The sequence below is a fragment of the Dactylosporangium sp. NPDC051485 genome (genome assembly GCF_040682015.1).
Lineage (GTDB): Bacteria > Actinomycetota > Actinomycetes > Mycobacteriales > Micromonosporaceae > Dactylosporangium.
The window spans coordinates 45,951-101,731 of the sequence record NZ_JBFAZW010000004.1; the positions used below are offsets into that span (position 1 = coordinate 45,951).

Genomic DNA, 55,781 nt, shown 5'->3' on the forward strand with positions numbered 1-55,781 from the left:
GCGGACCCGTGACAACGGGTCCGCGGCCGGCCGGTCTTTCGGTTAGCGCAGGGTCGTGTAGATGGTCTTGGTCAGGGTGCCGTTGGCGTCGTCACCGTCGAGCGACCAGATCATCGCGCCGCCGTAGCCGGACAGGCGCACGAACAGACCCTTCTGGGCCACGGCGACCGGGTCGTCGAAGGTCCAGAACGTGGTGCCGTTGAACAGCCACGCGTGACCGGAGAGCACGTCGTGGTAGACCTTGTAGCCCTGCTGCGGCAGCGTCGCGAGGGTCTTGTAGTCCTCGTTGCCGGCCGCCCAGGTGCCCTGTGCCGGGCCGGTGGCCGGCTGGAACAGGCCGTGGTTGGCGTTGGTGACGCCGGTCCAGCCCTGGCCGTAGTACGGCACGCCCAGCAGGAGCTGCTTCTTCGGCGCGCCGCGGTCGGTCCAGGCCTTGAGCGAGCTGGCCCCGCTGAAGTCCGGCGTGGTCGGGGCGCCCCGCGGCACGAACAGCGCGGACTGCTGGTTGGTGGTCGGCTCCCACGTGCCGTGGAAGTCGTAGCCCTGGACGGAGCCGAAGTCGAGGTACTTGAAGATCTTGTTGGCCTCGAAGCCGGCGTCGATCTTGGCCGGGGCGGCCGGCAGGAACGCGGTCAGCGTCGCCGACTTGCCCAGCTGCTTGCGGAACTCCGCGACGAGCAGGGTGAAGTTCTGCTTGTCCTCGGGGCGGATCACGTTGCCGGGGTTGGCCTCGGAGCCGGGCCACTCCCAGTCGAAGTCGAAGCCGTCGAAGACGCCGGTCGACGTGAACGTGTCGATGCAGGATTTGACCAGCGCCTTGCGCGACTCGTCGGTCCGCGCGGCGTCGGAGAAGTTGGCCGAGAAGGTCCAGCCACCCAGCGACAGGAGGACCTTGAGGCCGGGGTGCTTCTGCTTGAGCTTGCGCAGCTGGTTGAAGTTGCCGTTGAGGGCCTGGCCCGGCGCGTCGGCGACGCCGTCCACGCTCTCCTCGGCGGAGACCGGCCGCTGGTAGTCGGCCCACGGGTCGGCGGAGGCGCACTTGCCGGTCGCGTCGACGTTGCCGAAGGCGTAGTTGATGTGGGTCAGCCGGGCGGCCTGCCCGCTCGTCTCGAGGTTCTTGACGTAGTACTGCCGGCCGTAGATGCCCCACTGGATGAAGTACCCGACCCGATTGAACTGGTCCTGGTGCGTGGCGCCGTGGGCGCCCGCCGCCGTCCCGGGCACGAGCGCCAGCGACGTGGCCGCCAGCGCGGCCGCAAACCCGGCCAGGACACTGCGTTTGCCCATACAACCCTCCATCTGTAAGGAAAGTTTGCTGTTCTCTCAGGCAAAGTAAGTGTGCTGTTCAGCCTCGTCAAGACCCTGGTATCCGCTCGATATAGGGCGGCCACGACAATCCGGTCGTGGATTTGAAGCTCTTCGGCGAAGTATTTGTGACGCTCCTCGTCATCCTGGACCCACCGGGCGCGGTGCCGATCTTCCTCGCGCTCACCGGCCAGATGGAGCGGCGCAGCCGGCACCGGGCCGCATTGCAGGCGGTGGCGCTGGCCTGCGGCGTGGTGGTGGCGTTCGCCGTGCTGGGCCGGCAGATCCTCGGCTACCTGCACATCGAGCTGCCGGCCCTGCAGGGTGCGGGCGGCCTGCTGCTGCTCCTCGTCGCCCTCGAGCTGCTGACCGGCAAGACCGACGACCCCCGCGAGCAGGCCACGACCAACGTAGCGCTCGTGCCGCTGGGCACGCCGCTGCTGGCCGGGCCGGGCGCGATCGTGGCCACGATGCTGTTCGTGCGCCGGGCCGACCACTTCTCGGGGTACCTCGCCATCGCGGTCGGCATCGTCGCCGTGATGATCGTGGTGTACCTCGTGCTGCGCTTCTCCGGCGTGCTGGTGCGCATTTTGCGACCGAGCGGCATCGAGGTGGTGACCCGGATCGCCGGCCTGCTGGTGGCGGCGATCGCGGTGCAGCTGCTGGCCGACGCGGTCGGGGCGTTCGTGACGACGTACCTGCACTCGCCACACTGAGGATCGACGTTTCTGGTTTTGTCGTACCCGGGTGGCAGGATGCATTCCGTGGAGCAATTGGGTCTGTTCGCAGCGCCGCGGCGGCTGTTCACCTGCACCCCCAGCAAGCTGGGCAGCTACGAGGACTGCCCGCGCCTCTATCGCTACTCCTACATCGACCGGCCGGCCCCGCCGAAGGGGCCGCCATGGGCGCACAACTCGCTCGGCGCCTCGGTGCACAACGCCCTGAAGAACTGGTATGCGCTCGACCCCGAGCGGCGCACGCCCGGCGCGCTGCCGACCCTGCTCAAGGCCACGTGGGTGCGCGAGGGCTACCGGGACGAGGAGCAGGAGCGGCAGGCGTACCGCCGGGCGCTGGACTGGCTGGAGGCGTATGTAACCGGCCTCGACCCCGCGGACGACCCGGTCGGCGTGGAGCGCACGGTGGCAACCCGGACCGAGACCCTGGCCCTGTCCGGGCGGGTGGACCGCATCGACCAGCGTGGCGGCGAGCTGGTCATCGTCGACTACAAGACCGGGCGTTCGGAGTTGTCGGAGGACGACGCCCGGGGCTCGCGGGCGTTGGCGCTCTACGCGATCGCGGCCTCGCGGGTGTTCCGCAAGGAGTGCCGGCGGGTCGAGCTGCACCACCTGCCGACCGGGCGCGTGGCGGCCCACGAGCACACGGAGGAGTCGCTGGGGCGGCACCTGCGCCGGGCCGAGCAGACGGCGGCGGACATCGTGGCGGCCGAGGCGGTGATCGCGGCGGGCGGCCCGGCGGACGAGGCGTTCCCGGCTGTCGCGTCCGGGCGGTGCCGGTGGTGCGACTATCGGAGTGTCTGCCCCGTCGGCAAGTCGACGGACCCGGCCGAGCCCTGGGCCGCGGTGGATTAATTCACAGAGCACTGCGCGGCGATCACATTGGCCCGGGGTGCGAAAGCTCAGATACTTCGAGGATACCCGCCGGTAACTTCTGGAGGTCTTCCGTCATGGCTCGTCTCGCCCAGACACCCGGGCTCACCGACGTACAGCAGGCGATGCTCGAGACCGTGCGGGCGTTCGTCGACAAGGAGATCATTCCGCACGCCCAGCAGCTCGAGCACGACGACATGTACCCCACCGACATCGTGGCCGGGATGCGGGAGATGGGGCTGTTCGGGCTCACCATCGCCGAGGAGTTCGGCGGGCTCGGCGAGTCGCTGCTGACCTACGCGCTCGTGGTCGAGGAGCTCTCCCGCGGCTGGATGTCGATCTCCGGCATCGTCAACACGCACTTCATCGTGGCCTACCTGGTGTCGCAGCACGGGTCGGAGGAGCAGCAGCGGCGGCTGCTGCCGAAGATGGCCACCGGGGAGGTGCGCGGCGCGTTCTCCATGTCCGAGCCCGGCACCGGGTCCGACGTGGCGGCGATCCGGACCAAGGCGGTCGCCGACGGGGACTCCTGGGTGCTCGACGGGCAGAAGATGTGGCTGACCAACGGCGCCCAGTCCTCCGTCGTGGCCACGCTGGTGAAGACCGATCTCGGGGCCGAGTCGGTGTACGGCAACATGACGACCTTCCTGCTGGAGAAGGAGCCCGGCTTCGGGCTCAACGAGCAGCTGCCGGGGCTCAACATCCCCGGGAAGATCGAGAAGATGGGGTACAAGGGCGTCGAGACGACCGAGATGGTGCTCGACGGCGTCCGGGTGCCCGCCGGCGCGATCCTCGGCGGCGCGCAGCAGGCCGGGCGCGGCTTCTACCAGATGATGGACGGGATCGAGGTCGGGCGGGTCAACGTGGCCGCTCGGGCCTGCGGGATCTCGATCCGGGCGTTCGAGCTGGCCATCGCCTACGCGCAGCAGCGCCACACGTTCGGGCAGCCGCTGGTCAAGCACCAGGCGATCGCGTTCAAGCTGGCCGAGATGGCGACCAAGATCGAGGCGGCGCACGGGCTGATGGTCAACGCGGCCCGGCTCAAGGACGCCGGCCAGCGCAACGACGTCGAGGCCGGCATGGCGAAGCTGCTGGCCAGCGAGTACTGCGCCGAGGTGGTGCAGGAGGCGTTCCGCATCCACGGTGGGTACGGGTACTCGAAGGAGTACGAGATCGAGCGGCTGATGCGCGAGGCGCCGTTCCTGCTGATCGGCGAGGGCACCTCCGAGATTCAGAAGACCATCATCAGCCGGGGGCTGCTCAGGGAGTACGGGGTCCGCTGATCGCGTGCACCGCCCGGATCACCGCGATGCAGGCGTCCTCGACGTAGTCGACGCCGGCCGCCTCGGCCAGGGCGCGGCCCTCCGGGGAAACGATGTCCTGCTGCAGCCAGATCGCGGGCGCGCCGATGGCCAGGGCCTCCTTGACCACGCCGGTGGCGTCGGCGGACGGGCGGAAGACGTTGACCAGGTCGACCGGGAACGGGATGTCGGCGAGCGTGCGGTAGGCGCGCTCGCCGAAGATCTCGTCGGCGTAGGGATTGACCGGCACGATGCGCCAGCCGTGGCGCTGGATCTGCTGCGGTACCGCATGGGCGGTCTTGGTGCGGTCCCGCGAGGCGCCCACGACCGCGATGGTCCGGGCCTCGCGCAGGATCTGCTCGGCGCTGCGCATGCCATCGACGGTAGCTCGGAGCCTTTCAGCCCGCTGTGGGGTCGCTCACGATGGGGCGCGGGCCGCCCCTGCGGCGCTCACGATGCCTGGGGCGCTCACGATGGGGCGCCGGCCGCCCCTAGAGCGGTCACGATGGGGCGCGGGCCGCCCCTCAGGCCGGCCGCCAGCCTGGCCCGCAGCAGCAGCGCGTGGGTCCGCTCGGCCTCCGAGGGGTCGCCGATCAGCGGGCGGGCGGCCGGGTTCGCGTGGTAGTACCCCAGCAGGTCGAGCAGGAAGAGCAGGTTCGCGTCGACGCCCAAGGGGCGCAGGGCGACCGGCTGGCGGCGGCCGATCAGCAGCACGTCCAGGCGCGGGTTGGCCGGGTCGCCGTTGAGTTCGACGGCGGCGATGCGCTCCCAGGGGTACGGGGTGCCGCGCACCTCGATCCCGGCGGGGTTCAGGCGCAGCGCGGGCGTGCCCCGGACCAGCCGGGCGAGCAGCTGCACGCCGACGGCGAGCGGGAGCGCTGCCACGACGACGGCGATGCCGATCGAGAGAGGGTCGGTGGTGAGCAGCGTTATATCGATGACGACGATCGCGGCGGCGGCGAAGGCGTAGCCGATCCGGGCCGAGGCCGGGCGGGCCGGCGGCGGGAAGCTCCAGCCGGGACGGGCCGGCGGGTCGGCGCGGCGGCGCGGGTCGGTCAGCAGGTGGCCGACGCCGAGGCCGGCGAGGACCAGCACGCCGAACACGAAGAAGCGACCGAGCGGGAGGGCGTGCGCCAGCGCACCGGCGGCGAGGACGTACAGCGGCGGGACGACGACCCAGGGCCAGCGCATGCCTCGATGGTAGGAACGAGACGGAGCGGGCCGCGTCGGACGATCGGGGCGATCACGTGACCTGGCGGGCGAGGGTGCCGCGCAGGCGCTCGAGCTCCTCCGGCGTGCCGATGGCGGCGCGGCGCTCGGGGTGATCCAGGTAGGAATGGATGGAGCGGAACAGAAACCACAGCGAGACGTCCAGCGACACCACCTGGCCGGGCTGAAAACGCTTGATCGGACGGCCCCGCACCAGCTCCGGGTGGGCCAGCGTCCACTGGGGACTGTCGGAGCCGGGCTCCAGCGCGGCCCACGGCACGAAGGTGCGGCCGCCGTCGATCGCGACGCCGTCGACGGTGATGAGCAGCGGGCCGCTGCGGATCATCCGGAAGAGCAGCAGCGCCATGGCGAAGGCGTTCATGGCCAGGATCACCCAGGCCAGCCCCGGCACCACCCGGCCCGGGACGCGCAGGCCGTTGAGGGCCATGAGCAGCAGCGCGGCGCTGAGCAGGCCGTTGAAGAGGCACTGGCGGCGGAAGGTGGGCGGGGCACCGAAGGCCGCCCTTCCCTCGTACACCACCAGCCGGAACGTCGACGGGCCCCGCGTGGTGCGGGTGAGCTGGACCAGCCCGACGACGATGCCCAGCGTGGTCAGCGGCTGCAGGACCACCACGAGGGGCAGGAATGCCTCGGGCTCGCCGGCGAGCAGCACGACGCCGACGGCCGACCCGACGGCGACCGGCGGGCCGAGCAGCACCGCGTAGTCGCCGGCCCGAGCCTTCATGTCGCCGAGCGTAGCCAGCCAACCTGATGATTCGCTGACCGCAGGCTTGTGAGCAACACACCGCGATCTCAGCGGTACTGCGCCTCCCGGACGCTGTTGCCGCCGTCCACCACGAGCATCTGACCCGTGATGTAGGAGGCGCCGGGCGAGCACAGGAAGGCGATGGTCGCGGCGACCTCCTCCGGCGTGCCGGGGCGCCCCATCGGCGTGCCGAAGCCCTGCTTGAGCTCCACGAGCGTGGACGCCCCGGTGTGGATGATCCCGGGGGCGACCGCGTTGACCGTGATGCCGTCGGCGACGAGCTCCATGGCCAGGGCCCGGGTGAGCCCGACCACGCCGGCCTTGGCGGCCGCGTAGCCGGCCTCGGCGGGCAGCGCGTTGACCGGGCCGGCGGTGGCGGCGAGGTTGACGATGCGGCCCCAGCCGTGCTCGGCCATGCCGCCCACGAAGGCCCGGCTGACCAGGAACGCCGTGGTCAGGTTGCGGTCGATCTCGGCCCGCCACTCCTCGTAGGTGAGCTGCGCGACCGGGCGCAGCACCTCGGGGCTGGCCTTGCTGGCCAGGCCGGCGTTGTTGACCAGGATGTCCACCGCGCCGAGCTGGTCGACGATGGCGTCGGCCAGGGCGCCGACCTCGGCCTCGACGGTGAGGTCGGCGACGAAGCCGATGACGCCGAGCTCGCTGGCCCGGTCGTGGATGCGCCGGGTGGTGGAGACGATCGCGACCGCGGCACCCATCTGCTTGAGCCGGCGGGCGGTGGCGTAGCCGATGCCGTCGGGGCTGCCCGCGCCGGTGACCAGGGCAATGCGGCCGTCGAGCCGATCGACGACGGTCGGGGACTCCTCGTCGACGGGGAGTCCGTCGACGTCGGGACCGCTGGACGGTACGGCTCGCAGGGTGCGCCGCGCGGAGGACGGACGGCTCGCGTCGCGCCGGCCGCTCTTACCGGCGGGGCCGCTGGAACGTAGGTCGGGTGCCATAGGGCAAATCCTGCCTTCCGGACCGCACGGCGGGCAATGCGACGCGCGTTTTCTCAGTTCGGCGGGGTGAATGCGGTCGTGCGATTCATCCCGGCGGCCCGGCCCTTGGCCGAGACGACCAGGGCCATCTTCCGGGAGGCCTCGTCGATCATCTCGTCGCCCAGCATGACGGCGCCGAGGCGGCCGCCCTGCTCGGAGGTGGAGTAGTCGTACGCGTCGAGGATGAGTTCGGCGTGGTCGTAGTCCTCCTGGGCGGGCGAGTAGACCTCGTTGGCCGCGTCGATCTGGCCCGGGTGCAGCACCCACTTGCCGTCGAAGCCCAGCGCGGCGCTGCGCTTGGCCACCTCCCGGAACGCGTCGACGTCGCGGATCTGCAGGAAGGGGCCGTCGATGGCCTGCAGGTCGTGCATGCGGGCGGCCATGAGGATGCGCATGAGGATGTAGTGATACGGGTCGCCCGGGTAGTCGGGGATCAGCGCGCCGACGACCAGCGACTTCATGTTGATCGAGGCCATGAAGTCGGCCGGGCCGAAGATGATGGTCTCGATGCGGGGGCTGGCGGCGGCGATGGCGTCGACGTTGACCAGGCCGGCCGCGTTCTCGATCTGGGCCTCGATCCCGATGCCGCCGACCGGCAGGCCGAGGGTCTTCTCGATCTGGGTCAGGGTCAGGTCGAGCCACTGCACCTGGGCGGCGTTCTGCACCTTGGGCAGCATGATGCAGTCGAGGTTCGCGCCGGCGCCCTCGACGACCTCGATGACGTCGCGGTACGTCCACGGCGTGGTCAGGTCGTTGACCCGCACGACCCGGGTCTTGCCGGCCCAGTCCCCGTCGTTGAGGGCGGCCACGATGTTCTTGCGCGCCTCGGGCTTGGCCAGCGGCGCGACGGCGTCCTCCAGGTCGAGGAAGACCTGGTCGGCCGGGAGCCCCTGAGCCTTGCCGAGCATCTTGACGCTCGATCCGGGCACGGCGAGGCACGAGCGGCGCGGGCGACCGAGTGCGGCCATGGCGGGACTCCTTAGCGAAGGTTCAGGACGGCTACCAAACGGTAACCGCGACGCGTGAGTGCGCAGAATGCCCCTGTGGGAGATTTCACCGGGTGTGCGCTGGTCATCACCGGCGCCTCATCCCGCCTGGGTGGCCGCCGCGACCGCTGTGCCGAGAGCCTCAGCGCCGTGGGTCTCGCGTTGCCCCGCGGACCTTGTGCAAACGGAACGGGCGGCGCGGGATGCGCGTCGCCGGGGTCGGGCGGGGCGGGGCGACCTGGCTGTCATCGGGCATCGCGGCCGAGGCGCCCACCGGGGTGAGCCGGCTGACGACGCAACGCTCGGCCCAGGCGGCGGCCAGGTCCCCGGCGCCGCCGGCCCCGTTGAGCCGCTTGCCGGCCAGCTGGGGCACGAGCTCGGCCCAGGCCTCGTCGCCGGGAGCGATCCGGGTCACCTCGGCCGGGAACGTCACGATCCGCCCCCCGTGGTCGCCGCGCAGGCTCACGTCGGCCGCGGCGGCCTCGGCCAGGCCGGGCGCGGCCTGCTCGCCCTCGCCGCTCACGACCAGCAGCGCGCCGCCGAGCCAGGCGCACCAGACCAGCGTCGCCGGGCGGCCACCGACGGCGACCCAGGCCACGGCGGCCTTCTTCGCCGCCTCTTCGACCAGCGCTTCCATGGGACTCATCCAATCACGGGGCGCGGGCCGTGGTCGTGGTACTCCGTGGAGCCGTACCGCAGCGCGGTCAGCCCGGCCGGCCACTCCCCCACCGGCCACCCGCCCTTGCGCAGCAGCGCGGCCAGGAACCGCTCGGGCTCGGGCAGCTTGGCCCAGACCGAGGGCAGGAACGTGGCCCGCCGCCCGTCCGCGACGATGATCAGCCCGTCGACGCCGGGTCGCAGCGCGGCCAGCAGCGCCTCGCGGCCGTCCGCCGCCACCGGCTCCGGCCGGTCCAGCACCGAGACCTTGACCTCCAGGCCGGGCCAGTCGGCCGCGGTGACCGGCGGCAGCCGCGGGTCGCGCATCGCCCGCATCGCGTTGCGGACCACGTCGCGGTGCAGCGGCTGGACCGGCTCCAGGCTGCCGACGCAGCCGCGCAGGGCGCCGGCCCGCTCGAGCGTCACGAAGCAGGCGCCGTCGTCCTGCAGCGGGCCGTCGGACGGGATGCGCGCGGTGAGGCGGACGCCGGTGAGCCGCGCGTGGACCGCGTCCGCCGCCAGGCGGGCGAGGAAGCGTCCCTCCGTTGGCAACAGCGTCGCCGTCACGGTCACCCCACCAGCATAGGCGCCCCGACCAGGGTCAGGACCTCCTCGAGCGACTCGATCGACGGCCCTCGCCAGTCGGGCTCGGCGTGGAAGGTGAGGTGGCTGCCGAGGTCGGGGGCGCGCAGCTGGACGGCGGCCATGCCGAACCGGGTGGCCCCCGACAGCTCGCGGCCACCGCCGTCGCCGACGTAGAGGCATCGGGCCGGGTCGACGTCGAGCAGGGCGCAGGCGGTGGCGTACATCGCCGGGTGCGGCTTGGCGTGGCCGACCTGCACGGAGTAGACGGCCCCGTCGAACAGCCCGGCCACCGGCGAGCGGGGCAGCACCGCGGGGAGCTCCCACCAGCAGTCGCTGACGATCGCGACGCGCAGCCCGGCCTCCCGCAGGGAGCGCAGCACGGGAATGGTCTGCGGACGTAGCGGGGCGTCGTCCATCAGGGTGGCCAGGCGCAGCTCGGCCGCGACCCGCAGCTGCGCGATGCTCGGCTCGACCCCGAGCTCGCCGCAGAGCCGGCGCAGGCCGGCGAATTGGCTGCCGTACGCGCCGCGGACGCGTTCGTCGTACGTCCGGTCCAGCAGCGCGACCCAGGCGGACGAGTCGACGCCGAGCACCTCAGCGGTCCAGCGGTGGCCGCTGCCGCGGCGAACAGCGCTGGTACACGTGTTGAAGTAGTCAAAACAGACGGCTTCGATCACCGTTCGCCCCCCCTCACATCCTCCGGACGGTCTACACGCCCACAGGGACGGCTTGTGTCGGATCAACGACAATTCGCACCATGCGCCAGGTCGGCCTTTCCACGCTTGCGGCACTCGCGATCGCGATCATCGCCGTCTCTTCGTCGGCGCCGCTCATCGCGTTCGCCGCCGCGCCGGCCCTCGCCATCGCCTTCTGGCGCAACGCGGCGGGAGCGGCCGCGCTGGCCGCGCCGGCCCTGGCCCGCCGCCGCGGGCAGCTGCGCGACCTGCTGCGCCCGGGCGCCGGGCGGCGCACCCTGGCCGTCACCGCGCTGTCCGGGGCGTGCCTGGCCGTGCACTTCGGCGCCTGGGTGCCCAGCACCAAGCTGACCAGCGTGGCGATGTCCGTGGCGCTGGTCAGCACCACGCCGGTCTGGACCGCGCTGATCGCGGCGGCCCGCGGGGTGCGGTCGCCGGCCAGCACGTGGGCCGGCATCGCGGTCGCGGTCGCCGGGGTGGCGCTGGCCACCGGGGCGGACCCGCAGCTGTCCGGGCGGGCGCTGCTCGGCGACGCGCTGGCGCTGACCGGCGGGATCGCCGCCGCCGGTTACACGCTGCTCGGCGCGCGGGCGCGGGCCAGCCTGGCCACGACGGCGTACGCCACGGTCTGCTACTCGGTCTGCGCCGCGCTGCTGCTGATCGCCGGGCTGGCGGCGGGGGTGCGGCTGTGGGGGTACGACCGCGGAACCATCCTGGCCATCGCGGCCATGGTGGCCGGACCCCAGCTGCTCGGCCACACGCTGGTCAACTACGCCCTGCGCCGGGTGAGCGCCACGACGGTCGCCGTTCTGCTCCTGCTGGAGGTGCCGGGCGCCCTGGCCATCGCCTGGCTGCTGCTGGGCCAGCTGCCCGCGGCGCGCACGCTGCCGGGCATCGCGGTGCTGCTGGCCGGCGTGGCGGCCGTACTGCTGGGCGGCCGCCGCCGTCGAGACGGTCCCGATCAGCCGATGAAGGGCGGGACGATCATCTCGCCCGAGGCGATCGGCACCACGTGACCGGAGACGGTGGCCGACACCGCCTCGCCTCCGCTTGCCGTCACCGTGCAGTGCAGCGCCGAGGGGCGGTGCATCTCCAAACCCTGGCCGATTTCGTACCGCGTGAGCCCATCCCCCGGCACCAGCCCGCTGCCGACCAGCCACACGCCGAGCCCGAGCGCGGCGGAGCCGGTCGCCGGGTCCTCGGCCACGCCGGCGTCCGGCACGAGCACCCGCACGTGCGCGACGCGCTGCTCGGCGTCCCAGTGGAACACGCTGATGTTGTCCACCGGCCGCAGCAGGCGCAGCTTGCCCACGGCCTCGTCGGTCACCGACAGGAACGTGAACTCCAGCCCGCACCCGGCCTTGCGCGGCGCCGGGCCGACGTAGTCCGCCTCGGTGAGCCCGATCGACTCCAGCAGCGGCAGGGGGTCGAGCGCGGGGCCGATCGTCGGGTCGGCGCCGGTCACCGTGGCCGCGCCGTGCACCTCGTCCACGTGCACCGGCAGGAGCCCCGCGCCGCACTCCTGCACCACGTCGGGCCCCTTGATCACGCCGTTGCGGACCAGGGTCACCGCGCAGCCGATCGTCGGATGGCCGGCGAAGGGCAGCTCGGTGCCCGGAGTGAAGATCCGGACGCGGTACGTCGCCCGCTCGGTCGACGGTGGCAGCACGAAGATCGTCTCGCTGAGATTGAACTCGCGAGCGATCGCCTGCATCTGCTCGCCGGCCAGCTCCTGCGCGTCGTGGACGATCGCCAGGGGGTTGCCGGTGAAGGGGCGGTCCGTGAAGACGTCGACGACGGAGTACCGCAGCATGCTCATATCCGCAAAGCCTAGGCGGCGCGGGCCCGCCGGGTTCGGTCCAACCGCAACGCGGTGGATTCCTTAAGTAGGCTTGAGCCTCGTGAGCACTGCGCCGAGGGTCTACATCGCCCGCCTGGCGACCCTGAGCGTGTTCGATCCGAACGGCGACCAGGTCGGCCGGGTCCGCGACGCCGTCGTGCGGCCCCGGACCGGCAACCTGCCGCCCCGCGTGGTCGGACTCGTCGCCGAAATGCCGATGCGCCGGCGCATCTTCCTGCCGATCGGGCGGATCACCGCCATCGAGCCCGACGCCGTGGTGCTCAACACCGGCACGCTCAACCTGCGCCGCTTCGAGCGCCGTGCGGGCGAGCTGCTGGTGCTGGAGGACTTCGTGGACCGGCACGTCACCGTGGCCGCCACCGGGCGCACCGGCGCCGTGGTGGACGTGGCCATGGACGCCGACCGGACCGGGGAGTGGTCGCTGTCGCGGGTCGCGGTCCGGGAGTTCACCGGCCGCCTGACCCGCCGCGGCCACCTCAACCAGCTCGAGTGGGGCGAGGTGACCGGGCTGGCCGGCGAGCCGCAGACCCAGGGCACCGCCGGGCTGCTCGCCGTGCTGGACAACATGCGCCCCGCCGACCTGGCCAACGTGCTGCAGGACCTGTCGGAGAGCCGGCGGGTCGAGGTGGCCGCCGCACTGGACGACGAGCGCCTCGCCGACGTGCTCGAGGAGCTGCCCGAGCACGACCAGCTGGAGATCATCACCGCGCTGGAGCCGCAGCGGGCCGCCGACGTGCTCGAAGAAATGGACCCGGACGACGCCGCCGACCTGCTCGCCGAGATGCCCAAGCCGGAGCAGGAGGTGCTGCTCGACCTGATGGAGCCGGACGAGGCCTCGCCGGTGCGGGCCCTGCTGGAGTACGCCCCGGGCACCGCCGGCGCCGTCATGACCTCCGAGCCGATCGTCATGCCCCCCGACGCCACGGTGGCCGAGGCCCTCGCCCGGATCCGGGAGCCGCAGCTGGCCCCGGCCGTGGCCGCGGGCGTCTTCGTCACACGGGCGCCGATGGCCACGCCGACCGGGCGGTACCTCGGGGTCGTGCACTTCCAGCGGCTGCTGCGGGAGCCGCCTTCGGCGCTGCTGGGCGGGGTGGTGGACAACGACATCGATCCGCTCGGGCCGGCCACGCCGCTCGCCGAGATCACCCGTCGCATGGCGACCTACAACCTGGTGGTGATGCCCGTGGTCGACGACAACGACAAGCTGGTCGGCGCGGTCACCGTGGATGACGTGCTCGACCACCTGCTGCCGGAGGACTGGCGCGATCGCGACCATGCCGAGACCCTGAACGTCGGCCTGCCCGCCAGCGGCGGATCCCGTGGCTGAGCGCCGGCGGCTGGACCAGCCGCGGGATGTGCGCATCACGCTGCCCCGCTTCGACCCCGAGGCCTTCGGGCAGTGGTCGGAGGGCATCGCGCGGTTCATGGGGACGGCGAAGTTCCTCGTCTACATGACGATCGTGATCCTGGCCTGGATCGCCTGGAACACGCTGACCCCGCGCAGCTGGCAGTTCGACCCGTACACGTTCACGTTCCTCACCCTGATCCTGTCGCTGCAGGCGTCGTACGCCGCGCCGCTCATCCTGCTCGCGCAGAACCGGCAGGCCGATCGGGACCGGCTGGCGTCCGAGGAGGACCGGCGGCGGGCGGCGGCGCAGAAGGCGGACACGGAGTACCTGGCCCGGGAGATCGCGGCGCTGCGCATCGCCCTCGGCGAGGTGGCGACCCGCGACTTCCTGCGCTCGGAGCTGGCCCGGGTGGCCGAGGAGCTCGACGAGGCGGCCGATCGGCGGGCCAAGGCGGAGCGCAAGAAGGTCCGCAAGGCGCTTGGCTCGCTGAGCGACCCCCTCGCCCCGGACTCCCTTGACGAACCGGACGATTCGCTCGATTCCGACGAAACGCCCCGCCGGCGGCGCTGAGCGGGCATGCATAACGCCGCGTGCCTCAAGGGGCGAGGCGCGCGGCGTGTAAACGATGTTCGCACCGGCTTGGGCACGGGGACAACCCCCTTCCGCGTGGCGCGTGTGATGCGTTCCTCGCGTCGCGCTTCTCGTCGGGGTGCCGGCCGGGTCCGACGTACCATGGCACCCATGTCAGCCCCGGCCACCACCGTCAACGACGCGATCACCGCCGCGCTCGCGACCGTCGACGACCCCGAGATCCGCCGGCCCATCACCGAGCTGGGCATGGTCCGCGACGTCACGCTGCGCGAGGACGGCGTCGCCGCGATCGGCATCCTGCTCACGGTGGCCGGCTGCCCCCTCAAGGACAAGTTGCGCACGGACATCACCCGCGCGGTCGGCGCCGTCGAGGGCGTCACCGCCGTCGAGATCGACTTCGGCGTGATGACCCCGGAGCAGCGCAAGGCCCTGCAGACCAGCCTCCGCGGCGACGTCCAAGAGCCGATCATCCCGTTCTCCCAGCCCGGCTCGCGCACCCGCGTCTACGCCGTGGCCAGCGGAAAGGGCGGCGTCGGCAAGTCCAGCGTCACGGTCAACCTGGCCGCCGCCCTGGCCGCCCGCGGCCTCGCGGTGGGCGTGGTCGACGCCGACATCTACGGCCACTCGGTCCCCCGCATGCTCGGCGCCGACGGCCGCCCCACCCAGGTCGAGAACATGATCATGCCGCCCTCCGCCCACGGCGTGAAGGTCATCTCCATCGGCATGTTCACCCCGGGCAACGCCGCCGTCGTCTGGCGCGGCCCGATGCTGCACCGCGCCCTGCAGCAGTTCCTCGCCGACGTGTACTGGGGCGACCTCGACGTCCTGCTGCTCGACCTCCCGCCGGGCACCGGCGACGTGGCCATCTCGCTGGCCCAGCTCCTCCCGTCGGCCGAGATCCTGGTGGTGACCACCCCGCAGGCCGCCGCCGCGGAGGTGGCGGAGCGGGCCGGCTCGATCGCCCTGCAGACCCACCAGCGCATCGTGGGGGTCGTGGAGAACATGTCCTGGCTGGAGCTCCCGGACGGCACGCACATGGAGGTCTTCGGCGCGGGTGGCGGCCAGACGGTGGCGGACTCGCTGAGCCGCGCGGTCGGCGCGAAGGTGCCGCTGCTCGGCCAGATTCCGCTCGACACCCGGCTGCGGGAGGCCGGCGACACGGGGCTGCCCCTCGTGCTGGCCACCCCGGACGCGCCGGCCGCGGCCGCCCTCTCCGCCGTGGCCGACAAGCTGGCGATGCGCCGCGAGAGCCTGGTCGGCAAGCCCCTGGGCCTGAAGCCCGCCGGCCGCTGACGTCCCGGCCGGCCGCCGCTTCGTCGACGGCCGGCTCCGCGGCCTGTCGAGCTTGAGCATCTGGCCGACCTCGCGGGCTGGGCCGCGTTTGGGTAATTTCCGACATGTCGGGCACTCCGTGCCGCGACATGTCGGATTTATACCCCGGCCGGGTAAAAGTCGGTCAGGGCCTCTATGTCACCGAATGTCGGATTTCGAGTTGCTTATCTAGGATGATCTTGGCATCGGGGCGTGTTCCCAGGCGCGCGGAGATTCGCTCTTAGCTGACCGCTGCGCCCAGTCTGGCTCTCCGATCGCCCCAGACCAGGCGCCGCCGGCGCCCCATCAGGTGACGTCGTCCCAGGATGCCTTGATCGCGGGCTGCTGCGGGGCCGGGGTTGAGGCTGGGGCCGGCGCCGGCGCGGTGACCGACTTCGCGGCCGACGCGGCCGACTCGGCGTCGCGCTTCACCTGGTCGGCGACACCGCGCACGTCGTCGTAGAGGCCCTGCAGCGGCTTGCGCAGCGCGGCCTCGTCCTCCTCGCTCAGCAGGTGCTTGCGCAGGAAGGTCTTGGGGTGGAGGTCCTCCAGCTGGATGTCGGTGCCCAGCTCCTTGCTCAGGTCACCCGTCGCGTTGCGCGCCATCTGGCGAACCTGGCGCAGCATCTTCACGCCGTCGCTGATCGCCTTCGGCAAGCGGTCGGGGCCGAAGATGAACAGCCCGACCAGGATGATCACGATGAACTCCCAGCCGCCGATGTTCTCCAAGCCCATGTACCGGCCCTCCCTGCTCTCTCGGGCTAGCGTACGCACTCCCCGGGGGTTCGGGGAGGGCCGGTCAGGTCACTTCGCGTCGGCGACCAGGGTCACGGAAGCCTTGGCCCTCGACGTGCCCCGCAGATACTGGATTTCCACAGTGTCCCCGGGCGCGTACTTGCGCACCAGGGCGGTGAGGTCCCACACCTCCTCGATCGGCTTGCCATTGACCGCCAGCACCACGTCGCCGGCCTTGAGGCCGCCCGCCTCGGCCGGGCCGCCGGCCTCGACCTGGGTGAGCCGGGCGCCGCCGAGCGGGTTCTGGTAGGACGCGTCGACCTGCACGCCCATCACCGTGCGCCGGGCCTTGCCGGTGTTGATGATGTCGGACGCGATGCGCCGGGCGTGGTTGATCGGGATGGCGAAGGCGAGGCCGACGTTGCCGGCGCTGGACTGGTCCTCGGACAGGGTGCCGATCACGGAGTTGATGCCGACCACGCGGCCGGCGGCGTCGAAGAGCGGGCCACCGGAGTTGCCCTGGTTGACCGCCGCGTCGGTCTGGATGGCCGCGTAGTAGCGCGAGGTGCCGCCCTCGCTGGTGCGGATGGGGCGGTCGAGGTAGCTGACCACGCCGTAGGTCACCGTGCTGGTCAGCCCGAGCGGCGCGCCGACGGCGACCACCGGGTCGCCAACCTGGACCTGGTCGGAGTTGCCGAACTCGACGGGCGCCAGCTCGCTGTCGGGCAGGCCGTTGGTGTCGATCTTCAGGACCGCGATGTCGGACTCCGGGTCGCTGCCGACCACCTTCGCCGTGGCCACCGTAGCGTCGCTGAAGCGGATCATGGCGGTGTCGTTGCCGCCCGCCACCACGTGGTTGTTGGTGATGACGTGGCCGTCGGAGGAGACCACGAAGCCGGAGCCGAGCGACGTGCCGTTGCCGACCCGCACGCTGATCGTGACCACGCTCGGGAGCACCTTCTTGGCCAGCGCCGCGATGGACTCGGGCGCCCGGTTGTTCATCGGCGCGTTCCCGCCGATCTGGCCGCCGAGCCTGCCGCCCCCGCCGACCGCGAAGACGTACCCGAGCGTGCCGCCGAGGGCCCCGGCGAGCAGTGCCGTGACGATCGACACGACCAGCACGAGCCCGATGCCCACCCGCGGGCCGCTGGAAGGCGGAGGCGGCTTCTCCAGCTCCGGAGCCTCGTCCGGCGGGGTCTTGACCACCACGACCGGGGCGTCCGGATCGCGCCACGGGTCTGCCAGCGCGTCGGACCACCAGCTGTTGGGCGCCGGTTGCGGCCCCGCCGGGGGTGCGCCGGGTGCGGCCCATGTGGGGCGCGCCCCCCAGCCGCTACTGCTGGTCGGCGCGCCGGGGCCCGGCTGCCGCCAGGCCGAACCGTCTGTCACGATCGGCTCCTCCGTCCGTTTCGCATCCAGCATTGCACGACCCGGCATCAAGCATGTGCGGGCGAGGTCTCCTAGGCTTGCGGTCGATTGATTTCCTCCGGACCACGCTTCAAATCCTCATAAAGGGGTGTCCCATTACCGCTTCCGCCCGGACTGCTGACTTCATCGACGGGTACGTAGCCGAGGACCCGGTGCTGACGGCCGCCCGCGAGGGGGCCTACGAACTGGGCATCAGCGCGGTGAGCCGGGGCTGCGGGGCGGCGCTGCGGGTGATCGCGGCGGTGAGCAACGCCAAGGCCGTGGTCGAGGTCGGCACCGGCACCGGGGTGAGCGGTGGCTGGCTGCTGCGCGGGATGCGCCGAGACGGGGTGCTCACCACGATCGACTTCGAGGCGGAGCACCAGCGGATCGCGCGCCGCGTGTTCTCGGCCGCCGGCAACCCGCCCTCGCGCACCCGGATCATCACCGGGCGCGCCCTCGACGTGCTGCCGCGCCTGGCCGACCGGGCCTACGACCTGGTCTTCGTCGACCACGACCCCGGCGAGTACGCGGCGGTGGTGGTCGCCGCGGAGCGCCTGCTGCGCCCCGGCGGGACGCTCGTGCTGGCCAGCGCCCTGGCCGGCGACCGGGTCTCGGATCCCACGATGAGAGACGCGGAGACGGTACTGCTGCGTGAAGCCGTCAAGACCCTGCGCGACAGCGACGCCTGGGTCCCGGCACTGCTCCCACTCGATGACGGACTGCTGATCGCCGCTCGCGCACAGTAACCACTCCCCCGCCCTCCCCGAAAACTGTCGTACCCGCACCCGACGATGCCCCCATGACCGAACTCGGCATCACCACCCAGACCTTCCTGTCCGCCACGACCCCCTTCGACCTGCGGTGCACACTGCGCGCGATCGCCGGCTTCCAGCCCGGCCTGCGCGACGTGCGGCTCGACGAGCACGGCGTCCGGCGCGCCTTCACCCACCCGTCCGACCCGTCGTCCGCGGTCGTCGCCGGGGTCACCGCGCGCGACGACGGCGCCCCGGGCGTGGCCCTGACCGTGCACAGCGCCGCCCCTCTGACCCCGCCCGAGCTCGACGACGTCGGCGCGCGGGTCTCCGCCTGGCTGGGCCTCACCGACGACCGCGCCGAGTTCCTGCGGGTCGCCGAGGCCGACGAGCCGGTCCGCCCGCTGCTGGCGGTGGCGGCCGGCCTGCACCAGGTGCGGTTCTCGAGCCTGGCCGAGGGGGTGGCGTATTTCGCCCTCGTCCAGAACTCCGCCCAGTGGTATGCGTCGCTGCACAAGCGCCGGCTGACCATCCACCTGGGCCCGATGGCCCAGGCGGGCGGCGAGGACTTCGTCGCCTTCCCCGACCTGTCCACGCTGACCGGGCTGACCCCGGAGCAGTTCCTGCCGTATGTCGGCGGGACGGCACGGGCGACCCGCCTGGCCGAGCTGATCGGCGGCGTCGCGGCACTCGACGAGGGGCTGCTGCGGCACGGGCCGTACGAGGAGGCGAGGGCCGCGCTGCTGGCCGTGCGCGGGGTGGGGGCCTACACCGCCCACTCGCTGCTGCTGCGGGTCCTCGGCCGGCCCGACGCCGTGCCGCTGGAGATGGAGCAGTTCGTCCGGACCGCCAAGGGGGTATACGGTGACCCGCCGCCCGCCCCGGACGAGCTCCGGGAGCGCTACGGGCGGTGGGTGGGCTGGTGGGCGTACACCTGCCGGACTGCCCTGGGCTGGCTGGACCAGGAGAAGAAGGCGCGGGAACGGGTCGAGCGGGCGGGCCGGCTGCGGCAGCGGCCCCCGGCGTCGCGCCGTCCCCGCCCGTCCCGCGGCCGCGCCCGGCTCGGCGGCGCCGCACTGGCCGAGTCGAGCCAGGCATCCGGTTTGCCCCTGGCCCTGACGCTGCCGTCGCGCACGGGGGCTCCGGCCACGAGCGGCGCGGAGGCCGGGCGCCGGACGCTGGCCCTGGTCGGCGCCGACGGGGCCGCCGGCCACGAGCTGGCCCCCGCGGAGGGTGACGCCGGGCCCGACGCAATCGCCCGCGGCTGAGTTCCGGGCCGTTCGCGGGATCCCATCCGCCGCCGCGTATGGCCGCGGCGGCGGGTGCGGGCCTACAGGATGCCCTCGAGCGGGGTCTTGTAGCCCAGGATCTGCTCGGGATCGGCGTCGAGCACGTCGCGGAGCAGGGTGGCGTAGACGGAGCGGAAGTCGGTGGTGAACTTCAGGTCGCCGTTGTCCAGGTCGGCGAGGCTGGGCTGCTCGCCGTAGAGGCCGCCGCGGACCGGGCTACCGAGGATGAACATGTTGGACGCCGTGCCGTGGTCGGTGCCGTCGGAGCCGTTGGCGGCGACGCGGCGGCCGAACTCGGAGTACACGGCGACGACGACCTTGCGGCCGGCCTCGGTCTTCGCCATGCGCTCGGCGAAGGCGGTGAGCGCACCGTCGAGGAGCTTGAGCAGGATCTCCTGCGAGTTGCGCTCCTCGGCGTGCAGGTCGAAGCCGCCGAGCGAGACGGAGAAGACGCGGGTGGCCACGCCAGCCTCGACACAGCGGGCGACGAGGGCGAGCTGGGTCTGCAGATCGGAGCGGCCGCCGGTCGCGGTGCCCGACGAGGACGGAGCGTCCTCGGCGGCGGACTCGTCGACGCTGTGGATGAGGGCGTCGACCTCGACGAGGTCGGCGAAGGCGCGGGCGGCCCGGGCCTGCAGCGGGGACTCGCCGTCGGAGGGCTTACCGAGGGCGGTGAGCATCTCAGGCTTCACCCCGCTGGGGAGTGCCAGTCCGCTGACGGGCACCGCGGCGCCGGCCGTGGTGGTGCCGGCGAGCAACGGAGGGAGGACGGGTTCGAAGGAGACGGCGTGGCGCGGGTCGCCGCCAAAGGTGTCCAGCCACCGGCCGAGCCAGCCGGTGTTGCCGGGCCGATCGGGCTGCGCGGTCTGCCAGATGTCCATCGAACGGAAGTGACTGTGGTCGGGCTTCGGGTAGCCGACGCCGCGGACGATGGCCAGCTTCTTGGCGTCGTACAAGCGCTTGAGCCCGGCCAGCCCAGGATTGAGCCCGAGGGTGTCGTCGAGCTTGAGGACCTCCTCGGGCTTGTACGCCAGCTCGTGGCGGGCCGGGGCGTAGGCCTTGTCGGCGTACGGGATGACGTTGGCCAGCCCGTCGTTGCCCCCGTACAGGGTGACGAGCACGAGCGTCTTGGCGTCCCCGGGCCGGTCGTCCCAGGCGGCGGAGTCGAAGACGTCGCGCAGCGTCCAGGCGCTGCCCGCGGCGAGGGTCGCTGCCCCGACCACGCCGCTGGCGATCAGGAACTTCCTACGGGTGAGGGCGTCCATGCCGCCTCCTTCAACGGTGCGAACGATTGCTGCTGAACACGACAGAGCTGAACACGACAGAACTGCATGGCGAGGACCAGTGCTCGCCGCGGACCGCGCCCGGTCCCGCATCCCGGCGCCCGTCGCCGGCACCCGGCGCCTCGGCCGCAAGCCCGGGGGCCTCGGCCTCGGCTGCGGCGGCTTGACCGGCCGGCATCCGGATCCCGGTCCGTGGGCCGGCCGCGCGCCGCCGCGACCCGTCGGCGTCGGCCGCGCCCACCGCGCCTGCGGTCACAGTCGGCCGGGTCGCTGTGGACCGGGCCGGATTCGGCCGGGCCGCTGCTGTGAGCCGGGCCGGAGTCGGCTGGCCCGCCGCGGACCAGGCCGCTGTGAACCGGGCCGGAGTCGGCAGAGTCGGAGTCGGCCGGAGCGGAAGGGACCGGGCCGACGTCGGCCGGGCCGCAGTGGGTCAGGCCGGGATTGGCCGGGCCGGAATTCACCGGGGTGCGGTGGGGCGGGTTGGGATCGGTCGGGCCGGGGTGGTGGGACATTTCAGCTGACCGCGTACTCGGGGCTGGCCAGGCCCACGGTGAGCAGGCGGCGGGGGTCGCCCGCGGCCGGGGTCAGGGCGGCCAGCGTGCGGTCCGTGAACTTGTCGATCACCAGTAGGCGGGCCAGGGCGGCCGGGCGTTGGGTGGGTGGGACGGCGGTCAGGCGGGCCAGGGCCGGCTGCGGGGCCCGGGCGGCCAGGGTCTGGGCGAGCTTGATGCGGGCCTGGGTGGCCGAGGTGGTCAGCCAGGCCGCGCCGGCGGGCCAGCCGCCCACGCTCGGCGGGCGCAGCGGGACCTGGCCGAGCTGGGTCAGGCCCGACTGGAGCTGCTTGCGCTGGTTTTCGTTGAGCTCGCCGGGGCGGATGCCGAGCTGGCGGAGGGCGCCTACCAGCCACTCGACGGGCTGCTTGACCAGTTCGGCGTGGCCGTCGGCGGAGAGCAGCTCGCGCAGCATGGCGGCCGTGGTGGTCTGGGTCTTGGCCCGGTCGAGGGCGGCCTGCGGGATCGGGGCGTCGCTGCAGTACCGCAGCCAGAGCCTCCGGGCGACGAACTCTGGGCTCGCCGGCTGGGCCAGCAGGATGTCGGCGAAGCCGTCGGCGTCGTAGTTGCCGGTCTTGCCCAGGATGCTCTTCGGGCGGGCGTCGTGGCGCTTGGCGTTGTACGAGGCCGTGCCGGACTTGTTGTCGACGACCCAACCGGTCAGGGCCCGGGCGCCCTCCCGGACGTCCTGCTCCGTGTAGTGGCCCACGCCCAGGGTGAACAGCTCCATGAGCTCCCGGGCGAGGTTCTCGTTCGGGGCCTTGTCGGTGTTTTTTTGCGCCAGACGATGAGCGCCGGGTCGCGCAGCATCGTGTGGACCTGGGTGGCGAAGGGGCCCAGGGCGGTGCGGAAGAGGGTCTGTTGCTGGTTCAGCATGAGCGGGCCGGACTTGACCTTGTCGGCGGAGGTGGCCCAGTGGCCGTGCCAGAAGAAGGTCAGCTTCTCGTGCACCTGGTGCTCGGCCTGCGCCATGCGGTCGAGCCACCAGGCGCCGACCTGGCGGATCTGCTCGGCGCGGTCGGACTTCTCGTTGACGACCGGGCCGAGCTTGGGCGGCGGGGTGCGGTCGGCGCCGGCGTCGGGGGCGGGCGGGTTGAAGAGGGCGTCGAGGGTCGCGGCCGGGCCCTTGGACTCGGCCGCGTCGACCTCCTCCGCCGTGGGCCCGAACGTCGCCCTGCGCAACAGATGCGCAACCTTCTCACGATCGGCCATGGACCCCAGGCTATGCCCGGTTTGTACGAGCCTCGTCAGGAAGGGATCAGACTCCCTTGAAGACCGGCTTCTGCTTCTGCACGAAGGCCGCGGTGGCGTGCTGGTGATCGGTGGTGTGCCCGCAGGTGGACTGGGCCTCGGCCTCCACCGCCAGCGCGTCGGCCAGCGACCCGGAGCCGCCGGCGGCCAGCTCGCGCTTGATCTGCCCGTAGGCGACGGTCGGGCCGGCGGCGAGGCGGTCGGCGAGTTCGAGGGCGGTCGGCAGCACGTCGTCGTCGGTCTCGGTGAGGCGGGTGAGCATGCCCAGGCCTACGGCGGTCTGGGCGTCCACCGGCTCGGCGAGCAGCAGCAGCTCGACGGCCTTGGCGTGCCCGACGATGCGCGGGAGGGTCCAGGAGATCCCCGTGTCGCCGGCCAGGCCGACGTTGGCGAAGGCCATGAGGAACGCCGTCTTGGGGCCGCCGACCCGGAAGTCGGCGAGCAGCGCGAGGGAGGCGCCGGCGCCGGCCGCCATGCCGCGCACCGCCGCCACGACCGGCTTCGGCATGCCGCCGAGCAGCGTGGCGATCGGGTTGTAGTGCTCGGCGACGGTCGACAGCGACGCGCCCGTGCCCGCCTCCAGGGACTCGACGTGCTCGCGCAGGTCCTGGCCCCCGCAGAACGCCCGGCCGGCGGCGGCGAGGACGATCGCCCGTACCGTTGCGTCGTCTCGAAGCTCTTGCAACGTGTCGCGCAGGGCCACCTTGAGCGCGGTGTTGAGCGAGTTGAGGGCTTCGGGCCGGTTGAGGGTGAGGATCGCGACGCCGTTCTCGGTGCGCTCGACGAGTAGCTCCATCGGTACTCCAAACATTTAAAGGGTCAGGCAGGCATCCACGAACCGGTCCGCGGCGGGGCGCAGCCGGAGGGCGTGGCGGTCGAAGAACGCGGCGGCCGCGGTGCCGGCCCAGCGCTTGGGCAGCAGCTCCGGCGGCAGCTGCGGGTCGCGGAAGAGGAACGCGCGCCAGGCGTGCACGAGCGAGAACCGCACCGCGTAGGCGCGCTCGTCGGGCGTTCCCGGGCCGACGCCGGCGACGAGCGGGGTGAGGCGCTCGACGAACTCGTCGTAGGCCGCGGCGATCCCGTCGAGATCCCAGGCCCTTGCCACGAGTTTGATCGCCCCATCGGTACCGCCCGAATGCTCCGCCTCGAATCGGTCGTAGCGCACACCGGCCTCCGTCAGCAGGGCGTCGACGCCCTCCCCCGGGCGCGGGGCGATCCACGTCGAGACGTCGATCGAGCCGTACCCGAGGAATCCCAGGTTCGCTACCAGTCTCGCCCGCGCGCCGCGGTGCGCGGGCGGTTCGAGCGTGATGAGATCGAAGCGGCCGGTCCAGGCTGTCGCGGGACCACCACCCGGCCGCTGGGTCCGGTAGATCCGGGCCCCGGCGGCGTCCAGGCGGCGTGCCGCCTTCGGGGTGATGCCGTAGCCCGGGCCGGTCGGCAACCGTAGAGGTTGGAGCCAACCCTGCCGGACCATCCGGGAGACGGCGGTGCGGACGGCGGGAGCGGCGATGCCGAGGGGGGCGAGCAGGCGCACGAGAGCCGCGACCGCGGCGCGCCCGCCGCGTGGGCGGAGATGGTCGCCGTACAGATCAAAGAGGGCCGACCGGGCCTGCATGGCCGCTTATTGTGACAGTTGACCGGCACATTCCGCCAGAAGATGTCACACGGATCGCAGCCCGGTTTGGGTCTTGGGGCCATCATCAGGGAAAATCAACGGTTGGCGCGTACATCACGGAGTCGACGGGTCCGGCCGCGGCCCCGTGAGCAGGCGCGCCGGGCATGCGGGGACGGCTGTGCAACCTGATGTCCAGGACATCAGGAAGCGAAGGGAGACAACATGGCGGCCATGAAGCCGCGGACAGGCGACGGTCCGCTGGAGGTCACCAAGGAGGGCCGCGGCATCGTCATGCGCGTCCCGCTCGAGGGTGGTGGGCGGCTTGTCGTCGAGATGACCAAGGACGAGGCCAACGAGCTCAGCGAGGCGTTGAAGACGGCCACTGGCTGAGTCTTCCTGCAATCGGCTCTGCTTTCAAAACTGGGGTGGCCCTGGGTGGTCGCTCCCATCGGTGTGCGCAGAAATTGGAGGGTCCCCTTGCTGGACATCAGGTTCGCCACAGCCCGCAGTGCCTCCGGCGCGGTCGCTGTCGTCGTCCCGTCCGGCTCCCCCTCTGCCGCTCTGGACCTGCTCAAGCTCGGTCCGGCCGACCTCGACGAGTGCGCGACGTTCCTGGAGGACGTCGAGCACTCGGGGTCGGCCGGCTCCGTGCACATCTTGCCCCGGCCCGGGCGCAAGCCGTCGCGGCTGCTGTTCGTGGGCATCGGCGACGGTGACGAGTCCGGTTGGCGGGCCGCGGGCGCCGCACTGGCCCGCAAGGCCCGTGCCGAGACGTCGCTTCGGGTTCTGGTACCGCAGGACACACCCCCCGAAGCCGTCCGCGGCCTGGCCGAGGGCCTTTGGCTGGCCTCCTACCGCTTCCGCCTCGCCGACGACGCCGAGCCCGACCCGCTGCGCCGGGTCACGGTGGCGCTCCCGGGCGGCGGCGCGCCGACCGACTCCCTCGAGCGGGCGCTCGACCAGGCCCGCGCCGTCGTGACCGCCACCGTGCTGGCCCGCGACCTGACCAACATGCCCAGCGATCGCAAGACGCCGGCCTGGTTCGCCCGTCAGGTGGTCAAGGCCGCCGCCGGCGTGCCCGGCCTGACGGTCGAGGTGCGCGAGCCGGCGTACCTGGCCGCACAGGGCTTCAACGCGATCCTCGCGGTCGGGCGGGGTGCGACCACCGAGCGCGGCCCGCGGCTGGTCGAGCTGTCGTGGCGCCCGCGCGGCGCCAAGCGGCACGTGGTGCTGGTCGGCAAGGGCATCACGTTCGACACCGGCGGCATCTGCATCAAACCGCTGAGCGGCATGAAGCTCATGCGCAAGGACATGGGCGGGGCGGCGGCCGTGATCGGCGCGACCCTGGCCGCGGCCGCGATGCGCCTGCCGGTGCGGGTCACCGCGCTCACCCCGCTGGCCGAGAACGCCCTCAGCGGCGACTCGATGCGCCCGGGCGACGTCGTCACCCACTACGGCGGGCTCACCTCGGAGATCCTCAACACCGACGCCGAGGGCCGGCTGGTGCTCGGCGACGCGATGGCCTATGCCGTGCGCCGGCTGCGCCCCGACGTCATGATCGACCTGGCCACCCTGACCGGCGCACAGGGTGTGGCGCTGGGCAAGCAGACGGCCGCGATGTACAGCCACAGCGACGCCCTCGCGGGCGCCCTGGCCGCCGCGGCCGCCGCCTCGGGCGAGTCGGTGTGGCGCATGCCGCTGAGCGAGGACTACGCCGCCGAGCTCGGCGGCGACCTGACCGACCTGGTCAACTCGACCGACATCGGGGCCGGTTCGCTGCTCGCCGCGCTCTACCTGCGCGAGTTCACCGGCTCGGTGCGCGACAGCTGGGCGCACTTCGACATGTCCTCGCCGGCCTGGTCGGACGCGAACGACGGCGAGCTGACCAAGGGCGCCACCGGCTGGGGCGTGCGCACGCTGACCAGATGGCTGGAGGCCACCGCCGCGTGAGCGGCGATGGCCTCCGTCGGTTGTCGCGCAGTTTTTACAGGATCGTCCACGTGTCGCCGCTGTTGAGCAGCGCGGCGAGCTCCTCGTCCGGCGTGCCCTTCGCCTTGGCCTTGGCCGCGCTGAGCTGCTCGCGGACGATGTCGTCGTAGGCCGGCCGCGCGTGCGCGCGGAACACGCCGATCGGGGTGTTGCGCAGGTCCAGCCCCGGCAGCCGGGACAGGGCGAACGCGTACGCCGGCTCGGCGACCGTCTGGTCGTGCACCACGATCTCGTCCTCGCTCACCGACGCGGTCGGCACGACGGACAGGCCGAAGCCGCCGGGCGGGTGCGTGACCGCCCACTCGCCGTCCTTGCCGAACGTGATCGGCCGGCCGTGCTCCAGCCGGATCAGGAAGTCGTCGCGGGTCGCCGGCTCCTTGAGCACGTCGAAGGCGCCGTCGTTGAAGATGTTGCAGTTCTGGTAGATCTCGACGAACGCGGAGCCCCGGTGCTCGGCGGCCGCCCGCAGGACCGACTGCAGGTGCTTGCGGTCGGAGTCCACGGTGCGGGCGACGAAGCTCGCCTCCGCGCCGAGGGCCAGCGAGATCGGGTTGAACGGCGAGTCGGCCGAGCCGGCCGGCGTCGACTTGGTGATCTTGCCGATCTCCGACGTCGGCGAGTACTGCCCCTTGGTCAGGCCGTAGATCTTGTTGTTGAACAGCAGGATCTTCAGGTTGACGTTGCGGCGCAGGGCGTGGATCAGGTGGTTGCCGCCGATCGACAGCGCGTCGCCGTCGCCGGTCACGACCCAGACGGACAGGTCGGGACGGGACACCGACAGGCCGGACGCGATCGCCGGCGCGCGGCCGTGGATCGAGTGCATGCCGTAGGTGTTCATGTAGTACGGGAACCGCGACGAGCAGCCGATGCCGGAGACGAACACGATCCGCTCACGCGGGATATTGAGCTCCGGCATGAAGGACTGGACCGCGGCCAGGATCGCGTAGTCCCCGCAGCCGGGGCACCAGCGCACCTCCTGGTCGGACTTGAAGTCCTTGGTCGTGAGCTTCAGCTGCTCAGGCATTCTTCACCACTTCCTCGAGCACACCCTCCAGCTCGGCCGCGGTGAACGGCAGGCCGCGGACCTGGTTGTAGGCGATGGCGTCGACCAGGTAACGCGACCGGATGACCCCGGCGAGCTGGCCGAGATTCATCTCCGGGATGACGACCTTGTCGTAGGACTTGAGCACCTCGCCCAGGTTCTTCGGCATGGGCGAGAGGTGGCGCAGGTGCGCCTGCGCGACCGCCAGGCCCCGCTGGCGCAGCGCGCGGGCGGCGGCGCCGATCGGGCCGTACGTCGAGCCCCACCCCAGCACCAGGACGCGCGCGGTGCCGTCCGGGTCCTCGACCTCGATGTCGGGCACGTCGATGCCCTCGATGCGGGCGGCCCGGGTGCGGACCATGAAGTCGTGGTTGGCCGGGTCGTAGGAGATGTCGCCGGTCTTGTCGGCCTTCTCCAGGCCACCGATGCGGTGCTCCAGCCCCGGGGTGCCCGGCACGGCCCAGGGCCGCGCCAGCGTCTCGGGGTCGCGCAGATACGGCAGGAAGGTCTTGCCGTCCTCGCTGTTGGGCTCGGTGGCGAACTGCACGCGCAGGTCGGGCAGGTCGGCGACCTCGGGCAGCCGCCACGGCTCGGAGCCGTTGGCGATGTAGCCGTCGGAGAGCAAGATCACCGGGGTCCGGTAGGTCAGCGCGATGCGGGCCGCCTCCAGCGCGGTGGTGAAGCAGTCCGCGGGCGAGCGCGGGGCGAGCACCGCGACCGGGGCCTCGCCGTGCCGGCCGAACAGCGCCATGTTGAGGTCGGCCTGCTCGGTCTTGGTCGGCAGGCCGGTCGACGGGCCGGCCCGCTGCACGTCGATGATCAGCAGCGGCAGCTCCAGCGCGACGGCGAGCGAGATCGTCTCGCTCTTGAGCGCGACGCCGGGGCCCGACGTGGTGGTCACGCCGAGCGCGCCGCCGTAGGAGGCGCCCAGGGCCACGCCGACCGCCGCGATCTCGTCCTCGGCCTGCACGGTGGTGACGCCGAACTTCTTGTGCTTGCTCAGCTCGTGCAGGATGTCGGAGGCCGGGGTGATCGGATACGCACCCAGGAAGACGGGCAGCTGGGAGCGCACGCCGGCGGCCACGATGCCCAGGGCCAGGGCCGCGTTGCCGGTGATGTTGCGGTAGTTGCCGGCCACCATGCGGGCCGGCTTGACCTCGTAGCGGACCGCGAAGTTCTCGGTCGTCTCGCCGAAGTTCCAGCCGGCCTTGAACGCGGCGATGTTCGCGGCGACGAGCTCCGGGCGGGAGGCGAACTTGCGCTCCAGGAAGGACAGCGTGGACTCGTGGGGGCGGGAGTACATCCACGAGAGCAGGCCGAGCGCGAACATGTTCTTGGCCCGCTCGGCGTCCTTCTTGGAGATCTCGAAGGACGCCAGGGCCTTGACCGTCATCGAGGTCAGGCCGACCGGCGCGACGTTCCAGCCGTCGAGCGAGCCGTCCTCGAGGGGGCTGGTGGAGTACCCCACCTTGGCCAGGTTGCGGCTCGTGAACTCGTCAGTGTTGACGATGATCGAGGCACCCTTGGGCAGGTCGGCCAGGTTGGCCTTGAGCGCCGCCGGGTTCATGGCGACGAGCACGTTGGGCGCGTCACCCGGCGTGAGGATGTCGAAGTCGGCGAAGTGCACCTGGAAGCTCGACACCCCGGGCAGGGTGCCGGCAGGGGCGCGAATCTCGGCCGGGAAGTTGGGCAGGGTCGATATGTCGTTTCCGAGCTGAGCGGTCTCGGATGTGAAGCGGTCACCCGTGAGCTGCATGCCGTCGCCGGAATCGCCTGCGAACCTGATGACCACCCGATCCAGCTGGCGGACCTGCTTGGTCACGTGAGCTGACCTCCTATGGCGGCGGGCTTGAAGTCCTACACCCCTGAGGGTACGTCGGCACGGACGACATGCCTGCGGCGCATATCCCTTCCGTGGCGGCGATGCTGCGACTTTCGTCATTGCGCGGCGCAGGCCGTTGTGCGTCGTACACAAATGGTGACGATTCAGTCGTCGTGCCGATCGTCCGCCTTGCGATCTTCGTCACCGTTGCCGTCCAGGCGGACGGGCTCGCGGAAGCCCGAGCCGGCGACCGGACCGCTGGGCAGCCGGGGCAGGTTCAGGGCGCGCGGGATCGGCGAGCGGGTCAGGGCCACGGCCGGCGGCAGGTCCCCGGCCCGCGGGGCGGGCACGAGCACCACGTCCTCGACCTCGTCGGCGGGCAGCGCCTCCTCGTCGTGCCGGCCGCGGCGGCGCAGCGAGAAGAACACCAGCGCGCCGACGAGGAGGACCAGGCCGGCGATGCCCCCGATGTACGGCAGGCTGGAGATCTGGCCGCCGTCGCCGGACTGCCTGTGCAGGCCCAGGTCGCCGAGGCTCGGCTGCGGCGGGGGCGAGGCCGGCGCCGAGGTGGGCAACGGCGCATCCGCCCCGGTCAGCGCCGGTGCGGTGATCTTGAAGTCGTAGCGGGTCTCGACGGTGTCCTGCCCGGGCGGCGTCAGGTACGCGTGCACGGTCCCGATCAGCGGCAGCTCGGCCCGCGCGGCGGCGCTCACGACGAGCCCGAACACGGCCGAGACCTCCTTGCCGGGGGCGATGTCGCCGAGCTCGCAGCGGTCCCGGTCGGCGGCGATGCGCCGGTGCGAGCGGCAGGCCGAGGGGAACGTGACGAGGTGCACGCCCGGCGGGGTGACCACCTCGACCGCACCGGCCGCCTTGCTCGCGCCCGTGTTGCGCAGCCGGACCCCCAACTGGCTCGTCTCGTCCCGCGGCGAGGCCGCGGCCGGCAGCGCCGAGGCCTGCGTCTCCAGTTCGATGCCCGGGGTGGGCGGGGTGGTGAACGCGAAGGCGATCGGCGCCGTGCGCTGCATCGGCCCGATCGCCGCGGTGACCAGGCCGGTCGTGATCGTCTTCCAGGCGCCCTGCTCGACGTTGACCTTCACCACGATCTGGCCCAGGTCCTGCTCACCGAGCGTGCAGGCGAAGCTGAGCGAGCCGTTGGCCACGGTGCAACCGCCGGTGCCGTACGCCCCGGTCGCCTGCGATCCGGCGGGGAACGCGTAGTAGCCGGCGATGTGCTCCCGCCCGACGTTCTCGCCGGTGTTCTTGATCGAGATGACCAGCTCCGCCGAGCCGTCGCCCTGCCAGTACCCGTCGCCGAGCGACACCGTGCTCACGGTCATCTTGAACCGGTGCACGGGCGGCGGGGCCTGGGTCGTGGTCGGGGGCGGCGGAGGAGCCTGGGTGGTGGTCGGGGGCGGCGGCGGGGCCTCGGTCGTCGGCCCCTGCGTCGGCGCTTCCGTGGTGGTCGAGGTGTCCACGGGCGTCGGGCTGTTGGGGTCCTCGCCGCCGGACGGATCGGCGCGCGCGGCGCCGGCGAAGAGCACGGAGCCGACGGTGGCCAAGAGCACGAAGGAGCCGGCCCGCAGCCGCCACCTGCTTCGGCGGCCCGTGCGTGCTTCCATAAGGGGGTGTCCTTCTGATGAATCTGGTCTCAACGGCTAGCCGGACGTTGGCTTGGTTGCAGTCCGACAACGAGCTGAGGCTGATTATCTAGACAAATTCGGGTTTTCGGCATGTCGGAGATCGTGATGACGCGGGTACGGTGCGTGCCATGAGTGGATATCTGGGCGGATATGCGACGCTCGGGCTCCTTCTACTGCTCGGCGCTGGGGTTTTCGTCGCCGCGTTTACGGCCAACCGGCTGCTGGGACCGCGCCGATCGGCCGAGTGGGCGGACGCCACATCACCGAAGTACGAGACGTACGAGTGCGGCCTCGACCCGGTCGGCGGGGACTGGGCGCAGGCGCAGATCAGGTACTACGTGTACGCGTACCTGTACGCCCTGTTCGCAGTGGAGAGCGTGTTCCTCTTCCCATGGGCGGTCGTGTTCGACACGCCGGGTTACGGCGGGGCGACCGTCGTGGAGATGGCGATCTTCGTCGCCGTGCTGTTCCTGGGCATTCTGTACGCGTGGCGCAAGAACATCCTGCGCTGGACGTGACGGGCCGCAACCCGCGAATCCGGACAGTTCACGCAGGTCCGGATTCGCGGATGCGGCACGGCTCAGGCCAGACCTCGCCGGACGGCGGCCGGCTGGCGCTCCCCCCGGATGGCGGCGACGGTGTCGAGCACCCGGCGGGTGGCCCGCACCTGGTGAGCGCGGAAGACCCTCGCCCCCAGCCACGCCGAGACCGCCGTCGCGGCCAGCGTGCCCTCCAGCCGCTCCCCCACCGGCACGTCGAGGGTCTCGCCGATGAAGTCCTTGTTGGACAGCGCCACGAGGACCGGCCAGCCTGTGGCGACCATCTCGTCGAGGCGGTTGGTGATCGCGAGGGAGTGGCGGGTGTTCTTGCCGAAGTCGTGGGCGGGGTCGATCAGGATGCCGTCCCGGCGTACACCCAGGGCAATCGCTCGTTCGGCGAGGTCGGTGACGGTCCGTACAACATCGGTCACCGGGTCTTGAAATGCCGCCCGGTGCGGGCGGGTGCGGGGGGTCAGGCCCCCCGCGTGCGAGCAGACCAGACCGGCCCCCGTCTCGGCGGCCACCTCGGCCAGGCCCGGGTCAGCACCGGCCCACGTGTCGTTGATGAGATCGGCCCCGGCCGCGACGACCTCCCGGGCCACCTCCGCCCGCCAGGTGTCGATCGAGATCACCACCTCGGGGAACATCGATCTGATCTTCTCGATCGTGGGCAGGGTCCGGCGCAGTTCCTCGGCGGCGTCGACCGTCTCGCCCGGCCCGGCCTTGACCCCGCCGATGTCGATGATGTCCGCTCCCTCGGCGACGGCCACCTCGACCGCACGGAGGGCGGCGTCCTCGGCGAAGGTGGCACCCTTGTCGAAGAAGGAGTCCGGGGTCCGGTTGATGATGGCCATCACCGCGTACTCACCGTCGGCGAACCGCCGGGCGCCCAGACGAAACATTGCATGACCTCCGCGTTTCTTTCAGATGGGTGTGCCGGGCTCGCCCAGGCGTACTCAGCGTGCCACGATTCCCCCTATGGCTGAGTTCCTCCTGGTGTTGGTCGCCGCTGTGGTTGTCGGGGCCATCGGGTTCGGCGTGGCTCTGTTGATCATGGATAACGACCCGGGTATCGAAGGACATGAGCCCGACGGACGCTCCGTGCCGCTCCCATCATCGCGGCCGCTCGTCGAGGGCGACGTCAACCAGGTCCGGTTCGACACCGTCATCCGGGGCTACCGGATGAACCAGGTCGACGCCGCACTGCGCCGCGCCGGCTACGACATCGGCTACAAAGAGGAGCTGATCCAAGTCCTCGAGGCCGAGATCAAGGCACTGCGCGAGGGGCGCAAGGAAGACGCCGACGCGCTGCGCGACGCCCGCGAGGCGGCCGCCGCCGGCGCGTCGAGCACCGACCCCTTGACCTCCCCTGCGATCGACTCGCCTTCCGAGGCCGCCGCTTCGGAAGAGGCCGCCGCTTCGGAAGAGGACGAGAAGGTCGACATCGACCTCGACGAGAAGTCGTCCACGGACCCCGGCTGGGACGCCTCCGCCGACGACACGTGGGGCCGCCCATCGCCGGTGGTGAAGTGAGTTCTTCCGATTTCGCCGAGGCGGAACGGCCCGGACCCGGCGAGGTGACGGCCACGGTGATCGTGGCCGCGCCCGCCGAGCGGGTCTTCAGCGCGCTCACCGACTGGTCCCGCCAGGGCGAGTGGATCCCGTTCACCAAGGTCCGCGTGCTCTCCGGCGACGGCGGCGAGGGCAGCCAGATCGAGGCGGTCACCCAGGTGGGCCCGGCTTCGCTGCGCGACCTGATGCGCGTGGTCAAGGTGGACCCGCCGTTCGAGGTGCGCGTGGTGCACTACGGCAAGGTGCTGCGGGGCCCGGGTGTACTGCGCTGCACCCCGCTCGGCACCGATCGCACCCAGGTGGTGTGGCACGAGTGGTTCCACCTGCCGGCCGGGCCCGCCGGGAAGGTGGCCTGGCCGCTGCTCTGGCCGGGCTCGAAGGCCGGGCTGACGGGGGCGCTGCGGCGCTTCGCCCGCCTGGTGGAGTCGGGCCGGCTCGCCTGACGGCATTTTTGTCGTACCCCAGGAGTAACTTCCCTGGCATGAACGACGTGGTAGTAGGGCAAGACGGACTGGCCCGCTGCGGCTGGGGTGCCTCGAGCCCGGATTACCTGGAGTATCACGACACCGAGTGGGGCCGGCCGGTCCGCGACGACAACGGGCTCTACGAGCGCATGACGCTGGAGGCCTTCCAGTCCGGGCTGTCGTGGATCACCATCCTGCGCAAGCGCCCGTCCTTCCGGACCGCGTTCGCCGGCTTCGAGATCGAGAAGGTGGCCGCCTTCGGCGAGCCCGACGTGGACCGCCTGCTGGCCGACGCCGGCATCGTCCGCAACCGCGCCAAGATCGAGGCCGCCATCGCCAACGCGCGGGCGGCGGCCGAGCTGCCGGGCGGGATCGCGGCCCTGCTGTGGTCCTTCGCCCCGACCGGCCCGCGCCCGCGCCCGGCCGACTTCACCGCCGTGCCGGCCGTGACCTCCGAGTCCAAGGCCATGGCCAAGGAGCTGAAGCGCCGCGGCTTCCGCTTCGTGGGCCCGACGACGGCCTACGCCCTGATGCAGGCCACCGGCATGGTCAACGATCACGTGAGGGGGTGTTTCGTCGAGCTGTGACGGCCCTCGTGATGCAATGACGGCATGGCTAAGTGGGTGGTGGTGGTCTCCCGGGAGCAGTACGAGGCTGAGCGGATGTACGGCGCCGGCGGGATCTCGGTGCCGGGCACAGGCCTCGCGGCCGGAGACGAGGCCCTGCTCGTGACCAGCCCCTCCGACGAACCGGCCCGGGACGAGACCGCGCCGGGTGGCGAAGCCGGGCAGGAGCCGGCGGTCGTGTTCGGGCTCGCACGGGCCGACGCGGACGGGAAGCTGCACTACACGGTGAACCTCCTCGATGCGCCGCTCCCCGCCGGTGGGCTCGCCGGGCCGGTCGGCGCCCGGAGGGTGGACGAGGCCGCGTATCTGGCGGTCGCCGGCAAGGTCGAGCGGCCGGCCACGGGCAAGCGGACCTGGCTGGTGAGCGTGGACCTGCCGATCGAGGCCGCCTCGCCGGGTGAGGCGGTGCGGGCCTTCTGGAGCTTCGTGCGGGAGCTCGGGCCGGCGGAGCTGCCCGCGTTCGTGTGGCCGGCCGGCGACGAGCTGGCGATGCAGGCCTACGTGCTCGGCGCCGAGGCCAACCAGGACCCCGAAGAGGACTGACCTCGGACAAGGCCGACCGCCACCCCGTCCAGGCACGGTGCGCCCCTCACGCTTGGCGCGGCGCGACTGGCGGCCTCAGGGGGCCGCGCCGCGCGGCAGGCGACCGCGCCCCGCGGGGAGGGTTGACCTCGGACAAGGCCGACCGCCGCCGCCCCACCCCCAGTAGGCCGGCGCCACATCGCGCAGGCGGGGCAGGCTGCGGTCCGAGGCGTCCGCGGGCTCGACGCCGCGCCGGCCAGCCTCAGGAGCCGCGCCGAGGGGCAGCCGACCGAGCGCGCGGGCCAGGTCGAACCGCGCACGGCCCCGGCTCGATACAGCCGGCCTCGGAGTCAACGCCGCGCGGGAGGCGGCGCTGAGCGCCTCTGCCCGGACAGGTCGAGCCGCACAGGGGCTGGACCCGGCGCGGGCCGAGGTGGGTGGGCTACTCGACCGTGGAGAAGCGGATCGAGCCGGCCATCAGGTCCGGGTGCTCGATGGTCAGGGCCAGGGCCACCGACTCCTCGAGGCCGAGGGCGCCCCCGGCCGCGTACGCGGCGTCGAAGGACACGTCGCCCATTCTCGTGCGGAGGGCGGACTGGTGATCGGTCCAGTACGGGCCGAAGGGGCCCATGGCGCAGCGCAGGCGGATGCGGGCGGCCTGGGCGGCGCCGAACAGGCGGGCGGCCGTCTCCAGGTCGTCGGCCAGGGCGCAGCGGACGGCCACCGCGTTCAAGGTCTCGCAGACCCGTAGGTGGAAGCCGTGGGTCATGCGGGAGCGCAGGGCGACGATCAGGTGGTCATGCGCCGCGACCAGGTCGCCCCTGGCGAGGGCGACCATGCCCAGGAGCATGTCGACCGTGCGGCGGCCGCGCTCCACCGGGCGGCTGTTCTCCAGTGGGCGGGCGCTGGCCAGCAGGTCGGCGGCCTCGTCCAGGGCGCCCCGGCGCCACAGGAGCTGGGCCAGGGCGTACACAGCGAAGAGGGCCTCGCCGGAGACGTCCTGGAGGTCCGCCCACGCGATCACGTGGCGGCAGAGGCGCTCGGCCTCCTCGGTGCGGCCCATCTCCAGCAGCGGGGCGCCGCGGGCGGACAGGATGCGGGCGATCAGCCCTGGGTCGTCTGCCCTCCGCGCGGCCGACTCGGCGCGCTGCGAGAACCGTAGCTCCTCCACCGTCTCGCCGTCGGCGCCCGCGTGGAGGGAGTGCATGTGGTAGGCGGCCGCCAGCTCGGCGTCCGGGACGGGCTCGCCGGTGGCGCTGATGCGCTCGTAGAGCCGGAACAGCCACATGCGGCCCTCGCGGACCAGGCCGCGCTCGCGCCACCACTGGTCCAGGGCGCCGGCCAGGGCGAGGCCCTGCCGGGCGCTGCCGCGGGTGACGGTCCAGTTCAGGGCGGCGCGCAGCTCGTCGGCCAGGGGATCCAGCGCGTACAGCGACAGGGTGACCGGGCGGCCGTCGGCATCGAGGTACGCGTCGTGGGCGGTCTGCAGGCACCAGGCGACGTGGCGCTCGCGGGCCGACTCCTCCTCGCCGGCCTCGACCAGCAGGCGGGCGGCGTAGGCGCGGATCGGGTCGAGCATGCGGTAGGTGGCGTTGGTGGCGCCGGCCTCGGCCTGCAGCAGGGACTTGTCGACCAGGGTGGCGAGGGGGTCGAGCGGGTCGCCATCGTGCAGCCACTCGATCGCCGGCAGGTCGACCGGGCTGGCGAAGACCGACAGCCAGCGCAGAAGGCGGGCCGAGCGCGGGTCCAGGGTGCGGTACGACCAGCCCACCGCCGCCTGCATGGTCCGGTGCCGCAGGGAGGCCGACGGCACATCAGGTATGTCGGAGAAGTCCGAAATGCGGGAGAGGCCAGCGTCCAGGATGCCCAGCACGTCGCCGATGCGGTCGGCCAGCTGGGCCGCGGAGAGCAGGCGCAGGCGGGCGGCGGCCAGCTCCAGGGCGAGCGGCAGGCCTTCCAGCGCCGAGGCGACCCGGGTGAGGTGCCCGATGTCACCCGGCTCGACCGGCCGGCCACCCCGGGCCGCCGAGGCCCGGTCGACCAGCAGGGCCACCGCGTCGCTGAAGCCGCCACCGACGGCCGCCTCGACCGACAGCGGCGGGATGCGCCAGACCACCTCGCCGGCCAGGCCTAGCGGCTCCCGGCTGGTCGCGAGCACCACGACCTCGGGGCCGGCCGCCAGTAGCTGGGCGACGAGCCGCCGGGCCGCCGGCAGCTGCGCGTCGGAGGTGTCCAGGAGCACGAGGAGGCGACGGTCGCGCACGTGGTCGGCGATCGTCTGCACGACCGCGCGGCCCGGCTCGGGGCGCAGGCCCAGGGCGGCGGCCACGCTGACATCGACGAGGTCCCCGGTCGCCACGGCGCTCAGGTCGGCGAACCACACGCCGTCGCGGAAGCGCTCGACGATCTCGCCGGCCGCCTCGACCGCGACCCGGGTCTTGCCGGCCCCACCGGCGCCGACGACGGTGACCAGGCGGTGCCGGCCGATGAGGTCGCGCACGGCGGCCCGCTCGGCCGCCCGCCCGATGAACCGGGTGGTCTGCACGGGGAGGTTGTGCGCGGGCGCGTCGATGGTGCGCGGCCGCGGGAACTGCCGGTCGAGGCCGGGCGCGACCAGCTGGAAGATCCGCTCGAAGCCGTCGAAGCCGCGCAGCCGGTGCAGGCCGAGGTCGAGCAGGCAGGTGTCGGGGCCGAGCAGGAAGCCGCCGCGGGAGGACGACGGGCCGAGGCCGACCTGGGCGGCGGTGGCGGCCGAGCAGAGCACCTGACCGCCGTGCGCGGCGGCGGCGACCCGCGCGGCGCGGTGCACCTCGGGCGAGGTGTACTCCCCGCCGTACGGCTCGGCGAAGCCGGTGTGCAGGCCCATCCGCACCCTGGGGCGGGCCTCGGGGCTGGGCCACTCGTGCGCGGCGAGCGCGCGCTGGGCCTCGGCGCAGGCGGTGAGGGCGGCGGCCGCGTCAGCGAAGGCCACGAACAGCGAGTCACCCTCGGTGAACAGTTCCACACCATCCGCTCTGGACAGCGCGCGGCGAATCACCTCCCGGTGCTCGTGCAGCACCGGCCGGTATCCCGCACCGAGCATCTGGGCCAAGCGGGTCGAGCCCTCGATGTCAGTGAAGAGGAATGTCACCAGCCCGCTGGGCAGGTGCGTCCGCCCCGACACGTGAAACCTCCGCCTCCCTTTTCAGGCGTGCCCCATAATTCCCCACCCCGAGGGCGCACACATCGTAGAAACGGCCCCCAACGATAACCCTCAAGGTCGATCCCGGGCTCGGCACCCGGGGCGGTCCGTGCTGGTCAGCAACGATTCAGCAACGATGCGGGGGAAAAGTTCAAGTGGGTTTCGCGTGACGTAACGACAACACTCCGGTAGCGGATGTGGCACGACAGGCCACAACATCAAAGCCGATTTGCCAATGCGGCACGAAACCGACCGGTAACAATGTTCAGCAGCCGCAGGCCCCTCCGCAGCAGCCACCGGCGCCACCGGCCGGGGCTCCCCCGCCCGACGCGCCGCCGACGGCGATCGTGGACAGCAGCTTGACGGTGTCGTCGTGGCCGGCCGGACAGGCGGTCTTCACATTGGCTTCACGCATTGGGCGTTGCACTTCGAAGGTGTCGCCGCAGGCCCGGCAGCGGTACTCGTAGCGTGGCATCTTCACAGGTTATGCCACGGTGACACGCACCCGGGAATTGCGGAATACTCGACCCGTGGCAAGCGACGACGAGGCGGCCAAGGTCGACCAACCGACCACAGTGGACGCTGCGCCGGTGGCGGGGCCCGGTCCGGCGCCGCTGCGGCCCCCGGTGCCGGAGCCCGCGGGTGAGCGGTGGATCCCCGTGGACATGTATCCCCCGGATCCGTCCCAGGTCCCGGCCCAGCGCACCGCGCCGAAGCCGCCGCACCAGCCGAGACACGCGGCGCCGGAGGACGTGCTGGAGTCGCCCGGTGGCGGGCTGGCGCGGCGGGAGCGGCTGAGCCGGGCGATGGCCCGGCCCGGGACGCGGTTCCTGCTGCCCACCGTGCTCATCATCGGCCTGCTGGCCGCGGCCGGCTCGGTCGGCTTATGGGTGATCCCGGCGACGTCCTCGGCCCAGGCCGACCCCACCCGCTCCGCGGCGCCGCCCGAGGGCACCGCCGGGCTGCCGCCCGCGACCGGCGCCCCGGCCACCGGCGAGGCGCCGCAGCCGTCGGACCCGACGCCGTCCGGCTCGGGCAGCTACAGCCCGCCGGCCGGCACCCACCAGCGGCCCGCCGACATCTACGGCGGCTGGGCCGGCGCCCGCTCGGTCAAGCTGGGCATCCCGGTGGTGGCCCTGCAGGCCTACGGCTACGCCGAGGCGGTCACCGCCCGGACCATCCCGAAGTGTCACCTCACCTGGACCACGCTGGCCGGCATCGGCAAGGTCGAGTCCGACCACGGCCAGACCAACGGCTCGGTCCTGCAGGACGACGGCCGCTCGGTCCCGCCTATCGTCGGCCCGCCGCTGGACGGGCAGAACAACCGCCAGGCGGTCCCCGACACCGACCAGGGCGCCCTGGACAACGACCGGACCTGGGACCGGGCCGTCGGGCCGATGCAGTTCCTGCCGTCGACCTGGAAGCAGTTCGGCCTGGACGCCGACGGCGACGGGGTCAGCGACATCAACAACATCTACGACGCCGCGCTGACCGCGGCCGCGTACCTGTGCGCCGACGGGCGCGACCTGGCCACCCTGGAGGGGTGGAACGCGGCGATCCACGCCTACAACGTCCCCGAGCAGTACCGCGCGGCCGTCTTCAACGCCACCAACGACTACGGCCGGCGCGATCACCAGAACTGACGATCAATGCCACGCTCTGCGCCCTGGTACTTCCGCTCAGCCACAACAAAGGGCAGGCTTAGGGCGTGCAGGTGCGCGAGTGGGACCCAGGGGCCGCGCCCGCGGCCGAGCTCGAAGCGGTGCTGCGGGCGCTCAACGAGATCGTGACGGTCGACGTGCCCGAGGACCCGCCGTGGCGCGAGTCGATGTTCCGGGAGTACCTCGCCGTCACCATGCCGGGCGAGCGGCGCACCTCGTGGCTGGCAACCTCCGAATCGGGTGAGGTGCTCGGGCACGCGAGCCTGCTCGCCCTGGAGGAGATCGGCGTCCTCGAGCTCTCCGTGGTCCCCGGCGCGCGGCACAGCCGGGTCGGGGACGCGCTGCTGGGCGCCGTCGCGCGGCGGGCCGCCGAGGAGGGCTTCGAGTCGGTCGGCGTCGAGGTCATCGGCGACACCCCGAGCGTGAAGTTCTTCGAGGACAACGGCTTCGAGTGCGCCTTCATCGAGATGCGCAACCTGCTCGACCTGTCCGGCGTGGACTGGCTGCGGCTGGGCGAGATGGCCGCCGGCATCGGTGCGGGCTACCGCATCGAGTACTACCCCGGCGGCCCGCCGCCGGAGCTGTACGCCGGCTACGCCGCGGCCAAGGAGGCGGCCCGCGCCGCCGTGGTCGAGGACCTCGAGCTGCGGCCCAGCTCCTACGACGCCGACCGGCTGGCGGCCAGCCTGCGCACGCTGCACGCCCGCGGCCTGAAGCCGTACATCGTGCTGGCCGTGCACGAGCAGAGCGAGACGATCGCCGGGCTCACCGAGGTGGTCGTGCCGGCGCAGCGGCCCACCCGCGCCGACCAGTACGACACCATCGAGGTGCCGAGCCACCGCGGCTACGGCATCAGCCGCGCGATCAAGGCGCGGATGCTGTTCGAGCTGCGCGCGGCCGAGCCCGACCTGCTTGACGTGCAGACCTGGAACGCGCTGGAGAACGAGCCCCTGCTGCAGGTCAACGCCGAGCTGGGGTTCCGGCCCGACCGCGAGTGGCGCGAGTACGAGGCCGACGTCGTCGACCTCCTGCGCCGCCTCAAGAGCTAGCCCAGGGCCCCTGCACGAAGGTGCCGTCCGACGTGAACGGGTACGAGTTGGGCGTGCAGCCGTTCAGCGCGATGGTCTGCGTCTGCATGACCGGCGCGACCTGGCCGCCGCCCGGGCACTTCATGTGGTCGAAGCCCAGGAAGTGGCCCATCTCGTGCAGCACGGTCATGCCGTGGAAGTCGATGCCGGCCGGGAAGCCGTCGATGCCCTTGAGCCAGCGGCGCAGGTTCAGCAGGATCGTCTTGCCGTACCGGCACGAATAGATCCCCTGCGTGGTGACCCCGACCGACTTGCACAGCTTGTCGACGGTCCCCGGGGTGGCCAGCCGCAGCACGACGTTGTAGTTGCCGTCGCTGACCCGCTGGAACTTCCAGCTGGCCCCGTTGATGTGGGTCTGCCCGGAGTTGTAGGTGACCGGGTGGTCGCCGGACATCGTCCAGCCCTTCGGCGCGGCGATCGCCCGGTCCACCTCGGCGGCCAGCGAGCTGGTCGTCCAGACCGGGTTGTTGCCCCACTGGATGCCGTTCTCGATCTCGACCTGGTACTTGACCAGCGTCGCCGCGTCGGTCGAACCGACCACGCCGGTCTCGCCGTCGGCCTTGCTGAACGTGCCGCTGCCCAGGTTGGGCACGCCGTCGTTGGTGTTGACCTTGCCTCCGCCGGTGTCGCCGCCGGGCTTCACGTTCTTCACCGACGGCTTGGCGCTCGGCTTCTTCGATGCGGATGGTGCCGGCGAGTGCGACGCGGGCGCCAGCCCGCTGTCGTCGCCCTCGAGCTGGCCGACCGGGAACGGGTCGCCGCTCGACGGCGCGCCGATGCCCAGATCCGCCGGCGGCGACCCGTCCTTGCCGCAGCCTGCCACCCCGGCCAGACCGGTCAGCAAAACGCCGATGAGCAGTACTTTCCCCACCCGAGTCCCCAGCACCCGGCCGAGCCTAGGGGAAAGCGGCAGGTGATGTTGGCCCCCGTCGACTTGCTCACTGCGTGTAAACCCGGCATGGGGTGCCGCGCGTCTATGCACAACCCTCCTGGCGCAAACCGTCAGGATCAGGCAAAAGCCCTCCCCGGTGACGCAACCATGAATGTGCATATGCTGTAGCCATGGGGGCTCATGGGGCGTTGAGGAGGGATGCCGAGCGCAACCGCCGGCAGCTCGTGGAGACGGCAAAGGTCGTGTTCGCCGAGCGGGGCCTGGAGGCGCCGCTCGACGAGATCGCGCGGCGGGCCAAGGTCGGCAACGCGACCCTGTACCGCCGGTTCCCCAGCCGGGGCGACCTGGTCGCGGCGGTGTTCGCCGACGCGCTGCGGGAGGTGGTGGCCGCGACCGAGCGCGCGCTGGCCATGGAGGACCCGTGGGCCGCGTTCGCCGGGCACCTGACGTTCCTGTGTGAGGCCCAGGCCGGCAACCGCGCCTTCGCCGACCTGCTGACCGCGACCGTGTCGGGGGTGCCGGAGCTGGAACAGCTGCGCGAGCACGCCTTCAGCGGGCTGACAGCGCTGATCGACCGGGCCCGGGCGGCGGGCGTGCTACGGCCGGACTTCCAGCACGAGGACGTCGTGCCGGTGCTCATGGCGAACGCGGGGCTGGTCGAGCGCACGGGGACGAATGCGCCCACGGCCTGGCGGCGGCAGCTGGGGTACACGCTGGCGGGGCTGCGGGCGCCGGCGGCGGACACGCCCGCCGGGCCGGCGCCGGACCGGGTGGGCATCCAGCGGGCCATGCACGCACTGGCCGCGCGCAACGGCCTGAGCTAGCAGGTCTCGCGCCAGGCGTCGAGGCCGAGCTTCTTCTTCATCGAGGAGAAGTGCAGGGCCTTGGTCTTCGGGCAGAAGGAGCCCGTGGAACCCTCGTACTCCACGTGGAACACCGGCTTGCCCGCGGCCGTGAAGACCTTCAGCGCATCGCACTCGTCGTAGTGCGCGCACTCCTCGTTCACGGCGAAGTCGAACGCCGGGGCGAGGGCGGCGGCCTGGTCCACGTCGTTCTTCAAGCCCACGCCGAGGCCCGCCCGGTGCGCCAGGTCGGCCACCCGGCGGTTGAAGGTCAGCTGGTCGGCGGCGGTGAGCGGGAAGCCGCTGCTGTTGCTGTACCCGTCCATGTTGTCCGGCTCGACCGCGTCGAAGCCCTTGTCCTTGCAGGTCTTGAAGCGGGCGGACAGCAGCGGCTCCAGCACGTCCCAGCGCCGGATGTCCAGCCACTTCTCCCCCGGCCAGCCCTCCAGGCCCTTGCCCTGCACCGACTCCGGGTAGTTCTTGGCGTCGGGCCGGAAGTCCTCGTGCGCGCCGGCGTTGACGTAACACACCACGTGCCGGCCGGCCGCCTTGAGCGCGGCCACGTCGGCGGCCGGCGTGTTCTCGCCGTCCACGTCGTACACGTCGGCCGGCACCGACTTGTCGAGCTTGCCCGTGAGCTGCCACTGCCAGGTGAGCCCGACGGCGGGCTTCCACCAGCCGCCGGCCGGGGGCGGGGCGACCGGACCGGAGGCGGACGCGGAGCCCAGGACGGCCGAGCCGCCCGGGTCGCCGTCCTGGGTGCCGGTCTGCGGGCCGTGCGAGCCCTGGCCGCCGACGTCGCGGCCCTTGTCCTCGCCGGTGCAGGCGGCCGCGTAGAGGACCAGGAGCGCGGCCAGGCCGAGCAGCAGGCCGCGCAGCCGGCGAGGGGTCACCGGGCGGCCGCCCGGGCGCGCAGCGAGCTCGGCACCCCCTCGTACGGCAACGGCGCCGCGAGGTCCGTCACCAGCCCGTGCCGCGCGCGGGACAGCAGCAGCGCGCTCGCCTCGCCCAGTCGCGCGGCCGGCACCCCATAGACGAGGTGCGCGGCGTTCGCCCAGTCGCGGCCGGCGGGCGCGAGCGCGGTGTAGGACTCCCATGGCCCCTCGAAGGTACAGACCACGTCGGCCAGCGCCGCGTAGCGGGGCAGGCAGCGGGTCCCCGGGTTGAGCACGACGGCGCCGCGCACGGCCCGCACCACCTGGGCCACGTAGGCGAGCCCGGCGGCGTCGGCGGGCGCCTGGTCGAAGAAGATGCCGCCCACGGGGTACTGCGCCCAGCCCACGATGTCGCACCAGACCTCGCCGTTGGCCCGGCCGCCGTAGCCGAGATCGACGTAGCCGAGCATCTTCACGCCGGCCGCGTGCAGCCGGTCCGTCGCCGCGGCGTAGACCTCGTCGCGGCCCGCCCCGGGTCCATTGTGGATATTGACGATCGTCCAGCAGGCGGCGCCCCGGGGCAGCGCGTCCCAGGCCTCGGGGTCGACCAGCGGGTGGACGTACAACGGCAGCAGCATCATGCTCGGTAACTCTCCGGATCACGCAGGACGAGCGCGGCGACGGCGAGGCCGGGCAGGCCGGCCCCGAGCAGGGTCGCCACGGCGAGGGTTTCGGCGAAGGCGGGCGCCACGTGGACCAGGGCGGGCGCCCAGTGCCCGACGCCCGCGACGAGCAGCGTCGGCCACCACACGACGATCGCGGCGGTGCCGGCCCGGCCGTGCGCGGCCAGCACCAGGCACAGCGCGTAGACGCCGGTCAGCAGCACCGCGGCGGCGAAGGACTGCCCGCCGCGCAGCAGCCCGAACCACACCGCGCCGGCGATGGCCGCGCCGGCGAGCACGGGGACGCCGAGCACCGCGACGGTGTCGGCGCTGATGCGGGCCAGCCGCCGGTCGAAGGCGAACCGGTCGGCGAGGCCGGCCCGCGCGGCCGCGATGCGGTGCCGGTGCCACACCAGGGTCAGTTCGATGAGTGGTACCCCGAGCAGCAGCGGCAGCGCCTCGACCGGCACCCGGTGCGGGGCGACCCCGACGAGCGCGATCGTGTGCAGCAGTGCCGCCTGCCCGGTCCCGACCAGCCCGTAGAGCGCCGCGTAGCGCACGTCGGACCGCCACCAGCGCCGGCGCGCCTTCTTGACCCCGGTCCGCAGCACCGGCCGGAAGGCGACCCCGACGAGCACCGCCACGCAGCCGAGCAGCACGGTCACCGGCAGCCCGTACCGCAGCCCGGCCGTCGCCAACCAGCACGGCACGACGGCGAGGATGACGACCCGCTCCCGGTTGGTCACGAGCGTGACCCCGGCGACGGCGAAGAGGGCGAGCTGGACGGCGGCGACGGCGTAGTCCCGCCCGCCGGCGCCGGCCAGCGCCAGGGCCCACAGCGCGGCCAGGGTCAGGAAGCCGGTGCCGAGCACCCGGGCGGCGGCGACCGGCCCGCGCTCGGACAGCGCCCGGTAGCCGAGGTACGACAGCGCCTGGCCGCCGCCCCAGCCGACCAGCAGGGTGCCGGTGGCGGCCAGGCGGGACACGCCGTCGACCTCGGCCGCCGCGCCCACGCCGATGGCCAGCGGGGTGAGGTAGATGAGCGCGCGCAGCAGCGTGTCGGCGACGACCCGGGCCGGTCCGGGGCCCTCGGCCGGCACCGCGCGCAGCAGCTGGGTGTCGGCGACGTCGACGGTGCGGGCGACCACCCGGCCGGCCAGGACGAAGACGGACGGGGCGCCGTACTCGCGGTCGGCCACGCGGTCGTTGATGCCGTTGGCCTCGAGGATGGCCGCGATCTCGTCGATGTCGACCGCGTCGAGGCAGTCGTCGCGCATCCTGTCGGCCAGCGCCGCCACGGGGTCGGTGGCGACCCGCCCGACGTAGCGCAGCGACTCCGGCCGATCCAGCTCACTCGGCCGGGCCCTTCGCTGGGCGGGCACGATGACCAGCGAGTCCCCGCTCACGGCCGGTACCCGAAGTACGCGGCGTGCCGGTTCCCGCCGGACGCGGGGATGCAGCAGGCACACAGCGGCGCCAGCTCCCAGATCCGGTCCCGCCCGCCGCACGACCGCGGCGAGTCCCAGACCCAGCCGCCCCCTTCATCGAAAGCGGAGAACTCTCCGGCGACCAGGTTCGGGCCGGTTGCGACGGGCACACCGGCCTCGCGCTGGCGAAATGTCGAACTCGTCGACGCACCGCAGATGGTCATGCCGACACCAGCGCTTCCGTGTGGGTCAGGGCCTGGTAACGATCGCGGTACGCCGAGACGCAGCGGTCCAGCGTGTACTGCGCCAGGGCCCGCTCCCGCCCCCGCGCCCCGATCTCGCGCCGGAACCGCTCGGCCGACAGGAACGCGACGCAGGCGGCGGCGAAGGCCTCCGGGTCGCGGGGCGGCACGACCAGCCCCGCGTCGCCGACCGCCTCGGCCACCCCGCCGACGTCGGTGCTCACCGTCGGGCGGCCGCACATCATCGCCTCGAGGACCGTGTACGGCATGCCCTCCGAGATGCTCGACAGCGCGGCGACCTGCCCGACCGCGAACGCCTCCCGGCTGGAGGCGCACGGGCCGGCCCAGGTGACCGCGTCGGCCAGGCCGAGCGAGCCGGCCACGGCGCGGCACTCGGCGGCGTAGGGCTCGTTGCCGGCGGGGACCGGTCCGGCCAGGTGCAGCCGGGCCGCCGGGATCGAGCGGCGCACCACGGCCAGGGCCCGGATCAGCGTCTCCAGGTCCTTGAGCGGGTCGATCCGGCCCACCCAGGAGATGACCGGGTCGGCCGGCTCCTCGGCCAGCAGCGGGAACCCTGCCGGGTCGACCCCGTTGCCGATGACGGCGAGCTTGGCCGGGTCGGCGCCGTGGCGCACGGCCCAGCGCGCGTTGAAGCCGCTGACCGGGGCGACCAGGTCGGCCTCCCAGTAGGACAGCCGGGCCAGGGCGCGATGGAAGCGCAGCAGGGCGGTCTTGACGCCCGGGGACTGGGCGCCCGCGGCGAGGTAACGCTCCCGGAGGTACACCCCGTGCTCCGTCATCAGGAAGGGCACCCCGAGCCGCCACTTCGCGACCAGCGCGACCATCGAGGAGAGGCCGTTGGCGTTGGCGTGCACCAGCTGGGCATCTTCCGGGATCGGGGCGGCCAGCGGGCGGAGGGCGTGCTCCAGCAGTACCGCGGCCTCGTCCGCCTCCCGCAGCGTGAGCGTCGGCAGCCGGATGCCGTCCGCGCGGGCCCGGGCCCAGGCGTCCAGCAGGGTGTCGGCCAGGCCGGCGCCGGCCAGCGGATGGCGCCCCACCGGCCGGCCGAAGCGGGTCCGGCCCACGGCGACGTCGGCCAGCGCCCGCAGGCCCTCGCCGAACAGCACCAGGTCGGCCGCGGTGTCGCCGAGCATGCCCCGGCAGAGCAGGCCGGCGGCCCGCTCGGGGCGGCCCCGGGCCGGGCGGGGCGGGCCCCACACCGGCACCGGGCGCAGCGAGCGGACGTTGGCCGGCAGCGGGATCGCGGGGCGGTCCGGCTCGGTGCCGACGATGGCGACCAGGTCCCACTCGACCTCGGATAGCCCACGCACCAGTTGGTTGCACCAGGTGCTGACCCCGCCGGTGGCGTAGGGGTACGTACCTTCGTTGACGAGGACGACGCGCACGGCTCGCGGCTCCCGCTCAGCCGACGCGCAGCAGCTGCTGGCCGCCCTTGCCGACCGACCGCCACGCGGAGCGCTCGCCGCCGTAGGCCTCGCCGAACGCGCCGCCGGAGACCTCGACGCCGAGCAGCGAGGCGGTCACCAGCTTGGTGCCGCTGGGCATGGTGAGCGGCACGTCGGCGGCGCTGCCCTTGTTGGTCACCGTGACCCGGCCGTCGAGCAGGTAGGCCTCGACCGAGCGGCTCGCCGCCGCCGCGGCCCAGGCCGCCTGGCGGCGGTTCTGCAGCGCGACGTCGGCGAACTTCGGGTTGACCACCGGCGTGGCGGCCGTATAGGTGGCGTGGTAGCGGGCCAGTACCGCGTCGAGCACCGGGTACAGGATGCGGTCCTCGGCGAGGTTGGACTGGTGCGCGTAGTGCGGCGCGGGGTTGGCCGAGACGATGTGGTCGAAGGCGATGCGCGCCTCCGTCGGCACGATGTGGTTCGCGAAGCCCTCCGCGCCGAGCGGGCGGATGCAGGTCGAGGCCGGGTTGTTCGCGCAGATGCCGCTGCCGCCGTCGGCCCGGCTGGTGTAGAGCCAGTTGTACTCGTCGACCTCCTCGGCGACGGTGGCCACGTTGTAGAAGATGTTCATCGGGAAGCGCGGCACGGTGGTGGCGTTGCCCGCGGCCCGGGCGCTCTGCTCGCGGGAGGCGTCCGAGGCCACGTACCGCACCCCGTTGGCGTTGAGCGCCGCCGCCAGGTTGGGGTTGTCGGCCGGCATCTGCGGCCGCGTCGCGAGGCCGGAGTGCTCGCCGGTGACGAGCTCGCCCGCGTCCAGCGCGATGCCCTTGCCCTTGGCCCAGTCGACGTTCTGCTTGATCTGCGCGGAGATGTCGGCCTGCGACACCCACCGGGTCTTGCCCGAGCCGTCGGTGGCGCAGCGCCACGGGCTGACGGTGAAGTCCTGCACGCAGCCGAGGTACGCGTGGTCGTAGGTGTGGTTGACCCAGCGGAACTGGTTCTTGCTGCCCAGCAACGCCTTGGTGAGCCCGTCGCCCGCGCCGGCCGCGACGCTCCCGCCGCCGTTGAACACCAGGTCGAGCTTGAGCCCGCGCGAGTTCTGCCAGGCGACCAGCGCGCTCACGTCGTCCTTGGTCATGCGGATCGTGGTGTTGTACGGCTGGACGGTCGGGTCCCGCCGCGGGTTGCAGTCGTCGCCGACCGTGCAGTTGTGCACGGTGTCCCAGCGGTCGTCGGGCAGGAAGACGTCGTCGATGTGCACGCTGAACCAGTTGCGCGCGAAGCCGAGGTGGACGCCCCTGGTGAGCCAGGTGATCAGGCCGTGGCCGAGCTCCATCGCGTGGGTCTGGTAGCGGTTGGCGGCCAGCGTGACGGCCAGCTCCTCGCGCCCGTCGTGGGCGTAGACGCCCATCACCGAGCCCCTCGTGCCGCCGCCGGGCGGGGTGGCGGTGACCAGCGGGGTGAAGGTCGCGCCGGCGGCCGGGGCGGCCACGCCGAGGTACCCGTAGGACTCGAGCACCGCCGGGTCGCGGTCGTCGATGGCGACCGGCCCGGTGAGGTAGCCGAAGCCGGCCGCCTTGCCGGCGTCGGTGACCTGCATGGTGGCCCCGTCGAGCACGCCGCTCCAGGCCGTGCTCTGCCCCACGTTGGGGTTGGCCCAGGTGTACGCGTCGATCTGGCGCACCTTGAACTCGCGCTCGAAGTCGGCCAGCGCGGTCGCCTCGGCGCCGGTCACCGCGCCCTCGTTGGGCAGCACGACGCCCTGGTACTTGGCCCGGCGCACGCCGCCGACGGTGTCGGCGAGGTAGGCCGGGGTGATCGCCGGGCGCCCGTCGGTGCCGAGCGCCAGCGCGTCGTAGGGAACGCCCTCGCGGTCGAGCTGGGCGCGCAGCGTGTCGATGCCGGTGGTGCCGTCGTCGAGCACGAGCACCCGCAGGTCGATGCGCTGCTTGGCGCTCGTGGCGGCGAGCGCCGGCTGGGCGAGGACGATCCCGGCGAGGCCCAGCAGGGCGACGGCGCCGGCGACGATCCGGGACTTCAACGTGAGGCTCCTTCGGGGGTTGCGGAGGTGCTCAGGCGGCCTTGGCGACTTCGGCGATGGAGCTGGTGACCATGGCGTTCAGGTCGTGGCGGGCCCGCCAGCCGAGGCGGGCCCGGATGCGGGCGGGGCTGGCCACCACGGCGGCCGGGTCGCCCGGGCGGCGCGGCGCCTCGTCGTAGGGCAGCGGGCGGCCCAGCGCCCGGCCGACAGCGGCGATCATCTGCAGCACCGAGGCGCCCTCCCCGCGGCCGACGTTGAGCACCTCGCCGCGTAGCTCCCCCTCGTGCAGGGCGAGGGCGGCCCGCACGTGCGCGTCGGCGATGTCGGCCACGTGCACGTAGTCGCGCACCGCGGTGCCGTCGGCGGTCGGGTAGTCGGTGCCGTAGACGGTCGCCGGGATGCCCAGCGCGGCCGCGCGCAGCAGGCGCGGGACGAGGTTCGTGCCGCCCTCGTCGCGCAGGCCGGGGGTGGCGGCGCCGGCGACGTTGAAGTACCGCAGCGCCGCCCAGCCGAACCCGCCCCCGGCCGCCGCGTCGCGCAGCATCCACTCGCCGACGAGCTTGGTCCGCCCGTAGGCGTTCTCCGGCTCGGCCGGGTCCTGCTCGCGCACCGGGGATCGCCGCGGCGTGCCGTAGACGGCGGCGCTGGAGGAGAAGAGCACGGATGCGGTACCGCACGAGGCGACCGCCGCCAGCACGGAGCGCAGCCCGTCGAGGTTGTCCTGGTAGTAGCGCAGCGGGTGGGCGGTCGACTCGGCCACGTCCTTGCGGGCGGCCAGGTGGATCACGCCGTCGGGCCGGTGCCGGCGCAACAGCTCGCGCACGGTCGCGGCGTCGCGCACGTCGGCGCGCACCAGCGGCACCCCGAAGGGCACCCGGCCGGCCCGGCCCGTGGACAGGTCGTCGAGGACGACGGTTTCGATGCCCGACTCGCTGAGGGCGGTGACGACGTGCGCGCCGATGTATCCGGCGCCTCCGGTGACGAGCCATCTCACGATGGGGGCAACGACGTCCCCGCACACCCAAACGGGTAGCTGTCGTGTTCCTGACACTCGCGCGGCGTCAAGATTCCCTCGCACGGTGCCGTAACCAGGCCGGTGACCTGCCCGAACAATTCTGCGGCAGCCGGACCGGGAAAATCGCCGCAACACGCCCAATATGCCCGATTTGGGCGATATGGGGATCCGGCGGACGCCCGGCGCCGGGCCGCTGAAAACGATAAGTCGGGCGCTCCGCGCCGCGACTTATCGGATTTATACCCCGACGGGGTAGAAGTCCGAATTGTCCGATGTGCACACGGCATCCGACATTTCGCGCAAAACGGCTACGCGCCACTACGTCGTTACGCGAGCAGGGGCCGCCATGTATGCCCCGAGCCGATCCGGTCGTCCCGACTTGCAGTCGGCGGCGACCGGACCGGCTGAGCGGTTCAGAGGCTGCGCAGGAGGCGAGCCGCGTCGCTCGCCCAGTACGTCAGGATCAGCTGCGCCCCGGCCCGGCGGATCGAGGTGAGCGTCTCGAGGATCGCGCGGTCGCGGTCGAGCCAGCCGTTGGCCACGGCGGCCTCGACCATCGCGTACTCGCCGGAGACCTGGTAGGCGGCCACGGGCACGTCCACCATCTCGGCGACTCGGGTGATCACGTCGAGGTACGGCAGCGCGGGCTTGACCATGACCATGTCCGCGCCCTCCTCGACGTCGAGGGCGACCTCGCGCAGGGCCTCCCGCAGGTTGGCCGGGTCCTGCTGGTACGTCTTGCGGTCCCCGGTCAGCGCGGACTCGACGGCATCGCGGAACGGCCCGAAGAAGGCGCTCGCGTACTTGGCCGTATAGGCCAGCAGCGACACGTCGATGTGCCCGGCCCGGTCCAGCGCCGCGCGCACCACGCCGACCTGGCCGTCCATCATCCCGGACGGGCCGAGCACGTGCGCACCGGCCTCAACCTGGGCCAGGGCCATCAGCTCGTACTGCCGCAGCGTGGCGTCGTTGTCGACCGACCCGTCGGGGGCCAGCACGCCGCAGTGCCCGTGCGAGGTGAACTCGTCCAGGCACAGGTCGGACATGACCACGGTGGTGTCGCCGACCTCGGAGATCACGTCCCGGATGGCGACGTTGAGGATGCCATCCGGGTCGATGCCACCGGAGCCGGTCTCGTCGCGGGTCTGCGGCACCCCGAAGAGCATGAGGCCGCCCACGCCCTCGGCGACCGCCTCGGCCGCGGCCTTGCGCAGCGACTCGCGGGAGTGCTGCACAACGCCCGGCATGGTGGCGATCGGCCGTGGCTCGGTCAACCCCTCCTTGACGAACATCGGCAGGATCAGGTTGGACGGCTGGACGTGCGTCTCGGCCACGAGCCGGCGCATCGCAGGGGTGCGACGCAGCCGGCGCGGGCGAACCTCAGGAAAACCCATCGGGAGTTACCCCCAACTCACGGAACCCTCGCTACTGGCGGAGCCCTCGCTACTAACGGAACCGAAGCGCTGTCGGGCCCTGCACCTTCGAGCCGCGGCGCTGCTTCGCGGGCATCGCGGCGAGCTTCTCGCGCAACTCCACAGCGTAGCCCGCCAGCGCCTCGACCAGGTCGGACACCGAGGCGTGCGCCGGCTGGACGTCGACGCGGAGGCCGAACTCGACCGCCGTGTCGGCCGTCTTCGGCCCGATGACCGCCACGACCGTGCGGGCGTGCGGCTTGCCGGCGATGCCGACCAGGTTGCGCACGGTGGACGACGACGTGAAGAGCACCGCGTCGAAGCCGCCGGACTTGATCGCGTCGCGGATGTCGGCCGGCGGCGGGGCGGCGCGGACCGTGCGGTACGCCGTCACGTCGTCGACCTCCCAGCCCAGCTCGGTGAGGCCGGCCGCGAGCGTCTCGGTGGCGATGTCGGCCCGGGGCAGCAGCACCCGGCCGACCGGGTCGAGGATCTCGTCGTGCGGCGAGAACTCGGCCAGCAGCCCCTCGGAGGACTGCTCGCCGGTCGGCAGCAGCTCGGGCACGATGCCGAAGCCGCGGACCGCCTCGGCGGTGGCCTCGCCGATGCAGGCGACCTTGACCCCGCCGAAGTGGCGCGCGTCGAGGCCGTGCTCGGCGAACTTCTCCCAGACCGCGCGCACGGCGTTGACCGAGGTGAAGACGGTCCATGCGTAGCGGCCGTCGACCAGGCCCTTGATCGCCCGCTCCATCTGGGCCGGGGTGCGCGGCGGCTCGACCGCGATGGTCGGCACCTCGCACGGGATCGCCCCGTAGGCGCGCAGGCGCTCGCTCATCGCGCCGGCCTGCTCCTTGGTCCGCGGGACGAGGACCTTCCAGCCGTACAGCGGCCGGTTCTCCCACCAGCCGAGCTTCTCGCGCTGCGCGACCCCGGCGCCGAGACACAGCACCACGCGGCCGGCGAAGCCGAGCGCGGCGGCGACCATGCTGTCGACCGAGGAGGCGGAGCTGTACTGCGTCTCGCCCGTGCCGTCCCCGGTGATCGACACCGGCGTGGCCGGGTCGACCCCGGCGGCCAGCAGCCCGTCGCGGACGGCGGCGAGGTCGCCGGCGTCGACGGCGAGCGCGGACGAGCCGCGGGCCACGGCGGCGGCGACGGACTCGAAGTCGACGGACTGCACGTCGTCGACGTCGGCGGTCACGCGCACGCCGGGCAGCGGCACGCCGGCGTAGGTGGCCACCCCGGCGGCCTGGCCGATGCCGGGCACAACCTCGAACGGCACCGCGGTGCGGGCGACGGCCTGCACCTCCTTGAGCACCGCCTCGTGGGCCATCGGGTCGCCGCCCACCAGGTGGATGGCGCGCAGGCCGGAGCGGGCCCCGGACAGCAGCACCTTGGCGACGTCACCGGGCGCGCCCTCGGCCGGGCTGAACTGGCACTCCGGGTCGGCCTCGGCGCGAATCGCGGCGAGCAGCGGCTCGGGTACGTTGCGGTCGTAGACAATATGGTCGGCGGACACCAGCGCCTCATGGGCGCGGCGGGTCAGCAGGCCGGGATCGCCGGGGCCGGCCCCGACGAATGCGATCCGGCCGGTGCCCTTACGGGTGCGGGTCATGCTGCACTCCCAGTGCGTTGTCGGCGCCTTCTTCGCGTAGGTCGCGGGCCAGGGCTCGGCCCACCTCCGCGGCGTCGGCGAGCGTTCCGGTGCGCGAAAGCCGGAGGGCGAAGCCGCCGTCCGGGCTGAACACAGCACCGCGCAGATAAATCTCAGGCCCTTCGTCGCCCTCGGCGACCTCGGCCAGCGCCGCGATCGGGGCGGAGCAACCCGCCTCGAGCTCGGCCAACAGCGCCCGTTCGGCGGTTACCGCCGCGCGGGTGTATTCGTCGTCGAGCGCGGCGAGCACCTCGCGCAGCTCGACATCGTCTTCGCGGCACTCGACCGCCAGTGCGCCCTGCGCCGGGGCGGGCAGCATCAGCAGCGGATCGAGCACCTCGGTCGCCTCGCCGCCGCGCCCGATCCGGGACATCCCGGCGTGGGCCAGCACGATGGCGTCGAACTCGCCCTCGGCGAGCTTGCGCAGCCGGGTGTCGATGTTGCCCCGCAGCGGTACCGCGTGCAAGCGCCGCCCCAGCGCGTTGATCTGGGCGATCCGGCGCAGCGCGCCGGTGCCGATGCGGGCGTCGTCGGGCAGCTCGTTGAGGTTGAGCCCGCCCCGGGCCACCAGCGCGTCGCGCGGGTCCTGGCGGGTCGGCACGGCGGCCACCACGAGCCCCTTGGCCGGCGCGGTCGGCAGGTCCTTGTAGGAGTGCACGGCGAAGTCGATCTCGCGGCCCAGCAGCGCGTCGCGCAGGGCGGAGACGAACACGCCCACGCCAAGCTGCGCAATGGGCGCGCTGGAGCGGTCGCCCGTGGTGACGATCTCGACGAGCTCGACGTCGCGCCCGGTGCGCTCGAGCACCGCGTCGGCGACCGTCTTGGACTGCGCCATCGCCAGCGCGCTGCCCCTCGTTCCCAGTCTGAGCGTCACGGGTGCACCTCGGAAGCCGCGGACGGATTGATCTCGGGAGTCGGGATCTGCAGATCGAACAGCTCACGCAGCGCCTGAGCATAAGCCTCGCCACCCGGCGCCGCCGCCAGTTGGCGCACGCGAACGGTCGGCTGGTGGAGCAGACGCTGGACGATCCGGTGAACGCTGTGGGCCACCTCGCCCCGCGCCTCGTCGGACAGCTCCGGGCAGCGCTGGGCCAGGCGGCGCAGCTCGGCCTCGACGACCTCGTCGGCCCGGGCCCGCAGCGCGGCCACGGTCGGGGCCACGTCGGCGCCGCGCAGCCAGGTCAGGAACGCCTCGACCTCGGCCGCCACGATCTCTTCGCCGGCCCGCTCCTCCACCTCGGCGGTGGTGGACAGCGACTCCGACAGCACCTCGATGTCGACCAGGGTCACGCCGGGCACATCGCCCACCCCGGGCGCCACGTCGCGCGGCACCGCGAGGTCGAGCACCAGCAGGTCCCGGCCGGCCCCCGCGAGGAGTGGCGCGTCGAGCACCGGCTCCGGGGAGGCGGTGGCGCTGACCACCACGTCGACCCGCTCCAGCAGGCTCGGCAGCTCGGCGAACGGTACGGCCTCGGCCCCGTGCAGCTCGGCCAGGCGCTCGGCCCGGGCGTGGCTGCGGTTGGTCACGAACAGCGGAGCGGCCCCGGCCCGGCGCAGCGTCGCCAGGGACAGCGCGCCCATCGCGCCCGCGCCGATGACCAGCGCCGGGCGCCCCCCGACCGGCGCGGTGGCGCCCTGCCCGTAGGCGAGGGCGGCGCTGACCACGCTCTGCCCGGCCCGGTCGATCTCGGTCTCGGCGTGCACCCGCTTGCCGACCCGCAGGGCCTGCTGCATCAGCTCGTGCAGCAGGCGCCCGGCCGTGCTCTGCTCGCCGGCCACGGCGTAGGCGTCGCGGAGCTGGCCGAGGATCTGCGCCTCGCCCACGACCATCGAGTCCAGGCCGGCGGCGACCCGGAACGCGTGCCGGACGGCGTCGACCTCGTAGTGGACGTACAACTCAGGAGCCAGCTCGGACACGGCGAGGCCGGCCCGCTCGGCGAGCACCCCGCCGATGTCGGCCAGGCCGCCGTGGAACGCGGTGACGGCGGCGTAGATCTCCACCCGGTTGCAGGTGGACAGGACCACGGCCTCGTCGACGTACGGCAGCGACACCAGCTCGGCGAGCACGGCCGGCGTCTCGCCGGGGCCCAGCGCGAGCTTCTCGAGCAGCGGGACACCCGCGGTCCGGTGCGACAACCCGACAACCAACAGGTTGACGTTCCCGGTCACGCCGCCACCCCCGCATCGCTCCGGTACCGCTCTGTACCGCTCACGACACCGCTCACGAGGCAACCTCCGCTTCGCCGCGCTTGGGCTTCTGCACCGCCGGCAGCGCCGTCAGGGCCGACTTGCGGTGCTCGTGGAAGGAGAGGATCTGCAGCTCGATGGCCAGGTCGACCTTGCGGACGTCGACGCCCTCGGGCACGCTCAGCACGCACGGCGCGAAGTTCAGGACGCTGGTGACGCCGGCGGCGACGAGGTGGTCGCACACGTGCTGGGCGGCGTGCGCCGGCGTGGCGATCACCGCGATGGAGATCGACTCCTCGACGACCACCGCGGGCAGGTCGTCGATGTGCCGCACGATCAGGCCGTTGATCTGCTCGCCGACCCGGCCGAGGTCGGCGTCGAAGAGGGCGGCGATGCGGAAGCCGCGGTTGCCGAACCCGGCGTAGCCGGCCAGGGCGTGACCGAGATTACCCACGCCGACGAGCGCGACGGCCCGCCGGTGGGTGAGGCCGAGCACCTGCTCGATCTGGTCGATCAGCAGGGTGACGTCGTAGCCGACCCCCCGCGTGCCGGTGCGGCCCAGGTGGGACAGGTCCTTGCGGAGCTTGGCGGAATTGACGCCCGCGGCCGCGGCCAGACCCTCCGAGGAAACCGTGTCGTGCCCTTCCTCGGCGAGGTGGTGCAGGGCACGCAGGTACTCCGGAAGCCTGGCGACGGTCGCCTCCGGAAGGGCCGGAAAGTCCGGTCCGTCCGTGGGGCCGGTGCGCTGCTGGCTCATGAGTCTCCGAGACGACGACAGTGTGCGAGACCACTGGCGGGGCCGGTGATCGGGCCGATTACCGGCTGTGCTAGCGGGGTTCGTCGTTGCAACAGAGTAGGCGCTTGTGA

At 72.7% G+C, this 55,781-nt stretch carries 55 protein-coding genes; 19 read left to right on the forward strand and 36 right to left on the reverse strand.

Annotated elements, in window-relative coordinates; all coding sequences use genetic code 11:
- Positions 1-42: 42 nt before the first annotated feature.
- On the reverse strand, positions 43-1,287 hold the full coding sequence (locus AB0M46_RS03045; protein ID WP_363332564.1) for a glycoside hydrolase family 18 protein: 1,245 nt from the start codon (positions 1,285-1,287) through the stop codon (positions 43-45).
- A gap of 116 nt (positions 1,288-1,403) precedes the next feature.
- Here AB0M46_RS03045 and AB0M46_RS03050 point away from each other — a divergent pair, with 116 nt between their 5' ends.
- The 3 genes from AB0M46_RS03050 (at position 1,404) to AB0M46_RS03060 (ending at position 4,195) form a co-directional block, all read left to right on the forward strand.
- Entirely contained in the window at positions 1,404-2,021 is a 618-nt protein-coding gene (locus AB0M46_RS03050; RefSeq protein ID WP_363332565.1) for a MarC family protein, read from the forward strand.
- A gap of 48 nt (positions 2,022-2,069) precedes the next feature.
- Positions 2,070-2,894, forward strand: coding sequence for a PD-(D/E)XK nuclease family protein (locus tag AB0M46_RS03055; protein ID WP_363332566.1), 825 nt, complete (start codon positions 2,070-2,072; stop codon positions 2,892-2,894).
- A 95-nt stretch (positions 2,895-2,989) separates the two neighbouring features.
- Positions 2,990-4,195, forward strand: coding sequence for an acyl-CoA dehydrogenase family protein (locus AB0M46_RS03060; protein ID WP_363332567.1), 1,206 nt, complete (start codon positions 2,990-2,992; stop codon positions 4,193-4,195).
- Here AB0M46_RS03060 and AB0M46_RS03065 read toward each other — a convergent pair.
- From AB0M46_RS03065 to AB0M46_RS03100, 8 genes are all read right to left on the reverse strand, one after another.
- Positions 4,173-4,586 carry a CoA-binding protein gene (locus tag AB0M46_RS03065; protein WP_363332568.1) on the reverse strand — a complete coding sequence of 138 codons (414 nt, stop codon included), beginning with the start codon at positions 4,584-4,586 and terminating at the stop codon, positions 4,173-4,175. The two genes, AB0M46_RS03060 and AB0M46_RS03065, sit on opposite strands and share 23 nt — an antisense overlap.
- A gap of 95 nt (positions 4,587-4,681) precedes the next feature.
- On the reverse strand, positions 4,682-5,404 hold the full coding sequence (locus tag AB0M46_RS03070) for a hypothetical protein (protein WP_363332569.1): 723 nt from the start codon (positions 5,402-5,404) through the stop codon (positions 4,682-4,684).
- A gap of 52 nt (positions 5,405-5,456) precedes the next feature.
- Complete coding sequence (locus AB0M46_RS03075; protein WP_363332570.1) at positions 5,457-6,167, reverse strand: hypothetical protein; 711 nt, start codon at positions 6,165-6,167, stop codon at positions 5,457-5,459.
- A gap of 68 nt (positions 6,168-6,235) precedes the next feature.
- Positions 6,236-7,147: an SDR family NAD(P)-dependent oxidoreductase gene (locus tag AB0M46_RS03080; RefSeq protein WP_363332571.1), complete on the reverse strand. Its 912-nt coding sequence runs from the start codon at positions 7,145-7,147 to the stop codon at positions 6,236-6,238.
- A gap of 53 nt (positions 7,148-7,200) precedes the next feature.
- On the reverse strand, positions 7,201-8,154 hold the full coding sequence (locus AB0M46_RS03085; RefSeq protein WP_363332573.1) for a CoA ester lyase: 954 nt from the start codon (positions 8,152-8,154) through the stop codon (positions 7,201-7,203).
- 160 nt (positions 8,155-8,314) lie between these two features.
- Positions 8,315-8,809 (reverse strand): hypothetical protein, encoded by a 495-nt coding sequence (locus AB0M46_RS03090; protein WP_363332574.1) that lies wholly within the window; start codon positions 8,807-8,809, stop codon positions 8,315-8,317.
- A gap of 5 nt (positions 8,810-8,814) precedes the next feature.
- Positions 8,815-9,402 carry an AmmeMemoRadiSam system protein A gene (gene amrA, locus AB0M46_RS03095; RefSeq protein WP_363332575.1) on the reverse strand — a complete coding sequence of 196 codons (588 nt, stop codon included), beginning with the start codon at positions 9,400-9,402 and terminating at the stop codon, positions 8,815-8,817.
- Positions 9,399-10,091 (reverse strand): HAD family hydrolase, encoded by a 693-nt coding sequence (locus AB0M46_RS03100; protein ID WP_363332576.1) that lies wholly within the window; start codon positions 10,089-10,091, stop codon positions 9,399-9,401. Before AB0M46_RS03100 ends, amrA begins: the two co-directional genes overlap by 4 nt.
- Positions 10,092-10,171: 80 nt before the next feature.
- On the opposite strand from AB0M46_RS03100, the gene AB0M46_RS03105 reads away from it, so the two are divergent.
- The gene (locus AB0M46_RS03105; RefSeq protein WP_363332577.1) at positions 10,172-11,125 is read left to right on the forward strand and encodes a DMT family transporter; all 954 of its coding nucleotides are present in this window, start codon (positions 10,172-10,174) and stop codon (positions 11,123-11,125) included.
- Here the strand turns inward: AB0M46_RS03105 and AB0M46_RS03110 are convergent.
- A complete protein-coding gene (locus tag AB0M46_RS03110) occupies positions 11,071-11,928 on the reverse strand; it encodes a PhzF family phenazine biosynthesis protein (RefSeq protein ID WP_363332578.1) in 858 nt (285 codons plus the stop codon). The two genes, AB0M46_RS03105 and AB0M46_RS03110, sit on opposite strands and share 55 nt — an antisense overlap.
- 82 nt (positions 11,929-12,010) lie before the next feature.
- On the opposite strand from AB0M46_RS03110, the gene AB0M46_RS03115 reads away from it, so the two are divergent.
- The 3 genes from AB0M46_RS03115 (at position 12,011) to AB0M46_RS03125 (ending at position 15,203) form a co-directional block, all read left to right on the forward strand.
- Positions 12,011-13,297: a CBS domain-containing protein gene (locus AB0M46_RS03115; protein WP_363332579.1), complete on the forward strand. Its 1,287-nt coding sequence runs from the start codon at positions 12,011-12,013 to the stop codon at positions 13,295-13,297.
- Complete coding sequence (locus tag AB0M46_RS03120; RefSeq protein WP_363332580.1) at positions 13,290-13,889, forward strand: DUF1003 domain-containing protein; 600 nt, start codon at positions 13,290-13,292, stop codon at positions 13,887-13,889. The genes AB0M46_RS03115 and AB0M46_RS03120 overlap by 8 nt, the downstream gene beginning before the upstream one ends.
- Before the next feature lie 171 nt (positions 13,890-14,060).
- On the forward strand, positions 14,061-15,203 hold the full coding sequence (locus AB0M46_RS03125; protein ID WP_363332581.1) for a P-loop NTPase: 1,143 nt from the start codon (positions 14,061-14,063) through the stop codon (positions 15,201-15,203).
- A 324-nt stretch (positions 15,204-15,527) separates the two neighbouring features.
- On the opposite strand, the gene AB0M46_RS03130 is transcribed toward AB0M46_RS03125, so the two are convergent.
- A complete protein-coding gene (locus tag AB0M46_RS03130; RefSeq protein ID WP_363332582.1) occupies positions 15,528-15,956 on the reverse strand; it encodes a Sec-independent protein translocase subunit TatB in 429 nt (142 codons plus the stop codon).
- A 69-nt stretch (positions 15,957-16,025) separates the two neighbouring features.
- A complete protein-coding gene (locus AB0M46_RS03135; RefSeq protein ID WP_363332583.1) occupies positions 16,026-17,345 on the reverse strand; it encodes a trypsin-like peptidase domain-containing protein in 1,320 nt (439 codons plus the stop codon).
- Between the two features lie 191 nt (positions 17,346-17,536).
- On the opposite strand from AB0M46_RS03135, the gene AB0M46_RS03140 reads away from it, so the two are divergent.
- Both AB0M46_RS03140 and AB0M46_RS03145 read left to right on the forward strand, forming a co-directional pair.
- A complete protein-coding gene (locus AB0M46_RS03140; RefSeq protein ID WP_363332584.1) occupies positions 17,537-18,112 on the forward strand; it encodes a class I SAM-dependent methyltransferase in 576 nt (191 codons plus the stop codon).
- 53 nt (positions 18,113-18,165) lie between these two features.
- Complete coding sequence (locus tag AB0M46_RS03145; RefSeq protein ID WP_363332585.1) at positions 18,166-19,386, forward strand: hypothetical protein; 1,221 nt, start codon at positions 18,166-18,168, stop codon at positions 19,384-19,386.
- 62 nt (positions 19,387-19,448) lie between these two features.
- On the opposite strand, the gene AB0M46_RS03150 is transcribed toward AB0M46_RS03145, so the two are convergent.
- From AB0M46_RS03150 to AB0M46_RS03170, 5 genes are all read right to left on the reverse strand, one after another.
- Positions 19,449-20,672, reverse strand: coding sequence for a DUF1501 domain-containing protein (locus tag AB0M46_RS03150; protein WP_363332586.1), 1,224 nt, complete (start codon positions 20,670-20,672; stop codon positions 19,449-19,451).
- A gap of 531 nt (positions 20,673-21,203) precedes the next feature.
- Positions 21,204-21,971 (reverse strand): DUF1800 family protein, encoded by a 768-nt coding sequence (locus AB0M46_RS03155; RefSeq protein ID WP_363332587.1) that lies wholly within the window; start codon positions 21,969-21,971, stop codon positions 21,204-21,206.
- Entirely contained in the window at positions 21,902-22,453 is a 552-nt protein-coding gene (locus AB0M46_RS03160) for a DUF1800 family protein (protein WP_363332588.1), read from the reverse strand. Before AB0M46_RS03160 ends, AB0M46_RS03155 begins: the two co-directional genes overlap by 70 nt.
- A 46-nt stretch (positions 22,454-22,499) precedes the next feature.
- Positions 22,500-23,303: an enoyl-CoA hydratase-related protein gene (locus AB0M46_RS03165; RefSeq protein ID WP_363332589.1), complete on the reverse strand. Its 804-nt coding sequence runs from the start codon at positions 23,301-23,303 to the stop codon at positions 22,500-22,502.
- A complete protein-coding gene (locus AB0M46_RS03170) occupies positions 23,304-24,110 on the reverse strand; it encodes a PaaX family transcriptional regulator C-terminal domain-containing protein (RefSeq protein ID WP_363332590.1) in 807 nt (268 codons plus the stop codon).
- 222 nt (positions 24,111-24,332) lie between these two features.
- Between AB0M46_RS03170 and AB0M46_RS03175 the strand changes: the two genes are divergently transcribed.
- Together AB0M46_RS03175 and AB0M46_RS03180 are read left to right on the forward strand one after the other, a co-directional pair.
- Positions 24,333-24,500 (forward strand): DUF3117 domain-containing protein, encoded by a 168-nt coding sequence (locus AB0M46_RS03175; protein ID WP_081971220.1) that lies wholly within the window; start codon positions 24,333-24,335, stop codon positions 24,498-24,500.
- Between the two features lie 87 nt (positions 24,501-24,587).
- A complete protein-coding gene (locus AB0M46_RS03180) occupies positions 24,588-26,060 on the forward strand; it encodes a leucyl aminopeptidase family protein (RefSeq protein WP_363332591.1) in 1,473 nt (490 codons plus the stop codon).
- A gap of 34 nt (positions 26,061-26,094) precedes the next feature.
- On the opposite strand, the gene AB0M46_RS03185 is transcribed toward AB0M46_RS03180, so the two are convergent.
- The 3 genes from AB0M46_RS03185 to AB0M46_RS03195 form a co-directional block, all read right to left on the reverse strand.
- Entirely contained in the window at positions 26,095-27,123 is a 1,029-nt protein-coding gene (locus AB0M46_RS03185) for a 2-oxoacid:ferredoxin oxidoreductase subunit beta (protein ID WP_363332592.1), read from the reverse strand.
- Positions 27,116-28,963, reverse strand: a complete 1,848-nt coding sequence (locus tag AB0M46_RS03190) for a 2-oxoacid:acceptor oxidoreductase subunit alpha (protein ID WP_363332593.1) — start codon at positions 28,961-28,963, stop codon at positions 27,116-27,118. Before AB0M46_RS03190 ends, AB0M46_RS03185 begins: the two co-directional genes overlap by 8 nt.
- 164 nt (positions 28,964-29,127) lie before the next feature.
- Entirely contained in the window at positions 29,128-30,585 is a 1,458-nt protein-coding gene (locus AB0M46_RS03195) for a hypothetical protein (RefSeq protein WP_363332594.1), read from the reverse strand.
- A gap of 149 nt (positions 30,586-30,734) precedes the next feature.
- Between AB0M46_RS03195 and AB0M46_RS03200 the strand changes: the two genes are divergently transcribed.
- Positions 30,735-31,124: an NADH-quinone oxidoreductase subunit A gene (locus tag AB0M46_RS03200; RefSeq protein ID WP_363332595.1), complete on the forward strand. Its 390-nt coding sequence runs from the start codon at positions 30,735-30,737 to the stop codon at positions 31,122-31,124.
- Between the two features lie 62 nt (positions 31,125-31,186).
- Here AB0M46_RS03200 and folP read toward each other — a convergent pair whose 3' ends face one another.
- Positions 31,187-32,047, reverse strand: coding sequence for a dihydropteroate synthase (folP, locus tag AB0M46_RS03205; protein ID WP_363332596.1), 861 nt, complete (start codon positions 32,045-32,047; stop codon positions 31,187-31,189).
- A 76-nt stretch (positions 32,048-32,123) separates the two neighbouring features.
- On the opposite strand from folP, the gene AB0M46_RS03210 reads away from it, so the two are divergent.
- The 4 genes from AB0M46_RS03210 to AB0M46_RS03225 are packed head-to-tail and all read left to right on the forward strand — an operon-like array spanning position 32,124 to position 34,350.
- Positions 32,124-32,678: a DivIVA domain-containing protein gene (locus AB0M46_RS03210; protein WP_363332597.1), complete on the forward strand. Its 555-nt coding sequence runs from the start codon at positions 32,124-32,126 to the stop codon at positions 32,676-32,678.
- Positions 32,675-33,160: an SRPBCC family protein gene (locus AB0M46_RS03215; protein ID WP_363332599.1), complete on the forward strand. Its 486-nt coding sequence runs from the start codon at positions 32,675-32,677 to the stop codon at positions 33,158-33,160. Before AB0M46_RS03210 ends, AB0M46_RS03215 begins: the two co-directional genes overlap by 4 nt.
- 38 nt (positions 33,161-33,198) lie before the next feature.
- Entirely contained in the window at positions 33,199-33,768 is a 570-nt protein-coding gene (locus AB0M46_RS03220) for a DNA-3-methyladenine glycosylase I (RefSeq protein WP_363332600.1), read from the forward strand.
- Between the two features lie 24 nt (positions 33,769-33,792).
- Positions 33,793-34,350: a hypothetical protein gene (locus AB0M46_RS03225; protein ID WP_363332601.1), complete on the forward strand. Its 558-nt coding sequence runs from the start codon at positions 33,793-33,795 to the stop codon at positions 34,348-34,350.
- A 421-nt stretch (positions 34,351-34,771) separates the two neighbouring features.
- Here AB0M46_RS03225 and AB0M46_RS03230 read toward each other — a convergent pair whose 3' ends face one another.
- Both AB0M46_RS03230 and AB0M46_RS03235 read right to left on the reverse strand, forming a co-directional pair.
- Positions 34,772-37,492 carry an adenylate/guanylate cyclase domain-containing protein gene (locus AB0M46_RS03230; protein WP_363332602.1) on the reverse strand — a complete coding sequence of 907 codons (2,721 nt, stop codon included), beginning with the start codon at positions 37,490-37,492 and terminating at the stop codon, positions 34,772-34,774.
- A 283-nt stretch (positions 37,493-37,775) separates the two neighbouring features.
- The gene (locus AB0M46_RS03235; protein WP_363332603.1) at positions 37,776-37,985 is read right to left on the reverse strand and encodes a zinc ribbon domain-containing protein; all 210 of its coding nucleotides are present in this window, start codon (positions 37,983-37,985) and stop codon (positions 37,776-37,778) included.
- Positions 37,986-38,040: 55 nt separating this feature from the next.
- Here AB0M46_RS03235 and AB0M46_RS03240 point away from each other — a divergent pair, with 55 nt between their 5' ends.
- Together AB0M46_RS03240 and AB0M46_RS03245 are read left to right on the forward strand one after the other, a co-directional pair.
- The gene (locus AB0M46_RS03240; protein WP_363332605.1) at positions 38,041-39,153 is read left to right on the forward strand and encodes a lytic murein transglycosylase; all 1,113 of its coding nucleotides are present in this window, start codon (positions 38,041-38,043) and stop codon (positions 39,151-39,153) included.
- 65 nt (positions 39,154-39,218) lie between these two features.
- Complete coding sequence (locus tag AB0M46_RS03245; protein WP_363332606.1) at positions 39,219-40,220, forward strand: GNAT family N-acetyltransferase; 1,002 nt, start codon at positions 39,219-39,221, stop codon at positions 40,218-40,220.
- Here the strand turns inward: AB0M46_RS03245 and AB0M46_RS03250 are convergent.
- The gene (locus AB0M46_RS03250) at positions 40,210-41,145 is read right to left on the reverse strand and encodes a DUF3152 domain-containing protein (RefSeq protein WP_363332607.1); all 936 of its coding nucleotides are present in this window, start codon (positions 41,143-41,145) and stop codon (positions 40,210-40,212) included. The genes AB0M46_RS03245 and AB0M46_RS03250 overlap by 11 nt on opposite strands.
- Before the next feature lie 176 nt (positions 41,146-41,321).
- Here AB0M46_RS03250 and AB0M46_RS03255 point away from each other — a divergent pair, with 176 nt between their 5' ends.
- Complete coding sequence (locus tag AB0M46_RS03255; protein WP_363332608.1) at positions 41,322-41,975, forward strand: helix-turn-helix domain-containing protein; 654 nt, start codon at positions 41,322-41,324, stop codon at positions 41,973-41,975.
- Here AB0M46_RS03255 and AB0M46_RS03260 read toward each other — a convergent pair.
- The 12 genes from AB0M46_RS03260 to AB0M46_RS03315 form a co-directional block, all read right to left on the reverse strand.
- On the reverse strand, positions 41,972-42,886 hold the full coding sequence (locus AB0M46_RS03260; protein ID WP_363332609.1) for an endo alpha-1,4 polygalactosaminidase: 915 nt from the start codon (positions 42,884-42,886) through the stop codon (positions 41,972-41,974). The two genes, AB0M46_RS03255 and AB0M46_RS03260, sit on opposite strands and share 4 nt — an antisense overlap.
- Complete coding sequence (locus tag AB0M46_RS03265) at positions 42,883-43,509, reverse strand: spherulation-specific family 4 protein (protein ID WP_363332610.1); 627 nt, start codon at positions 43,507-43,509, stop codon at positions 42,883-42,885. Before AB0M46_RS03265 ends, AB0M46_RS03260 begins: the two co-directional genes overlap by 4 nt.
- On the reverse strand, positions 43,506-44,936 hold the full coding sequence (locus tag AB0M46_RS03270; protein WP_363332611.1) for a hypothetical protein: 1,431 nt from the start codon (positions 44,934-44,936) through the stop codon (positions 43,506-43,508). Before AB0M46_RS03270 ends, AB0M46_RS03265 begins: the two co-directional genes overlap by 4 nt.
- A complete protein-coding gene (locus AB0M46_RS03275) occupies positions 44,933-45,181 on the reverse strand; it encodes a hypothetical protein (RefSeq protein ID WP_363332613.1) in 249 nt (82 codons plus the stop codon). Before AB0M46_RS03275 ends, AB0M46_RS03270 begins: the two co-directional genes overlap by 4 nt.
- Positions 45,178-46,605, reverse strand: coding sequence for a GT4 family glycosyltransferase PelF (pelF, locus tag AB0M46_RS03280; RefSeq protein WP_363332614.1), 1,428 nt, complete (start codon positions 46,603-46,605; stop codon positions 45,178-45,180). The genes AB0M46_RS03275 and pelF overlap by 4 nt, the downstream gene beginning before the upstream one ends.
- A gap of 16 nt (positions 46,606-46,621) precedes the next feature.
- The gene (locus tag AB0M46_RS03285; protein WP_363332615.1) at positions 46,622-48,646 is read right to left on the reverse strand and encodes a hypothetical protein; all 2,025 of its coding nucleotides are present in this window, start codon (positions 48,644-48,646) and stop codon (positions 46,622-46,624) included.
- Positions 48,647-48,677: 31 nt separating this feature from the next.
- Positions 48,678-49,640 (reverse strand): UDP-glucose 4-epimerase GalE, encoded by a 963-nt coding sequence (gene galE, locus AB0M46_RS03290; protein WP_363332616.1) that lies wholly within the window; start codon positions 49,638-49,640, stop codon positions 48,678-48,680.
- A 434-nt stretch (positions 49,641-50,074) separates the two neighbouring features.
- On the reverse strand, positions 50,075-51,055 hold the full coding sequence (gene hemB / locus AB0M46_RS03295) for a porphobilinogen synthase (protein WP_363332617.1): 981 nt from the start codon (positions 51,053-51,055) through the stop codon (positions 50,075-50,077).
- Positions 51,056-51,107: 52 nt separating this feature from the next.
- Positions 51,108-52,688, reverse strand: coding sequence for a uroporphyrinogen-III synthase (locus AB0M46_RS03300; RefSeq protein WP_363332618.1), 1,581 nt, complete (start codon positions 52,686-52,688; stop codon positions 51,108-51,110).
- The gene (gene hemC, locus AB0M46_RS03305; RefSeq protein ID WP_363332619.1) at positions 52,672-53,601 is read right to left on the reverse strand and encodes a hydroxymethylbilane synthase; all 930 of its coding nucleotides are present in this window, start codon (positions 53,599-53,601) and stop codon (positions 52,672-52,674) included. Before hemC ends, AB0M46_RS03300 begins: the two co-directional genes overlap by 17 nt.
- Positions 53,598-54,896, reverse strand: a complete 1,299-nt coding sequence (locus tag AB0M46_RS03310; RefSeq protein WP_363332620.1) for a glutamyl-tRNA reductase — start codon at positions 54,894-54,896, stop codon at positions 53,598-53,600. Before AB0M46_RS03310 ends, hemC begins: the two co-directional genes overlap by 4 nt.
- A gap of 52 nt (positions 54,897-54,948) precedes the next feature.
- Positions 54,949-55,671 carry a redox-sensing transcriptional repressor Rex gene (locus tag AB0M46_RS03315; protein WP_363332622.1) on the reverse strand — a complete coding sequence of 241 codons (723 nt, stop codon included), beginning with the start codon at positions 55,669-55,671 and terminating at the stop codon, positions 54,949-54,951.
- Between the last annotated feature and the right edge of the window lie 110 nt (positions 55,672-55,781).

What these genes read in the sequence shown, in the direction of transcription:
- AB0M46_RS03045 (WP_363332564.1), bottom strand. Translation starts at nt 1,287, where the DNA reads ATGGGCAAACGCAGTGTCCTGGCCGGGTTTGCGGCCGCGCTGGCGGCC.
- AB0M46_RS03060 (WP_363332567.1), top strand. Translation starts at nt 2,990, where the DNA reads ATGGCTCGTCTCGCCCAGACACCCGGGCTCACCGACGTACAGCAGGCG.
- AB0M46_RS03065 (WP_363332568.1), bottom strand. Translation starts at nt 4,586, where the DNA reads ATGCGCAGCGCCGAGCAGATCCTGCGCGAGGCCCGGACCATCGCGGTC.
- AB0M46_RS03070 (WP_363332569.1), bottom strand. Translation starts at nt 5,404, where the DNA reads ATGCGCTGGCCCTGGGTCGTCGTCCCGCCGCTGTACGTCCTCGCCGCC.
- AB0M46_RS03075 (WP_363332570.1), bottom strand. Translation starts at nt 6,167, where the DNA reads ATGAAGGCTCGGGCCGGCGACTACGCGGTGCTGCTCGGCCCGCCGGTC.
- AB0M46_RS03080 (WP_363332571.1), bottom strand. Translation starts at nt 7,147, where the DNA reads ATGGCACCCGACCTACGTTCCAGCGGCCCCGCCGGTAAGAGCGGCCGG.
- AB0M46_RS03085 (WP_363332573.1), bottom strand. Translation starts at nt 8,154, where the DNA reads ATGGCCGCACTCGGTCGCCCGCGCCGCTCGTGCCTCGCCGTGCCCGGA.
- AB0M46_RS03090 (WP_363332574.1), bottom strand. Translation starts at nt 8,809, where the DNA reads ATGGAAGCGCTGGTCGAAGAGGCGGCGAAGAAGGCCGCCGTGGCCTGG.
- AB0M46_RS03105 (WP_363332577.1), top strand. Translation starts at nt 10,172, where the DNA reads ATGCGCCAGGTCGGCCTTTCCACGCTTGCGGCACTCGCGATCGCGATC.
- AB0M46_RS03110 (WP_363332578.1), bottom strand. Translation starts at nt 11,928, where the DNA reads ATGAGCATGCTGCGGTACTCCGTCGTCGACGTCTTCACGGACCGCCCC.
- AB0M46_RS03125 (WP_363332581.1), top strand. Translation starts at nt 14,061, where the DNA reads ATGTCAGCCCCGGCCACCACCGTCAACGACGCGATCACCGCCGCGCTC.
- AB0M46_RS03130 (WP_363332582.1), bottom strand. Translation starts at nt 15,956, where the DNA reads ATGGGCTTGGAGAACATCGGCGGCTGGGAGTTCATCGTGATCATCCTG.
- AB0M46_RS03145 (WP_363332585.1), top strand. Translation starts at nt 18,166, where the DNA reads ATGACCGAACTCGGCATCACCACCCAGACCTTCCTGTCCGCCACGACC.
- AB0M46_RS03150 (WP_363332586.1), bottom strand. Translation starts at nt 20,672, where the DNA reads ATGGACGCCCTCACCCGTAGGAAGTTCCTGATCGCCAGCGGCGTGGTC.
- AB0M46_RS03155 (WP_363332587.1), bottom strand. Translation starts at nt 21,971, where the DNA reads ATGGAGCTGTTCACCCTGGGCGTGGGCCACTACACGGAGCAGGACGTC.
- AB0M46_RS03160 (WP_363332588.1), bottom strand. Translation starts at nt 22,453, where the DNA reads ATGGCCGATCGTGAGAAGGTTGCGCATCTGTTGCGCAGGGCGACGTTC.
- AB0M46_RS03165 (WP_363332589.1), bottom strand. Translation starts at nt 23,303, where the DNA reads ATGTTTGGAGTACCGATGGAGCTACTCGTCGAGCGCACCGAGAACGGC.
- AB0M46_RS03170 (WP_363332590.1), bottom strand. Translation starts at nt 24,110, where the DNA reads ATGCAGGCCCGGTCGGCCCTCTTTGATCTGTACGGCGACCATCTCCGC.
- AB0M46_RS03175 (WP_081971220.1), top strand. Translation starts at nt 24,333, where the DNA reads ATGGCGGCCATGAAGCCGCGGACAGGCGACGGTCCGCTGGAGGTCACC.
- AB0M46_RS03185 (WP_363332592.1), bottom strand. Translation starts at nt 27,123, where the DNA reads ATGCCTGAGCAGCTGAAGCTCACGACCAAGGACTTCAAGTCCGACCAG.
- AB0M46_RS03195 (WP_363332594.1), bottom strand. Translation starts at nt 30,585, where the DNA reads ATGGAAGCACGCACGGGCCGCCGAAGCAGGTGGCGGCTGCGGGCCGGC.
- AB0M46_RS03200 (WP_363332595.1), top strand. Translation starts at nt 30,735, where the DNA reads ATGAGTGGATATCTGGGCGGATATGCGACGCTCGGGCTCCTTCTACTG.
- folP (WP_363332596.1), bottom strand. Translation starts at nt 32,047, where the DNA reads ATGTTTCGTCTGGGCGCCCGGCGGTTCGCCGACGGTGAGTACGCGGTG.
- AB0M46_RS03210 (WP_363332597.1), top strand. Translation starts at nt 32,124, where the DNA reads ATGGCTGAGTTCCTCCTGGTGTTGGTCGCCGCTGTGGTTGTCGGGGCC.
- AB0M46_RS03220 (WP_363332600.1), top strand. Translation starts at nt 33,199, where the DNA reads ATGAACGACGTGGTAGTAGGGCAAGACGGACTGGCCCGCTGCGGCTGG.
- AB0M46_RS03225 (WP_363332601.1), top strand. Translation starts at nt 33,793, where the DNA reads ATGGCTAAGTGGGTGGTGGTGGTCTCCCGGGAGCAGTACGAGGCTGAG.
- AB0M46_RS03235 (WP_363332603.1), bottom strand. Translation starts at nt 37,985, where the DNA reads ATGCCACGCTACGAGTACCGCTGCCGGGCCTGCGGCGACACCTTCGAA.
- AB0M46_RS03255 (WP_363332608.1), top strand. Translation starts at nt 41,322, where the DNA reads ATGGGGGCTCATGGGGCGTTGAGGAGGGATGCCGAGCGCAACCGCCGG.
- AB0M46_RS03265 (WP_363332610.1), bottom strand. Translation starts at nt 43,509, where the DNA reads ATGATGCTGCTGCCGTTGTACGTCCACCCGCTGGTCGACCCCGAGGCC.
- AB0M46_RS03275 (WP_363332613.1), bottom strand. Translation starts at nt 45,181, where the DNA reads ATGACCATCTGCGGTGCGTCGACGAGTTCGACATTTCGCCAGCGCGAG.
- hemB (WP_363332617.1), bottom strand. Translation starts at nt 51,055, where the DNA reads ATGGGTTTTCCTGAGGTTCGCCCGCGCCGGCTGCGTCGCACCCCTGCG.
- AB0M46_RS03300 (WP_363332618.1), bottom strand. Translation starts at nt 52,688, where the DNA reads ATGACCCGCACCCGTAAGGGCACCGGCCGGATCGCATTCGTCGGGGCC.
- AB0M46_RS03315 (WP_363332622.1), bottom strand. Translation starts at nt 55,671, where the DNA reads ATGAGCCAGCAGCGCACCGGCCCCACGGACGGACCGGACTTTCCGGCC.